This window comes from Synechococcus sp. BSA11S (genome assembly GCF_014224355.1).
In the GTDB taxonomy this organism is placed as follows: Bacteria; Cyanobacteriota; Cyanobacteriia; order PCC-6307; family Cyanobiaceae; genus Regnicoccus_A.
Window position 1 is genome coordinate 1 of the sequence record NZ_VNWP01000008.1, and the last position, 55,881, is coordinate 55,881.

Consider the following 55,881-nt stretch of genomic DNA (forward strand, 5'->3'; position numbering starts at 1 on the left):
ACCGCTGGCTACGTCGCTATCTGGGGATCTATAACGGCAACAGGTGCCACATGGCTCTCGGTGGCCTCACGCCTCAGCAGTCCCTCCAGCGACTGCTGATCGCTGAATGACCTGGTGAGAAAACACACCTAGACGCTGCTGAAAGAGAAGTCAACCAGGATCTGGCCGTTGTAGACACTAGCCAGGGTGGCACGCAACGAGCCTGGGATCATGGTGGGGCTGACCCGGTTCTGAGGACAAGTTGACAAGGGTCACATCCTGACCACCAGACTGTCCATCGATGACCAACCCCCAGCGGCAGCGGCAGGAGGCGCCGGCAAAGCGGGCGGCCGAGAACGCGCTCGGCTCACCGCTGACATCGAGGCAGTGTTCCGGGAGCACCGCGGTTTCCACGGATCCCCGCGGATCCACCAGGAGCTGCGCGCTGCAGGGCATCCGATAGGACGCCACCACCATCGGGACCACAGCCAGCTGGCGGTACCTGGCGGTGTGGATCGACCTGTTCAGCCGCCGGGTTGTCGGCTGGAAGCTGGATCAGCGGATCGATGCAGCCCTTGGTCATCGAGACCCTTCACCGGGCTCTGGGCCATCGTCAGGTGCAACCGGAGCAGCTGCTCCTGCATACGGATCAGGGCAAGCCCAGAACCGGGCTAATGCGTACCGCGACCTGCTGAGGAAACGCGAAATTGTCTGCGGCATGTCCGAAAAGGGCTGCTGCTGGGACAATGCCGTGGCGGAGAGTTTTTTCTCCACCATGTAGCCGAAGGCTTCTGCGAAGCAGTGATTGGAGCGCGATCTGGCCTTCTGGATCGAGGGGTATTACGACCGCGAGCGCCGTCACCCAACAATCGGTTACCTCAGCCCACATTGAAGTACTGGATGGAACTCTTCAGGGTAATCTGCACGTGCAGTCGATACGCTTGTAGCTTCTCAAGGCTGCCTCGGCTATGGCAATAGCAGCAATTAGAGGTGCCCTTAAGAGTCTTGTCGGATGGTCGGCTCCTCTGTTAATCTTTAATGCCTTTCTCGTGGAATCCTAGGCTTTCAAGTATTCATGACAGCCAATCCTTGAGACCTCTCTTCACCCGCTTGGCATTGGCTTTGGTGGGAAGGAAGGCCTTGATTCCCTGGGGCTTGGTCCTGTCCTCACGCTCACCACCGGTGTTGTAGTAGTTGTAAGCCGTGCTGGGATCCAGCGCAGAGGCTCCATCGGTGTAGCTGCCATAGCCATACTTCGAATAGCCATAGATGTTGGTGCGATCGCCAGAGGCGATGCGCGAATTGGTCACTACCCCCAGCAGTGGGGCACCCGCCGCTCGGATGCGCTCCACAGCCTGAGCGGGCAACTGGCGGTCCACCTTGTTCAGGCCCACCACCAGCAGGATTCCATCCAGGTTTTCCGCCAGGAGTGAGGCATCGGCCAGGCCCAGGGCCGGCGGGGTGTCGTACAGGATCAGGTCGTAGGCGCCCGACGCGGCGATGTCCTGCACCAGGTGGCCCATGCGCTCGGAGCTCATCAGCCGCGGCGGGTCCGGCACCCGGCGGCCGGCGGTGAGCACCTGCCAGCTGGCGTGGTCAGGCACCGTCTGCAGCAGTGAGCGCCAGTTGGCACCGTCCTCGGTGAGCAGGTTGGAGAGGCCACTCAGGTTGTTCAGGCCCAGCCGGTGGTGCACCTGCGGCTGGCGCAGGTCCGCATCCACCAGCAGCACCCGCTTGCCCAGTTCGCTCAGGGTTTTGGCCAGCAGCACGATCAGCAGGCTCTTGCCTTCCGACGGCACCGAGCTGCTCACCGCCACCGATTTCACCGGTCGGTCGCTGTTCAGGAAGCGCAGGCTGGTGTAGAGATTGCGGAACGCCTCCTGGTAAGTGAAGCGCTGGTAGCCGGCCATGCCGGTCTGCTGGGCGTCGAGATCATTGAGCAGGAAGCGCTTGTCGCGCCGCACCCCCTCGAAGAAGGAGATGTAGGGGATGTGGCCCAGCAGGGGCACCTTCAGATCCTCACGCACTTCACCCGGCGTGTGGAACACATGATCAAGGCGATCCCGCACCAGGGCCACACCGCCTCCGGCCACCACCCCCAGCAGCAGGCCCTGCAGAAGCCCCCTGCCCAGACGTGGTTCCACCGGGGTGGGATTCACCGCCGCCGGGCTGATCACCTTCCAGGGCACATTGTTCTGGGCGATCTCCAGCTGGAACTGGTCGCGGGTGCTCTGGTAGCTGGCCAGGTTGCCCTGGGCGATCTCCAGTTTCTGCTGCAGGTCTTCGTACTGGCGCAGCAGGGCCGGCTGGCTGCGGAAGCGGTCGTCGGTGCCGCCGATCTGGGAGCGCAGCGCCGCGATCGAGCCATCGAGCTGCTGCAGGGTGGCATCCACCGCCTCCAGTTCCTTGCGCTGCAGCGCCGGCTTCAGCTGGTCGCGGGCGCTGATCAGGTTGCGCAGGTAGGGGGAATCGGCGGTGTAGATCGAGCGGGCCTCGGCGATCTCCCCCTCCAGCCGGTTGAGCTCGGTGAGCAGCGGCTGGTTGGGCACATCCAGGGTCACGCTCGTGCCGGAGCCAGCGGATTCGGTGCTGCCCCTATCGCCAGCGGAGCTGGTGAACGTGCGGGCGGTGAGCCGGCCGGCCGCCACATCGGCCCGCACCTGCTGCAGCCGGCGGCGTTCCGCCAGCTGGTTCTCGAGAGAGCCGCGCAGCTCTTCGGCCTGGCTGCGCACGGCGGCGGCTTCGGTTTCAGGGGCCAGCACGTTGTTGCTGGTGCGGAAGCGCTCCAGTTCACCCTGGAGTTCGGAGCTGCGGGCCTGCAGTTCCGGCGCCTGTTCGTCGAGGAATTTCACCCCTTCGGTGAGCTTCTCGCGCCGCTGCTGCAGGGCCCAGCTCAGGTAGGCCTTCTCGGTGAGCTTCAGGGTTTCGTTCACCAGCTCCGGGCTGCCGCCTCGGGCCTGCACGGCCAGCACCCCAGAGGCCAGGATCGGGTTTTTCTGGGTGGGATCGGCCGACACCAGGCTCACCGTCACCTGGGGAAGCTTCTGATCGGAATACCGCCGCTGCAGGTCGGTGAACACCGGCTCCAGCACCGTGGGGCTCTCCAGCACCCGGATCAGGGTGGGCACATCGTTGCGGCTCACATTGCGGGCCACCGAGGCGATCGCTCCGGAACCGGCATCGCCGCCGGTAGCCCCACCGCTTTCACTGATCGGATCGGAGATCAGCAGGCTGAAGCCCCCCAGGAACACCGGGCTGTTGATGCGTCGGTACACCGTCCACAGTCCGGCCACCAGGGTCACCGCCACCGCGGTGGCCAGGAAGATGCGCCGCCGCCGCTGCAGGATCCGCACCAGCCCCTTGAGGCCCACGCCGCTCTCCTCCAAAGGCGCGGCCGCCGGCATCAGGGCATAGGCCGTGGGCGCTGGGGTGTCCGGGGTGCTGGAGGCCATATCTGCCGAACTTTGAGCTGAGTGTATGGGAATTCCCCGGGCACGCCATCCAGGCTGTGGCGCTTTGCAGGCCTCCCACGGCCATTGGCTGAACACGCGTCGTAACCTCGCGCACAAAGCCCGTGCTTCATGACGATTGAGCTGCAGGACGACTTCAGCCGTCGCAAAGTTCGCAGCCTCGGCCGCCTCTGCGCCTACACCCTGCTGCTGGTGTTTCTGGCCAGCGTGCTCACGGCGCTAGTGCCACCACCCTTCGCCAGCCCCCAGCGCATGCTGGCGGTGATCACCGAAGTGCTGGAGCGCTCCACCCTGCCGGCGGTGGCCGTACTGTTCCTGTTCTTCGGCTTCAGCGGCGATGCCCTGCCGGCCCTGTGGGAATGCTGGCTGGCCCGCTGGCTGCAGCCGCTGCTGCGCCTGGCCGCCCTCTCGTACCTGCTCACGGCCGTGGTGGTGGTTGGTGTGGGGCAACGGCTCACTACCGACGGCGTGGCTTCCCTGGATGGCCAGCTGCGCACCTCCATGGAGAACCTGGGCAAGTTCCGCGAGCAGGTGGACGGGGAGACCAGCGTGGAGCGGCTGCGGGCGCTCGTGGCCCGTCAGCCCCAGATCCTGCAGGCCCTGCAGCAGGAGGGCACTCCCCTCAATCAGAACAGTCCCCTGCCGGAACTGCGCCAGCAGGTGGATCGGCTGCTCACCAGGGCGGAGGCCAACCTGAGCCGGCAGAGTCAGGTGGCTCGTTCCAATGCCGCCGGTCAGCTGGCCCGCCAGATGGTGCGGCTGGCGATCACGGCCCTGATCTATGCCCTCTACTACCTCGCTGCTGCGCTGATCTGGCCGCGCTCGTTGCAGACCACCGTGGAGCGGGTGCTGGAGGCTCGCCGTCTCAGGCAGGCCCTTGAAGACGACGAGCTCGACGCCGAATCCGGACCGAACGAGACGCCTGCATGATCAAGGCCACGGCTGAAGGCTGGGCGCGGCTCACCCTGCTCTCCTGCCTTGCTGCTGCTCAGCTCACCCTGCTGGTTCGGGCCGACTACGCAGCCTTCGCGATCATGGCCAGCCTGTCGTGGCTGGCCGGGGCCCTGCTGCTGATGGAGCGCGAAGAACAGACCTCAGCCCCGGCCCTTGATCAGCTGCCGCGCTCCAGAGTGCTGCCCGGCTTGCTGCTGCTGCTCTGGAGCCTGCTGGTGCTCAGTCGCGTGGCCCGTCTCTACGACCCTCTGCTGCACCTGCTGCCCCTGGCCTCCCTGCTCGGGCTGGCCCTGCTGGGCGGCCTGGCCTGGCGCTCCTCCGGCCTGGCCGCCCTGGCCCTGATCGGTGCCCTGCTGCCGGCCCAGGTGCTGATCAACCGCTTCCTGCCCACCGCCCCCCTGGCCTCGCTCACCGCCTGGGCCTCCTCCCTGCTGCTCTGGCTGCTGGGTCGCCCGGCCTTCGCCGAAGGGCGAAACATCGTGTTGCCAGGGCAGGTTCTGGTGGTGGATGCCAGTTGCACCGGCGTGAACACCATGGCCCTCTGCCTGGCGGCGGCGGTGGTGCTGGTGATCCTGCTGCCGCCGCCCGCTTGCCCGCCGTTTTCGCGTCGATCCCCCTCGATCGCCGCCGGCCTCGTTCTCGGCCCGCTCGCCGTGCTGCTCGCTTTTGCCGTCAATCTCGTGCGGATCGTGCTGCTGGCCCACACCGATTTCACCCCAGACCTGGAGGGGCTGGCCCAGTGGCGCAGCTTCGGCTTCTGGCACGACGGCCTGGGCTCGAATCTCTTCTCCCTGGGGGCCATGACCCTGGTCTGCCTGGTCTGGGTGCTGGTGCTGGAGCTGAATCTGCGCTCCGCCCGCCTGCTGCGGGGCACTCGGCCATGAGCGGCGCGCGCTGGGCCCTGTTCGCCCTGGCGGCCTGGAGCGTGGTGCTCTCGCTCGAAACCTGGTTCCGCCGGCCCGGTGCTGGATCCTGGCCCGCCTTCCCCGATCAGCTCGAGCGCAACGGCCGCCTCTACCGGCGCACTCCGGCCGCGGGCGATCCCGGTGAGCTCCCGCCGGCGCTCACCCTGCTGGCGGCGGCCGATTACCAGCCCACCGCTGGCGGCGGCGGCCCGCCGATCCGTCTGCGGCTGCTCACCCTGGCCAGCAGCGGCACCGGCGTGGCCATGCCGGTGCAGGCGATCGGGCCGGAGCTGGTGGGGCCCACAGCCCGAGGCCAGTGCGTGGTGCTCGATGCCGGCGGAAACCGAGTGGCCCAGCTGCCCACCAACGCCGCCTGGCTGGCCTGGATGGCGCAGCAGCCCCCATCGCGGCCCGCCCTGCTCGCCTGGCTGGCTGGCCTGCGCCCCTACCGCGCCAACCTCTGCCTCTGGGAAGGTCGTCCTTGATCAGCTCCCAGCGGCTTCAGAGGCTGCCGCGCCGCCTGGCCGTGATGGCGGTGGATGCCCTGCTGATCGCCCTCAGCTTCTGGCTGAGCTTCGCGCTGCGGATCGGCCAGTGGAACTCCCCCTGGTTCCAGAGCAACCTCCACCTCCTGCCCTGGGCGGTGGGAATCGCCTGGCTCGTGCTGCTGCTCAGCGGCTGGTACCGGGGGCTCACCCGCTACTCCGGCAGCCACACCCTCTACGGCCTGCTGCCCCGCAGCGGCCTGATCGTGCTGCTGCTGCTGCTGGTCTCCACCCTCAGCGGCCGGGCCGATCCACCCTTCCGCAGCTTCTGGATCCTGTTCTGGCTGCTTTACTCCGGCGCCGCCATCGCCGTGCGCATCGGCCTGCGCGATCTGCTGCGGCTCTGGCTGGCCCGGCCGTCGTTGAGGCCGATGTTGCCAGCGCGTGCAGCCAGGGACCAGGAGAGGGGCGCCCCGGTGCAGGCGGTGGTGTACGGGGCCGGCCAGGCGGCCGCCCAGCTGCTGGCCGACCTGCGCTACACGAGCGCCTACCGGCTGCTGGCCGTTGTCGATGACGACCCCTCGCTCTGGGGCCGCCGCCTGCAGGGAATCCCGATCCATTCCCCCCACGAGCTGCCGCGCCTGATCGAGCGCCATGGCCTCCAGCAGGTGCTGCTGGCCATCCCCTCGGCCCCACGCCGGCGCCGCCTGGAGCTGGCCGGGCAGTTCAGTGCCCTGGGGCTGGCGGTGCTCACCATCCCCTCCTTGGCCCGCATCGCCGCCGGCGATCAGCAGGTGAGCGAGCTGCGGGCCGTGGCGATCGAGGACCTGCTCGGCCGCGAGACGAGCGATCCCGACCCCGCCCTGCTGCGGGCCGCCGTGGGCGGCAAGGTGGTGCTGGTCACCGGGGCCGGCGGCTCGATCGGCTCCGAGCTCTGCCGCCAGATCCTGCGGCTCGGGCCCCGCCGCCTGGTGCTGCTCGATCGCAGTGAGGTGGCCCTCTATGAGCTCGAGCAGAGTCTCGAAGGCTTCAGGTCACAGGCCGATGGGCCCTGGCCCCATCCCCTGGCGGTCCTGGGCGACGCCTGCAACCAGGCTCGCCTGGAGAGCCTCTGCCGTGAGCAGGCCGTGCAGGTGATGTTCCATGCCGCGGCCTACAAGCACGTGCCCCTGCTTGAGCAGAACGCCTGCGCGGGGGTGGCCAACAACGTGCTCAGCACCCGCGTGGCCCTGGAGGTGGCCTTCAGCTGCGGCATGGAGCGCTTCACGCTGATCTCCACCGACAAGGCCGTGCGCCCCACCAACGTGATGGGCGCCAGCAAACGGATCTGTGAGCTGCTGGTGCAGGCCGCCGCCCAGCGCAACGGGCCGATCTGCTCGATGGTGCGCTTCGGCAATGTGCTCGGCTCCTCCGGCTCGGTGGTGCCCCTCTTCCGCCGCCAGATCGCCGCCGGGGGGCCGGTCACGGTGACCCACCCGGAGATCACCCGCTACTTCATGACCATTCCAGAAGCCGTGGAGCTGGTGCTGCAGGCCAGCGGCATGGCCAGTGGCGGAGAGGTGTTCGTGCTCGACATGGGCGAGCCCGTGCGCATCCTCGATCTGGCCCGCCAGATGATCCGCCTCTCGGGCTGCTCCATCTGCGACGACGACCACCCCGAGGGGGAGATCGCCATCCGCTTCAGCGGCCTGCGCCCCGGCGAGAAGCTCTACGAGGAGCTGCTGATCCAGCCAACCGACCAGCCCACGGACCATCCCCTGATCCGCAAGGCCCACGAGCAGTTCCTGCCCTTCGAGCAGCTCGAGCCGCTGCTCGCCCAGCTGCAGCAGGCCCTCGATCACTGGGACGACCGGATGCTGTTCCAGGCCCTCCAGGCGCTGGTGCCGGAATACCAGCCACCCCAGGCCTCCCCTGCGTTGGCTGATCTCAGCGGGCGTCGTACCAGGAGCGACCGTCCTGGCGGCGATGGCGGTGGCGCCGGGCTTCCCGCCGCGTGAACTCACCCACGCTCGGGTTGGCCACCACCGGATCCACATGGGCCACCTGCGCCCAGAGGTCGCGCTCCGCCCAGCGCACCGTGTGGCTGATCCGATCGTGCTTCGACACATGGCACCAGCGGCTGCCCCCGCAGGCCGGGCAGAACAGCTCCTCCAGCCATTCGTTGCTGAGCACCAGCACCGGGTAGGCCTGGATCACCAGCCGCGCTTTCTTGTCGCTCATGCCCCGCTGCTTGAGCTGCTCGGGGGTGAGCAGGTGCAGAAAGTACTTGCGGCCGTTGCCCAGCAGGCGCTGCTCGGGGTGGGCCGGGCAGAACAGCTCCCGCCTGCGCGGCCGGCGGTTGCGCCGTGGTGATTCAGGCTCCGGAAGCGCTGATGGCATCGAGGACGGCATCGGGGACCGGTGGACTCACCTGAATCCGATTATCAACCAGGTCCGCCGTGCCCGGTACCTACCGGCTGCCGCTCCGCTCACTTCGCCTCCATCCAGTTCGGCCCCACCCCCGTGTCCACCAGCAGCGGCACCCGCAGGCGCACGGCGTTCTCCATCACCTGCTTCACCGCCGCCAGCACCGCCTCGAGCGCCTCGGGAGCCGCTTCCAGCACCAGTTCGTCGTGCACCTGCAGCAGCAGGCGCGCCGGCAGGCCCGAGGCCCGCAGCTGCTGGTCGAGCTGCACCATCGCCAGCTTGATGATGTCGGCGCTGGAGCCCTGGATCGGCGCATTGGCCGCCGCCCGCAGCTGCTGGGCCTCCATCCCGGCCCGGCGGGCCACCTCCAGCTCGATCTCCTCCGGCGGCTTGCCCCGCAGCCGCCCCAGCCCGCCTGGGTCGAAGGCGAAGGGCCGCCGGCGCCCCAGGATCGTTTCCACATAGCCGCGGCTGAGGGCCAGCCGTTCCTGCAGCTCCAGAAAGGCGAACACCTTCGGGTAGCGCTGCTTGTACTTGCTCAGGAACTCCTTGGCCTCGGCCTGGCTGACGCCGGTTTCGCGGGCGAAGCGCTGGGCGCCCATGCCGTAGATCACGCCGAAGTTGATCGTCTTGCCCAGGCGCCGCTCGTCCGCTGTCACCTCCTCTTTCTCCAGCAGCAGCCGGGCCGTGAGGGCGTGCACGTCGTCGCCCTTGGCGTAGGCCTCCACCAGCAGCTCCTCGCCGCAGAGGTGGGTGAGGATGCGCAGCTCGATCTGGGAGTAGTCGGCACTGATCAGCTGCCAGCCCTCCTGGGGCAGGAACGCCTTGCGGATGCGCCGGGAAAACTCGGTGCGGATGGGGATGTTCTGCAGGTTCGGGTTGCTGCTCGACAGGCGCCCGGTGGCGGTCACGGCCTGGTTGAAATCGGTGTGTACCCGGCCCGTTTCCGGCTCCACCAGCGCCGGTAGCGCATCCACGTAGGTGCTCTTGAGCTTGCTCAAGGTGCGGTGCTCCAGCACCAGCGGCACCACCGGATGGTCGCCGCTGAGCTTCTCGAGCACGGCGGCATCGGTGCTCCAGCCGGTCTTGGTCTTGCGCGATTTCCTGCGCTCGAGCCCGAGCGTCTCGAACAGCAGCTCCCCCAGCTGCTTGGGTGACGCCAGGTTGAACTCCACCCCGGCGGCCTGGCGGGCGCCGGCCTCGAGGCCGGCGAGGGTGCCGGCCAGTTCCTCGCTCAGGGTCGCCAGGTAGGGCTTGTCGATGCGGATGCCGGTGGCCTCCATCCGCGCCAGCACCGGCTCCAGGGGCAGTTCCACCTGATCGAGCAGCTTCGGCAGGGCCTCCCCCAGCTCCTGCAGCTGGCCGCGCAGCAGCGGCGTCAGCCGCCAGGTGAGATGCACATCCATGGCGCAGTAGCGGGCGGCGGCCTCGATCGGCACCGCCGCGAAGGTCTCCCCCTTGGCCACCAGCGCGCTGAAGCTGGTGGGCGTGAAACCGAAATTGCGCTCCGCCAGCACCTCCAGCCCGTGCTTGGCATTGGCATCGCGCAGGTAATCCGCCAGCAGGGTGTCCATCACCACCCCCTCCAGGCTGAGGCCGTGGCGCAGCAGGATCAGCCGGTCGTACTTGGCGTTCTGCAGCGTTTTCGGGTGCCGGGTGCTCTCCAGCCAGGGGGCCAGGGCCGCCAGCACCTGATCCAGCGGCAGCTGCTGGGCCGCTGGCTGGTGCGCGATCGGGATGTAGGCCAGCTCGCTGACCCCTTCGCCCCAGCAGAGCCCCACCCCCACCAGTTCCGCCTGGAAGGGGTTCAGGCTTGTGGTCTCGGTGTCGAGGGCGATCGGCCGGGCGGGATCGCTGGCGGCCATCAGCCGCTCCAGCAGGGCTTCCAGCTGCGCCGGGGTCTGGATGATCTCCGGCTCCAGGCTTGGCGGGGCGCCGTCTGGAGCGGCCGCTGAGGCAGATGGCTCCTGGGCCCGGTGATCGGCGGAGAAGGCCCGCTCGAAGGCCCCCAGCTGCCGGGCCAGGCTGTGCAGCTCCAGCTCCTCCAGCCGCTGGGCCAGGGCCGCGGCGTCCACGTCGCCGAGCGTCAGCCGCGGTTCGGCCGGCAGGGGGATGTCCACCAGGATCTCGGCGAGCATGCGCGAGCGGTAGGCGTTCTCCCGGTCGGTTTCGAGCTTGGTTTTGAGGGCGCCCTTCTGCTGATCCAGCGCCGCGTAGATGCCATCGAGGTTGAGGTGGGCCTTCAGCAGGGTGATGGCGGTCTTGGGTCCCACGCCCTTCACCCCGGGGATGTTGTCGCTGGCATCGCCGGTGAGGGCCTTGAGGTCCACCACCTCCTCCGGCGGCACCCCGAGCTTGGCGATCACGCCCTCGCGGCGGATCGTCAGCGGGCCTGAGCTTTTCGCATAGGGTCCGCCGCCCATGTACAGCACGGCGATGTCGCGGGCGTCATCCACCAGCTGGAACAGGTCGCGATCACCCGAGAGGATCCGCACCCGCCAGCCCGCGTCGGCGGCCCGGTTGGCCAGGGTGCCGAGCACGTCGTCGGCCTCGTAGCCGGGGGCCATGCACAGGGGCAGATCCATCGCCCCGGAGAGGATCTCCTGCAGGTTGGCCAGATCAGCGAAGAACTGCTCCGGCGCCTCATCCCGGTGGGCCTTGTAGCTGGCGTCGGCCTCGTGGCGGAAGGTGGGCTCGGCCGTGTCGAAGGCGATCACCACCCCCTGGGGGGTCAGCCCCTTCACGTTCTCCAGCAGGGCCTTGAGAAAGCCATAGGTGACGCTGGTGGGCACCCCCTCCCTGGTGCTCAGGCCCCCCTCGCCCCCCTTGGCGAAGGCGTAGAAGCTGCGGAAGGCCAGGGAATGGCCATCCACGAGCAGCAGCATCGGTGCCTCGGCCATCCCCGTCCCCTTCCCCATGCCGGCTGGGGCATTCTGGGGGGCAACGGTCGTGCCGCCATGACGCGCCAACCCCGCCGCTACGCCATCCACCTGCTCCTGGCCGGAGGGCACCGGGAACTGGTGCACTTCCCCACGCTCGAAGCCTTTCAGCAGTGGTACGGCACCGTGCTCAACGCCGGTCCGCCCGAGGCCTTCATCAATGTGCCGATCAACGACCTGGAGGGGGAATACCTGGTGCTGCGTCCGAGCAGCGTGATCGGCATCCGGGTCGAGCCGAGGTACACCGCCCTCGACGACTGAGTCCATGGTGGTTGAATCGTGCCATGACTGATGCCCCCGAGAGGCTCCAGCTGCTCTGGGGGATCACCGTGTTCTCCGGTGCCCTCGCCCAGCTCGCCTCCCTGCTCACTGGCCTGCCGTCGGTGGTGCTGCTGCTGGCCTCCGGTCTGTTGATCGGCCGCGCGGGGCTGGGGCTGGTGGACCCCTTCGCCCTGGGCAGTGGCCTGGAAACCATCGTGGGGCTCCTGGTCAGCCTGGTGCTGTTCGACGGGGGGCTCAAGCTCAGCCTCCCCGGCACCACCACCCGCCAGGCGGTGCTGCGGATCGTGCTGGTGCGTCTGCTGGTGGCCCTTCCCGCCGGCCTGCTGGCGGCCCACTGGCTCGCCGGTCTGAGCTGGCAGCTGGCGGCGGTGTACAGCGCGATCGTGCTGGGCACGGGCCCCACCGTGGTCACCCCCCTGATTCAGCAGATGCGCCTGGCGCCTCCCCTGGGCGATGTGCTGGAGGGCGAGGGCCTGGTGCTGGAGCCGGTCGGGGCCGTGCTGGCGCTGCTGCTGCTGGAGCTGGTGCTCACCGACCACTACGACTGGCAGGACCTGGCCCTGGAATTGCTGCAGCGGCTCGGCTTCGGCGTGGCCGTCGGTGCCCTGAGCGGCCTGTTGCTGGCGGTGCTGCTGCGGCGGCTGCCGGTCGACCCCGAGAGCGGTCTGCGTCTGCAGCTCACCCTGGGGGTGATGTTCCTGATGTTCACCGGCTGTGAGGTGCTGATGCCCGAATCGGGCCTGCCCGCCGCCGTGATGGCCGGGGTGCTGGTGGGCCGCTTCGCCGACACCGACGCCGCCATGCTCGACGACCTGATCCGCCAACTGGCCAAGCTGGCGATCAGCATCCTCTTCCCGCTGCTGGCCTCCGACGTGGCCTGGGCGGATCTCAGCCCCCTCGGCTGGGGTGGTGTGGCCTGCGTGCTCACCCTGATGCTGCTGGTGCGGCCCGTGGCCATGCAGATCGCCACCTACGGCCTTCCCCTCAGCGCCGGCCAGAAGCTGCTGCTGAGCTGGCTGGCCCCCCGCGGAATCGTCACCGCCGCTGTGGCCAGCCTGTTCGCCCTGCGGCTCTATGAAGCGGGGGTGGAAGGGGCCGGAGCGCTGCAGGGGCTGGTGTTCCTCACGATCCTGATGACCGTGGGCCTGCAGGGATTCACCGCGACTCCCCTGGCGGGCCTGCTGGGCCTGCGCCTCACCGTGGAGGAGATGGAGACGGAGGAGCGCCAGCGGGAGGAAGCCAGGGATCAACAGCTGGCTGCTGCCGGGGTCATCCCGGCAGCGGCTGCGGCCAGTCAGGCCTTGCCCCTGGAGAACCCTCAGCCCTGAGCGAGGGCCTGGCGCAGCCGCGCCCGGTCTTCGCCGCTGGTGTGCAGCAGGCGCCAGGTGGTGACCAGATCCGGACCCTGCAGGCTGCCCAGCAGGCCCGCCCGCAGGCTCTTCATCAGCACCCCCTTCTTAACCCCGGCGGCGCTGGCCGCCTCGGCCAGCAGGCTTTTGGCCTGCTCAACGCTCAGATCCGGGCAGTCGGCGGAGTCGCTGGCGTCGCGTCCCTCAAGCCGCTCGAGCACAGCCGTGAGGGCCGCGATCGCTCCATCGGCCCGCAGCTGCTGGCGGGCGCCGGCGTCGGGCTCGGGCCGCTCGAAGAACGGCCTGGCCTGCTCGACCCCATCGCGCAGGGTGGTGAGGGAGGGGCCGAGCAGCTCGGAGAGCTCCTGCTCCCAGGCCTCAGGGCTGGCGCCTGACGCACTCCAGCCTTCGGCCTGCCAGAGCGGAACCAGGGCCTCGCGCAGCTCGCTGGGGGCCAGCTCGTGCAGCACCTGGGCGTTCAGCCAGTTGAGCTTGTCCCAGTCGAAGCGGGCCCCGGCCCGGTTGACCCGATCGAAGTCGAACGCCGCGGCGGCCTGCTCGAGCGTGAACCGCTCCCCCAGGCCCTCCGGCGGCGACCAGCCCAGCAGGGTCATGTAGTTGGCGAGGGCCTCGGCGGTGTAGCCCATGGCGCGGAACTCACCCACCGAGGTGACGCCATCGCGCTTGGAGAGCTTGCGGCCCTCCTGGTTGAGGATCAGGGGCGTGTGGGCGAAGACGGGCAGCGGCAGGCCGAGGGCCTCGTAGAGCAGCAGCTGCTTGGCCGTGTTGGCGATGTGGTCCTCGCCGCGGATCACGTGGCTGATGGCCATGGCGGCATCGTCGACCACCACCACCAGGTTGTAGAGCGGGTCGCCGATGCGATCGGCTGGCGCCCGCCGGGCGATCACCATGTCGCCCCCCAGGTCGCTGCCGCTCCAGCGCATCTCCCCGCGCACCAGATCGCTCCAGCCGATCGTGGCGCCATCGTCGATGCGGAAGCGCACCACCGCGTCGCGGCCTTCGGCGATGAATGCCTGCTGCTGCTCGGGCGTCAGATGCCGGTGCCGGTTGTCGTAGCGGGGTGCCGAGCCGCTGGCCTTCTGCCGCTCACGCATCTGCTCCAGCTCGGCTTCGGAGGCGAAGCAGCGGTAGGCGTGCCCCGAGGCGAGCAGCTGGGCGATGGCGGCGCGGTGGGCCTCGATCCGCTCGCTCTGGATCACCGGCTCGTCGTCCCAGCTGAGGCCGAGCCAGGCCAGACCATCGAGGATGTTGGCGGTGTAGTCCGCCCTGGAGCGCTCCCGGTCGGTGTCTTCGATGCGCAGCAGGAACGCTCCACCGTGGTGGCGGGCGAACAGCCAGTTGAAGACCGCCGTGCGGGCGGTGCCGATGTGCAGGGTTCCCGTGGGGCTGGGAGCCAGACGAACCCGAACCGTCACCGGCAGATGCTCATGAGAGTGAAACGGGACTGACGGGATTCGAACCCGCAACTTCCGCCGTGACAGGGCGGTGCTCTAACCGGTTGAACTACAGTCCCAGATGGCCAGGGGCTGAGGGGCGAAAACCCTGGCCTGATCTGGCTTCTGGCGTCGTGACGACGACCAGAGAAGTATCCACTGCCGCTGGCCCCGCCGTCAACCGGCTGGCCAGCAGGCGAGCTCTAGGGGCGGAAGCCGGCGGGTTCGATCAGGCGAACCTGATTGCCCCTGGCGGTGAATTCCCGGCCCTGATCGCTCTGGACCACCACGCGGCCCCCGGATTTGACCCGGATGACCCTCGCGCGTACCCAGCCGAGAGCCGCAGACTCCAGCACCTTGACCACATCACCGGGTTGTAGATCCAACTCCATGTCCGGAACCAGGAAAGAGCAGGAAGGGGCATCGAGCGCGCCGTGGAGGACTTGAACCCCCGACATCAGGTTTTGGAGACCTGCGTTCTACCAGCTGAACTAACGGCGCATGACGATGCCCCTTCAGCCGGTGCACGAAGTGGCACCGGCATGGGCCAATGAACGATGAAGCTTCAGCGATCGAAGCGTTGCTTCACGCGGGTAGCTTTCCCCACACGGTCGCGCAGGTAGAAAAGTTTGGCACGCCTCACTTTACCGCGACGCTCCACCTTGACGGTGGCGACCTGGGGGCTGTGCAGCAGGAAGACCCGCTCCACACCCACACCCTGGAAGATCCGGCGCACGGTGATGGTTTCGTTCATCCCGCCGTGGCGCTTGGCGATCACCACCCCTTCGTAGGGCTGGATGCGCTGCTTGTTGCCCTCGCTGATGCGCACACCGACGCGCACCGTGTCGCCCACGTAGATCTCGGGCAGATCGCTCTTGAGCTGCTCGGCTTCAAAGGCCTTGATCAGGTCCTGGGCGCTCAGCTTGCCGGTGCGAGCCGGGGTCACGGCGGGCTTCTCCTCCACGGCCGTGGCGGCGACGGCCTCGACCACGTCCGTCTGATCAACGTCCGTCTGATCCACGCTCGTCTCATCCATGTTGGTGTCGTCCTTCAGTGCGGCCTTCGGTTCGGCGCTGTCGTTCAAATCGGCTGCCATCCCAGAATTGCGATCGACCGGCCAAACAACCACTGTAACGGCTCATGTTCCCCCATCCTCCCGGGCCTCCTGTCTCTCCGCCCGGCTGCGCCGGCGGCTCCAGCCCTGCAGGGCCAGGCCGCTGCCGGTGATCAGCATCCAGAGCAACCCCAGGCCATTGAGCGCCACATAGAGCGTTTCGCCCGCAGGAGAGAGCCATTCGCCTTCGTGCAGCACCATCAGCACGTGCACCTGATCGCGGCTGAGCCCACCCCAGTCGCGCAGCAGGCGGTAGCCCATGCCGCTGGTCACGGTGATCAGCAGCGGCAGCACCACCACCGGCCCGATCAGGGCATGCCAGCGGCGCAGCCGGGCCAGGACCTGCATGGTGCTCAGCAGCGATCAGGAAAGTTGATAGCTTGAATCCTGGAATGCCCGGCACCGTCAATGAATCTGTTCGCAGACCTGCTGGCGAGTACCCCGGGCCGTGCCGCCACCGGTGCCGCCTCAGCCGTCACCAGCACCGGTCCGCGCATCCAGAAGGGACGGCGGGGCGTGGAGATCAAATCGGCCCGCGAAATCCAGGTGATGCGCCAGGCCAGCCGCATCGTGGCCACGGTGCTGCGCGAGATCATGGAGATGGCCGCTCCGGGCCTGACCACCGCCGACCTCGACCGCCACGCCGAGCAACGCATCCGCGAGATGGGCGCCACCCCGAGCTTCAAGGGCTACCACGGTTTTCCAGCCAGCATCTGCGCCAGCATCAACAACCAGGTGGTGCATGGCATCCCCAGCGCCAAACAGCTGATCAGGGAGGGTGACCTGGTCAAGATCGACACCGGCGCCTACTTCGAGGGCTACCACGGCGACAGTTGCGTGAGCATCTGCGTGGGTGACTGCTCCGAGGACACCACCCGGCTCAGCCGCGTGGCCCAGGAATCGCTGATGCGTGGCCTCGGCAAGATCAAGGCGGGCAACACCCTGCTCGACATCGCGGGCGCCGTGCAGGATCACGTCGAGGCCCACGGCTACAGCGTGGTGGAGGACTACACCGGCCACGGTGTGGGCCGCAACCTGCACGAGGAGCCCTCGGTGTTCAACTTCCGCACCAGCGACCTGCCCAACCTCAAGCTCCGCGCCGGCATGACCCTGGCTGTCGAGCCGATCCTCAATGCCGGCAGCAAGAAGTGCCGCACCCTGCGTGACCAATGGACGGTGGTCACCGTGGATGGCTCGCTCTCGGCCCAGTGGGAGCACACGATCGTGGTCACCTCCGACGGCTGCGAGATCCTCACCGACCGCGACTTCTGAGCTCGTGACACAGGATCCCTGTCCCTGATCCTCAGCCGGCGGCCCTGCTGAACAGGCTTCCGTACAGGTGGCGCAGGGCCATCTGCAGCGGCACCAGCACCAGCGTGAGCGGATTGGGGGTCACGATGATCAGGCCGAAGCCCCGGCGGGCCTGGGCGATCACCTGGCCGGCCACGAAGCCCGGGCTCATCACCCCGAAGGGATTGAGGGCGGAGCGGAACGGTCCGAGCACCAGGCGCCGGATCCGGCAGGGATTCTCCCCCTGATGGTCGAGCACCCGCAGGCTGATCAGCTGGCCGAGCAGGCGCTTGCTGATCTCATAGAGCGGGCTGAGGGCCGGCAGCAGCTCCGCTTCCGAGGTGTTCACCCACACCTCCCGGCAGGGGCCGCCGGCGGGCGCTTCGTCCAGCCCCAGGAACAGCTCCAGCAGCCGCCAGGCGCTGAGGGCATTCACCTCCAGGCTGCGCCCCATCGCCGCGGCGCTGCGGTCGCCGTAGACGTTCACGCCGTGGTTGATCACCAGGATGTCGACCTCGCGCAGCAGTGGTTCCAGCTGCTGCTCCTCCCCGCAGCACCAGACCACGCAGCGCAGGGGGATCGGCCTGCCCTGCCCGTCCTGCAGAGCCACCGGCTCCGTGGCGGTGGTCAGGGCGATCAGCTCGGCCCCCTGGTCATGCAGGGCCCGCAGCAGGGCCGTGCCCAGGGCGCCGCTGGCTCCGGTCACCGCCACCCTGCGTCCCCGCAGTGGCAGCAGCGCGCCTGTGAAGGGCAATGACAGCAGGGGCGCTGAGGGGGTCTGACCAGGCACGGAGTCGGTCGGGATGGGGCATTCTTTGCAGGGAAATCATCCGTGATCGGCATCGCCCCCCGGCGGGCCGCCTGCGCGACCGCGAAGCTTTCCCGTCCTGGATGATCTCCGTTCCCCCTCTCACCACCCTTGGGTCAGTTCTTCCGCTTCGGTGCCGCCCCTTCCAGTGCCACCGCCGCCAGCCAGGACCCGGGACTGGTGGCTCTCTATGCGCCCTACTGCGACGGCGTGACGCGTGAGGCCTGGTTGATCCAGGCGCTCGATCGCCTCACCCTCGGGGAACTCGATGGGGTGAGGTGCCTGAGGCCGGAAGGGGAGCATCCCTTCCAGCTGCGCTGGCAGGCGGGGCTCGCTCCGCAGGAGATCAGCCACTGTGAGCTCGGCTTCCCGGCCTCGCCTGAGCTCAGCTATCGCTTCGAACTGCCCACCCACCAGCTGGTGCGCTGGCTGATGGACCTGCTGGAGCAGCAGAGTGGCCAGGTGTTCGAGGCGTCGGCCTGCGATCTGCCCGAGAGCTTCTGGCGCTGGCTGCTGCTGGGGGAGTCCCCGCAGGCCACCGCCGCATAGATTGACGGCCCAGCGCCCAGCCCGAGGTCATTCCATGAGCAGCACCCTGCTGATCGGATCCTGTGATCCCTTCAGCGGCAAGTCCGCCCTGGTGCTCGGCCTGACCCGGACCCTGGCCCAGAAGGGCTTCCCGGTCCGCTACGGCAAGCCTCTGGCCACCAGCGTGCGTTCCGCCCGCCCGGGGGAGGCTCTATCCCAGGGCTGCCTCGACGACGACGTCCGCTTCATCGGCAACATCCTCGGCCTGCCCGAGGCGCATCTGCTGCCCTCCCTGCATCTGCTCGAGGCCTCCACGGCCCAGGACCGGCTGCTGCGCGGCGACCTGGATCCCGGTGAGGGCTTCGCCCGTCTGCGTGACCAGCTGGCGGCCTACCCCGATGGCCTCACCCTGCTGGAGGGCACCGGCACCCTCAGCGAAGGCCTGCTCTATGGCCTCAGCCTGCCCCAGCTGGCCCGGGGACTCGACGCTCCCGTGGTGCTGGTTCACCTCTGGGACGACAGCCGCAGCGTCGATCCGCTGCTCGCGGCCCGCCAGCAGCTGCAGGACCAGCTGGCCGGCGTGGTGCTCAACGCCGTCGACCCCGACGCCGCGGAGCGCCTGCGGGCCGACGTGGTGCCGGCCCTCGAGCAGCTGGGTCTGCCGGTGTTCGGCGTGATGCCCCGCAGTCCGCTGCTGCGCAGCGTCACCGTGGAGGAGCTGGTGGAGCGCCTCGAGGCCCGGGTGCTCTGCTGCCACGAGCGGCTCGATCTGCTGGTGGAAACCCTTTCGATCGGTGCGATGAACGTCAACTCCGCCATGGAGTTCTTCCGCCGCCGCCGCAACATGGCGGTGGTCACCGGTGCCGACCGCACCGACATCCAGCTGGCGGCCCTGGAGGCCTCCACCCAGTGCCTGATCCTCACCGGGGCCGGTGAACCCCTGCCCCAGCTGATCAGCCGCGCCGAGGAGCTCGAGGTGCCGATCCTCAAGGTGGAACAGGACACCCTGACCACGGTGGAAGTGATCGAGCGCGCCTTCGGTCATGTGCGCCTGCACGAAACCGTGAAGGCCAGTTACGCCATTCGCCTGGTGGAGGAGCACTGCCGTTTCGATCGCCTCTACGCGCGACTCGGACTGGCGGTGCAGGGCTGAACCATGGGCCCCGCAAGGGCGCTGCTAGTTTCCCCCCATCGGATGCATTCACGAGGTGACCCGGTCCCTTGATCTGCCGGCCCTCGACCGGATCGACACGCTGGCGCAGGAGCTGGCCCTGCTCCAGGATCGCGGCAAGCGCCGCATCGCCATCCTCGGCAGCCGCCATGTCCCGGCCGTCTCGATCCACCTGGTGGAGCTGGTGGCCCGCTCCCTGGCCCAGGAGGGTCACAACCTGATCACCTCCGGCTCCCAGGGGGTGAATGCGGCGGTGATCCGTGGGGTGATCAGTGTCGATCCGGCCCGGCTCACGGTGCTCCTGCCCCAGAGCCTGGAGCGCCAGCCCAGAGAGTCACGGGAGCAGATCGAGCGGGTGCTGCATCTGGTCGAGAAGCCCGAGCACGACGAACTTCCCCTGCCGATGGCCAGCAGCCTCTGCAACCAGGAGATCATCGGTCGCTGCGACCAACTCATCTGCTACGCCTTCCACGACAGTGAGACCCTGCTCTCCAGCTGCCGCACCGCTGAAGACATGAACAAGGTGGTCAGCCTGATGTTCTTCGACTGAGGGTCGCGAGCACCTGCAGGCGGGTCCCCTCCCGCCTCAGCACGGTCACCTCCTCCCCTGCCTGGGGGGCCGGCCCCCGGCCGTTCTCCAGCAGCTCGGCCGCCCAGCTCTGGCCCTGCCAGCGCACACGACCCCGCCCGCGCCCGTCGAAGGGCTGGATCACCTCCGCCCGCTCGCTGCCGGGCTCACTGAGGGCATCGGGTGCCGAGCGGCCCCGCAGCGACCAGCGCCTCAGCCCCACGTAGCCCGCCAGGAAGAGCAGGCTGAACAGCGCCAGCTGGATCCCGGCGGCCAGGGGCAGCAGCGCCGAGATGGCCGAGAGCAGCAGCGCCGCCACCCCACCGATCACGAACCCATCCACGCTGGGGAAGATCAGCTCCAGCAGCAGCAACACCCCGCCACCGGCCAGCCAGATCAGGGGATGCATCACAACAGCGCGGGGGTCTCCAGTCTGCGGCGAAGGGTCTTCCTAGGCTGAAGCCGGCTCTGCTCGGGCCGCTGTTCCGTTCTGCGCTGCGGCGCCTGCTGCCATGGAAGGTCTGTTCTCCATCCCCGCCCTGGTGCTTCTGGCCGTGCTCGGCGCCAGTGGGGTGAAGGTCACCAGCGGGGGGCGCTCCCGGCTGGTGGAGCGGCTCGGCCGCTACGACCGGGAGCTGCAGCCGGGCCTCTCCTTCGTGCTGCCGGGTCTGGAGCGGGTGGTCAGCAACCAGTCGCTGAAGGAGCGGGTGCTCGACATCCCCCCCCAGCAGTGCATCACCCGCGACAACGTCTCGATCACCGTCGATGCGGTGGTCTACTGGCAGCTGCTGCAGCACGCCAAGGCCCACTACGGCGTGGATGATCTGCAGGCGGCGATGGTGAACCTGGTGCTCACCCAGATCCGCGCCGAGATGGGCAAGCTCGACCTCGATCAGACCTTCACCACCCGCCAGGACGTCAATGAGATGCTGCTGCGGGAGCTCGACCAGGCCACCGATCCCTGGGGGGTGAAGGTGACCCGGGTGGAGCTGCGCGACATCATGCCCTCGCCGGGCGTGCAGCAGGCCATGGAGATGCAGATGAGCGCCGAGCGGGAGAAGCGGGCGGCGGTGCTGCGCTCGGAAGGGCAGCGGGAAGCGGAGGTGAATGCCGCCAAGGGCCGCGCCGAGGCCCTGGTGCTCGATGCCAAGGCCCAGCAGGAGGCGCTGCTGCTCGATGCCGAGGCCCAGGCCAAGCAGCAGGAGATGCTGGCCATGGCCCGCGGCCACGCCGCGGCCGAGCTGGCCCGGCTGATCGAGGCCAGCCCGTCGGGTTCCGAAGCGCTGCGGCTGCTGCTCGCCCAGGACTGGATGGAGATGGGCGAGCAGCTGGGCAAGGCGCCCGGCGGCAGTGTGCTGATGGTGGATCCCCAGAGTCCTGCCGCCCTGCTGGCGGCCCTGCGGGGGCTGCAGAAGGGCTGAGGCGTTCCGGGTTCAGGCTGCCAACACGGCCCTGAGGCCTTCCAGGTAGAGCAGGGCCGTGCTGAGCAGGGCACCCGCCCAGCAGAGGGAGCGCAGCAGCGGCACGTCGCCCACGTAGGCGCCGATGTAGGCCAGCCGCAGCAGCGGTTGCAGCAGGGCCGCCACGGTCACCGGCAGGCCGCCCGCCCCCGCCTGCAGGCAGAGCAGGCAGGCCGGCGCGTGCAGGGTGAAGGCCTCGAAGCTGTTCTGGTGCGCCCAGCTGGCCCGCTGACCCCAGGCCGGCAGCCGCTCGAACATCGCCCGCGGCGCCGCCAGATCGGCCGGGGTGAAGTCGGCGCTGGCCCGCCCGGCCCCCAGGGGCACCAGGCTGAGGACCACCACCGCCCCCGAGAGCAACAGCGACCAGGCCAGGGCGGGGGCGGAGGCGATGAGGGCGGCGGGCATCGGCAACGGAGAACAGCAGGGCCTCTTTTCTAGGATTGAGCCCGATCCGAGCGCAGCCGCTGCCCATGGCCGACACCTACTCCTTCGACGTGGTTTCCGATTTCGACCGGCAGGAACTCGTGAATGCCGTGGACCAGGTGCGACGCGAGGTGGGCCAGCGCTACGACCTCAAGGACTCCAGGACCGAGATCGAGCTGGAGGAGGGCAGCCTCACCATCACCACCGCCAGTGACATGACCCTCGAGGCGGTGGCCGACGTGCTGCGCCAGAAGGCCACCAAACGCCAGCTCTCGCTGAAGATCTTCGATTTCCAGACCCCCGAGCCCGTGGGCGGCAACCGCCTCCAGCAGGTGGTGAAGTTGCGCAAGGGACTCAGCCAGGAGCTGGCCAAGTCGCTCAGCAAGACCGTCCGCGACCGGATCAAGAAGGTGACGGTGGCGATCCAGGGCGAGAGCCTGCGGGTCACCGGCAAGAACAAGGACGACCTGCAGCAGGTGATCCAGATCCTGCGCGCCGAAGACCCGGAGGTGCCGCTCCAGTTCGAGAACTACCGCTGAGGCTCCTGGGTGAGCGCAGTTGAGAGCCCTCAGCAGCCGGGCACCCAGCTGGGCTGGAGCTTCTGGATCGACCGCGGCGGCACCTTCACCGATCTGGTCGGCCGGGGACCCAGCGGCGAGCTGGTGGTGCGCAAGGTGCTCTCCCAGCAGCCTGCGCTGGCTGGTGAGCCGGCGGTGGTCGCCATCCGTGAACTGCTGGGGGTGGCCCCCGGCCAACGGCTGCCGGCGGGGGCGGTGAGCGAGGTGCGGCTGGGAACCACCGTGGCCACCAATGCGCTGCTGGAAGACCGGGGGGCTCCCACCCTGTTGCTGATCAGCAGCGGTTTCGCCGACGCCCCCTGGATCGGGGACCAGCATCGGCCGGATCTGTTCGCCCTCCATGTCCAGCGCCCGGCTCCCCGCTACGGGCGGGTGCTGGAGGTGAAGGGGCGCCTGGCGGCGGATGGCAGCGAACTCCAGCCCCTGGGCCTTGACGCCGCCCTGGAGAAGGCCCTGCTGGAGGCGCGCGCCGAGGGCTTCAGCAGTTGCGCGGTGGCGCTGCTCCACGGCGCCCGTCACCCCCACCATGAGCGCCGGCTGGGCACCTGGTTGCAGCCCTTCGGCTTTGAGCCCGTGGTGCTCTCCCATCAGGTGGGGTTGCGTCCCCGTCTCGTGCCCCGCGCCCAGACGGCCGTGGTGGAGGCCACCGTGGCGCCGGCCCTGGCCGATTACCTCGAGCGGTTGCGGCGGGAGCTGGGCCCCGACTGCCGTCTGCGGGGGATGCAGTCGAGCGGCGGCCTGGTGGCCCCCGAGCTGCTCAAGGCCAAGGACACGATCCTCTCCGGTCCGGCCGGTGGCATGGTCGCCGCCGTCAAGCTGGCGGGGGGGAGCACTCCCATCGTGGGGTTCGACATGGGGGGCACCTCCACCGATGTCTTCCATGTGCAGGCCGGCGGACCCGGCCCGGGCTGGGATCGGCGGGACGAAACGGAGATTGCCGGCCTCACCCTGCAGGCGGGGATGTTGCCGATCCACACCGTGGCCGCCGGCGGGGGGTCGGCGCTGCACTTCGATGGCCAGCGCCAGCAGGTCGGCCCCGCCTCGGCCGGGGCCGATCCCGGGCCGGCCTGCTATCGGCGCGGCGGGCCGCTCACGATCACCGACGCGAACCTGCTGCTGGGTCGGCTGCAGGCGCAGGCCTTCCCCGCGGTCTTCGGGCCGGCCGCCGATCAGGGGCCCGATCCGCAGGTGGTGCGGCGGGGCTTTCAGGAGCTGGCCGAGCGGGTGGCGATGGCCGGCGGCGGGCACCCCACAGCCGAGGAGCTGGCGGAAGGAGCCCTGGCAATCGCGATCGATCGCATGGCCGAGGCGATCCGGCGGATCTCGATTCAGCGGGGCCATGACGTCCGCGGCGCCACCCTGGTCTGCTTCGGCGGAGCGGGCGGCCAGCACGCCTGCGGCCTGGCCGAGCGGCTGGGCATCACCCGGGTGCTGCTTCATCCCCTGGCCGGGGTGTTCTCGGCCTACGGCATCGGCCTGGCCGATCAGCGCCTGCTGCTGGAGGAGGTGGTGCGATGTCCCCTGGATCAACCCCTGGTGGAGCGGCTCCACCGCCAGGCCAGCAGCCTGATCGAACAGGGCCGGCAGGCCCTGATGGGGCCGGCGGGTGCTGCCTGCGCTGCTGATCACGCCGCTGTTCACACCACTGTTCAGGCCGAGGTGAGTGTCGGCGTTCGGCTCCGGGCCAGCGAAGTGACGCTCCCCCTGCCTCTGCAGGAGGCCAGCGCCTTGCGGCGGGAGTTCGAGCGTGCCCATCAGCGCCGCTTCGGTCATCGGCCTGAAAGCCCCGACCTCACGCTGGAGTGGCTGCTGGTGGAGGTGGTGGCCCCGGGCCCTGATCCGGCCCCATGGCGGCCCGAGCCGGGGGCGGGCTGTGCTTCAGCCGCCCCGAACCAGCCGATCCAGCTCTACTGGGACGGCGCCTGGCGGGCCGTTCCGCTGCTGCAGCGCGATCGCCTGGCGGCCGGTGCCCGGCTCGAGGGCCCGGCGCTGGTGGTGGAGGCCACCGGCACCACCTGGCTGGCTCCAGGCTGGCGGGCCGAGTGCCGTCCCGACGGCGCTCTCCTGCTCAGCCACCGGCCTTCGGGAGCCGCGGCCGGACCGTCGCAGGCGGCCACGGCTGCGCTGGATCCGGTGAGCCTGGAGTTGTTCAATCACCGCTTCAGCGCCATCGCCGAGCAGATGGGCGTGCGCCTGCAGCAGAGCGCCCGCTCGGTGAACATCCGCGAGCGCCTCGATTTTTCCTGTGCCCTGTTCGATGCCGATGGCGGGCTGGTGGCCAATGCGCCCCACATCCCGGTCCATCTCGGTTCGATGGGGGCCAGTGTGGAGAGCCTGCTGGAGGCGGTGCGCCGGGGTGATCGCCCTCCCCTTCGGCCCGGCGACGCGATCGTCTCCAATGACCCCTGCAACGGCGGCACCCATCTTCCCGATCTGACGGTGATCTCGCCGGTGTTCGTGCCCCGGCGGGGTTCAGGGCCGGTCCGCGGCTCAGCCGGTGAGGCAGCTCCGGATTTCTTCGTGGCCTCCCGCGGGCACCACGCTGATGTGGGCGGCATCACCCCCGGCTCGATGCCCCCCTTCAGCCGCTGCCTCGCTGAGGAGGGGGTGCTGCTCGACAACGTCCCCCTGCTGCGCGAGGGCGAGCTGCTGGCCGCCGACTGGCGGCAGCGGCTCGCGGCAGGTCCCCATCCCGTGCGCAACCCCGAGCAGCTGCTGGCCGATCTGCAGGCCCAGGTGGCGGCGAACCAGCTCGGTGCCCAGTTGCTGCTGGACCTGGCAGGGCGGGAGGGGCTCCCGCGGGTGACGGCCTACATGGCCCATGTGCAGGACAACGGAGCCGAGGTGGTGCGGCGGGTGATCGATCGGCTCGAGCCCGGGTGCTTCAGCCTCCCCCTCGATGGGGGCCTTCATCTTCAGGGGGCCGTGCGTCTCGACCGTGCCTCCCGCCGGGCTGTGATCGATTTCACGGGCACCTCCCCCCAGGACCCAGGCAACCGCAATGCCCCCCTGGCGATCACCCGGGCGGTGGTGCTCTACGTGTTCCGCTGCCTGGTGGGCGAGGCGGTACCGCTCAACGCCGGCTGCTTCCGGCCCCTGGAGCTGGTGGTGCCGCCGGGTTGCCTGCTCCGTCCCAGCCCTTCGGCCGCGGTGGTGGCCGGCAACGTGGAAACGTCCCAGGCGATCGCCAATGCCCTGTTCGCGGCCCTGGGGGTGCTGGCCGCCGCCCAGGGCACCATGAACAACCTCAGCTTCGGCAATGCGCGCTACCAGTACTACGAAACGATCTGCGGCGGCTGCGGCGCCGGTCGCTCGCTCGACGGCCAGGAATTCGAAGGGGCCTCGGCGGTGCAGAGCCACATGACCAACTCCCGCCTCACCGATCCTGAAATCCTCGAGGAGCGCTTTCCGGTGCGGCTGGAGGCCTTCGCGCTGCGCCGCGGCAGCGGTGGCTCCGGCCGTTGGCGGGGCGGGGATGGGGTGGTGCGGCGGATCCGCTTCCTCGAGCCGATGACCGCCGCGATCCTCTCCGGCTCCCGCCAGGTTGCCCCCTTCGGACTGGCGGGCGGCGGCCCCGGTCTCCCTGGCCGGAACCGCCTGATCCGCGCGAATGGCACGGAACTGGAGCTGGGGGGAGGCGTTGAGCTTCAGCTGGAGGCCGGTGAGGCCCTCGTGATCGAAACCCCAGGAGGGGGCGGTTATGGCGCTGGCTGAAGGTCGGCGCCTGCTGGGCCTCGCTGTCGTGCTGCTGCCGCTGGCGGCAGGGGCGAATGTGCTCCAGGAGGCCGGCCAACGGTTCCAGCCGCTCTGGTCGGCGGGGGGCATGGTGGCCAGTCAGGAGGCGGAGGCGTCCCGGGTCGGCCGCGATGTGCTGCGGGCGGGGGGCAATGCCGTGGATGCGGCGGTGGCGGCTTCCTTTGCTTTGGCGGTCACCCACCCCCAGGCGGGGAACCTCGGCGGCGGTGGGTTCCTGGTGCTCTGGCAGCCGGAGCGGCTCAGCCGCGGGCGGCCGCTGGCGCCCCGGGAGCTGCGGGTGGGCCAGGGCCGGGCGGTGACGATCAACTTCCGGGAGCGCGCCCCCCTGGCGGCCGGCCCCGATCTGCTGCTCGATGCCAGTGGCAGGGTGGACCGCCGCAAGGCCACCCGCAGCCTGCTCAGCACCGGGGTGCCCGGCACGGTGGCGGGCCTGCTGCTGGCCCACCGCCACTACGGCCGGCTCCCCCTGGCTCGCCTGATCGCCCCCTCGATCCGCCTGGCCGATCAGGGCGTGGTGGTGAGCAAGTCCCTGGCGGATTCCCTTAAGGCCGCGGCACCGCGGCTGCGTGCCGATCCCGAATCGGCGCGGTTGTTCTTCCGCCCCGGGGGGAAGCCCTACCGACCCGGTGATCGCCTGCGCCAGCCGGAGCTGGCCGGCACCCTGCGCCGCATCGCGGCAGAGGGGGAGCAGGGGTTCTATGCAGGGCCGGTGGCCCAGCGGCTGGTGGCGTTGATGCGCCGCCGCGGAGGCCTGATCAGCGCCGACGACCTTCGCCTCTACCGGGCCCGCCTCCAGGCTCCGCTGCTGGGCGACTGGCGGGGCCATCCCGTGATCGCCATGCCCCCGCCCAGCTCCGGCGGGGTCACCCTGATCCAGCTGCTCAACATCCTCGAAGGCTTCGACCTGGCGGCCCTGGGGCTGAACAGTGCCGCGACCCTGCATCCGATGGTGGAGGCGATGAACCTGGCCTACCGCGACCGCAACCGCTGGCTGGGGGATCCACGCTTCGTGGCGATGCCCCTGAAGCGCCTGCTGAGCCAGGGCTATGCCGATCAGCTGCGCCGCACGATCCGACCCGATGGCCACCGCCCGGCCGGCGAGCTGGATCCACCCCCCGCTGGCCGCACCGTTGAAAGCACCGACACCACCCACCTCTCGGTGATCGATCGCGACGGCACGATGGTGGCCACCACCACCACCTTGAATTTCCCCTACGGCAATGGCGTGAGCGTGCCCGGCGCCGGGTTCCTGCTCAACAACGAGATGGACGATTTCACCGCCCTGCCGGGGGAGCCCAATGCCTTCGGCCTGGTGCAGGGGAAAGCCAATGCCATCGCACCCGGCAAGCAGCCGCTGAGCTCGATGGCGCCCACCCTGGTGCTCAGCCCCGAGGGGCTGCCGTTGCTGGCCACCGGCAGCCCTGGTGGCAGCCGCATCATCACCACCGTGCTGCAGGTGCTGCTCAACCGGCTCGAGCATGGCCTGAACCTGGCTTCCGCCGTGGCGGCCAGCCGGATCCACAGCCAGCACTGGCCCGATCAGCTGGCGGTGGAGGAGGGCCTCAGCCCCGACACCCTCAGGATCCTGGAGGCGATGGGACACCGCTGGCGGCTGGTGCCTGCCATGGGGGCGGCCCACTCGCTCGAGGCCCTTCCCGGGGGCGGCACCCTGGGGGCGGTCGATCCCCGGCGAGCCGAAGCGGCCGTCTCGGGTGAGTGAAACCGGGCTACTCCCGGAGCCCGGCCCGTGCCCACCGCCTCTCTGTCAGCCTGCTCCGCATCAGCCTGGTGACGAGCTGGGCCGGGCCACCAGCAGGTTCACGGCCGAGAAGACCAGGGCGATGCCCAGCAGGGTGCCGATGGCCCAGACGCTGTCGCTGGGCCACTCGGCGATCAGCAGAACGCCCAGGCCAGCGGTCACCAGTCCATCGGCGAGCACCAGACCCCTGGCGGGGATCTCGGAGGCGGCGGCGGCGGCCAGCTCCATCAGTCCCTCGATCACCAGCAGCAGGCCGGCGAACAGGGTGAGGCTCACTTCGCTGATCACCGGATTGATCAGGATCCAGAGGCCACCCGCCACGTAGAGCAGGCCACTGAGGCCGCGGAAAATCTGGCTGCGCAGATCAGCCGCTCCTGTGATCCTGATCAGCTGGGAGAGGCCGCTGGCGATGGCCACCCCTCCGATCGCGATCGTGAGCAGGGTCGCCGAGACGAACGGCAGGGCCAGCGCCAGCATCGCCGCCGCCAGGACCAGCCCTGCCGCCAGCCAGCGCAGGGGACGGGAGGCGGGAATCGACATGCCAGGGTCTCGACTTCGGCAACGTTAAGGACCCGATCCAAATCACAGAGAACCTGATTCGCTGACCAGGCCAGCGGCTGCCGGCCCCGGCGGCGCAAGCTGAACCCAGCCGTGGCCAACCCGACAGGCCGGGCCTCTGTCCATGCTCGAGCTTCTTCCTCCTCTCAACGATCGCAACCTGCCCTGGATGGACACGATCCATCCGATCGTGGTGCACTTCGTGATCGCGATGGCCCTGATCGCCTTTGTCTTCGATCTGATCGGCCGCCTGGCTGGCAAGCCGTCGCTCTACGAGGTGAGCTTCTGGAACCTGCTCTTCGCCACCGTCGCGATCTTCATCGCGATCATCTTCGGCCAGGTGGAGGCCGGTCTGGCCAACCCCTACGGCGCCTCCCGCGAGATCCTCAACCTGCACAGCACCCTGGGCTGGGTGCTGGCCGGGGTGCTCTCGGTGCTCACCGCCTGGCGCTATGTGATCCGCAGCCGTGATCCCCGGCAGTTGCCGCTGGCCTTCCTCGGGGCGGGCAGCCTGCTCAGTGCGCTGGTGGTGGTGCAGGTCATCCTCGGCAACCAGCTGATCTGGGTCTACGGCCTGCACACCGTCAAGGTGGTGGAGGCCATGCGCCAGGGGCTGGTCTGATGGAACTCGGAGCCAATGGGCTGCCCTACCGGCTGCCGATTCACCCCAACCTGGTGCATCTCACGATCGGCCTGTTCGTGATTGCGATCGCCTTCGACATCGCCGGGGCCCTCTTTCCCTTCGAGAAGCGCCTGTTCCGCTTCCTGGCCCTGCCCGTCACCCGCGCCGGCCTTCACGATGTGGGTTGGTACAACCTGCTGGCCTGTTGCCTGATCAGTTTCTTCACCGTGGCGGCCGGCTTTGTGGAGATGCAGCTCGCTGACCCGTTGCCCGGTGTCACCAGCAGCTTCGCCATGGGCAGCACCGCCACCATGCTCTGGCATGGGGCCGTGGGCGTGGCCCTGCTGTTCGCCATCGTGCTGATGACCCTATGGCGCGGCTTCCAGCGCTTCCGCTGGCGCTGGGAGATGGGCCGCCAGGTGCAGTGGAGCTACCTGCTGGTGGGCCTGCTGGTGTTCGCTCTGATGGCCTGGCACGGCACCCTCGGCGCCCAGCTGGGGGTGGAGTTCGGGGTGCATGTCACCGCCAGCCAGCTGCTGGCCGACGGCGCCAGCCTGCGGGAGGCCCTGCCATGACCAGCACCCCCAGGCGTTTTCCCCTGCCCCGGCTGATCGGCCTGGCCCTCTGGCTGGTGCTCCTGACCCTGCTCAGTGTCTGGATGGGGGCTCAGGTGCCCCGCTGGTTGCCGGTGTCGGCTTCCTCGGCGGCCCCACTGGTGGATGGCCTCTTCGGCTTCGAGACCGCCGTCGCCACCTTCGTGTTCGTGGGTGTGGTCTCGGTGATGGTCTGGGTGGTGCTGTTCAACCGGGCCGAGAAGTACGACATCAGCGATGCGGAGCCGATCGAAGGCAACACCACCCTCGAGATCACCTGGACCGTGATTCCCCTGGTGCTGGTGATGGCGATCGCCGCCTACACCATCCAGGTCAACCGCCAGATCGGTCTGATCGGCCCCATGGACCATGCCCATGGCCCGGCGCTGGGAGGCGGCGAGGTGCAGGTGATCGCCCGCCAGTGGTCGTGGGAGTTCCGCTATCCGGTGGCGGGGGTGTCCTCCACTGAGCTGCACCTTCCCCTCGACCGGCGCCTCGGCCTGCAGCTGGAGAGCGACGACGTGATCCATGGCTTCTACGTGCCGGCCTTCCGGCTCAAGCAGCAGGTGATCCCCGGCCGCTCGATCACCCTGTTCATCACCCCCACCCGGGCGGGGCGCTACCGCCTGCGCGACTCCGAGTACAGCGGCACCTGGTTCGCGGCCAACCAGGCCGATGTGGTGGTGGAGAGCGAAGAGGCCTACCAGAGCTGGCTGAGCCGCGCGGCTCGCCTGCCGCTCCAGCCCGGTCTGAGCGACGCCGCCCGCGAATTCGCCCAGCAGCGCAGTGGCGAACGCCCCAGCGGCTACGCCACCATCCAGCCGGCCCCACCACCGCTGGTCAATGTGCCCGGCTCCAACACCCTTCCCCACGACGGCTGATCCCATGACCTCCTCCGCCGGCGTTGATGCGCGCATCCTCAGGGCCCCCCATCCGGTGCCCGGTGCTCCGGACAACTGGAAGCGCTTCTTCACCTTCAACACCGATGCCAAGGTGATCGGCATCCAGTACATCGCCACCGCTCTCTTCTTTCTGCTGGTGGGCGGCCTGCTGGCCATGATCATGCGCGGAGAGCTGATCACACCGGCGGCGGATCTGGTTGATCGCACCGTGTACAACGGCCTCTACACGATGCACGGGACGATCATGTTGTTCCTGTTCATCTTTCCGGTGCTCAACGGGCTCAACAACCTGCTGATCCCCTGCATGATCGGCGCCCCCGACATGGCTTTCCCCAAGCTCAATGCCGCCGCCTTCTGGCTGGTGCCGGTGTTCGGGGTGATTCTGATGGCCAGCTTTCTGGTGCCTGGAGGGCCGGCCTCCTCCGGCTGGTGGTCGTACCCGCCGGTGAGCCTGCAGAACCCCCTCGGCCATCTGATCAACGGCGAAGCTCTCTGGATCCTGGCGGTGGCCCTCTCCGGCATCTCCTCGATCATGGGGGCCGTCAACTTCGTGACCACAATTCTGCGCATGCGGGCCCCGGGCATGACCCTCAGCCGGATGCCGATCTTCTGCTGGACGGCCTTCTCGGCCCAGACGATCCAATTGATCGGCCTGCCGGCGCTCACGGGTGGGGCGGTGATGCTGCTGTTCGATCTGGTGGTGGGCACCTCCTTCTACCGGCCGGAAGGGGGCGGTGATCCGGTGCTCTATCAGCACTTCTTCTGGTTCTATTCCCACCCGGCCGTGTATGTGATCATCCTGCCGGTGTTCGGGGTGTTCTCCGAGCTGTTTCCGGTCTATGCCCGCAAGCCCCTGTTCGGCTATCCCTTCGTGGCCGGGGCCTCCCTGGTGATCGTGGGGCTCAGCCTGATCGTCTGGGTGCACCACATGTTCCCGAGCGGCGTGCCCCAGTGGATGCGCGATGCCTTCATGGTCACCACCATGCTGATCGCGGTGCCCACCGGCATCAAGGTGTTCGCCTGGCTGGCCACCCTCTGGGGCGGCAAGTTGCGGTTGAACACGGCGATGCTGTTCGCCCTCGGAGGGCTGTTCAACTTCGTGTTCGCCGGGGTGACCGGCATCATGCTGGCCACCGTACCGGTGGACATTCACGTCAACAACACCTATTTCGTGGTGGGTCATTTCCATTATGTGATCTATGGCGCCGCCACCATGGGCGTCTATGCGGCGATCTACCACTGGTTTCCGAAGTTCACCGGCCACATGTATTACGAGGGCCTGGGCAAGCTCCACTTCCTGCTCACCTTCATCGGTACCAACCTCAACTTCTTCCCGATGCATCCGCTCGGCCTGATGGGCATGCCGCGCCGCGTTTCCTCCTACGACCCCGAATTCGCCTTCTGGAACGTGATCGCCAGCCTCGGTGCCTTCCTGCTCGGGGTGTCAATCATTCCCTTCCTGCTCAACCTGGTGAGCTCCTGGGTGCGGGGCGCCAAGGCGCCGGCCAACCCCTGGAATGCCATCGGTCTGGAGTGGCTGCTGCCCTCACCGCCGCCGGCGGAGAACTTCGAGGAGCATGTGCCCACCGTGATCAGCGGCCCCTACGGCTACGGCACCGGCCGGCCGCTGGTGGAGCACCAGGCCGAGATCGAACGTGCCCTCCAGCAGGCCTGAGCGATGACCATCAGCACCTCTCACGATGCCGCCGCCGCCCCCCAGGGGCATGGGGCGGCCCATGCCAACCACAGCCTCACCGGCTTCATCATCTTTCTCTGCTCCGAGAGCGTCATCTTCCTGGCCTTCTTCAGTGGCTATGCCGTGCTGAAGCTCTCGGCCCTGCAGTGGCTGCCGCCGGGAGTGGAGGGGTTGGAGTGGCGCACGCCCCTGCTCTACACGGTGGTGCTGGTCTCCAGCAGCGGCACCGTGGCTCTGGCGGAGCGCTGCCTCTCCAGGGGCAAGCTCTGGGGATTCCGCGCCTTCTGGCTGCTGAGCATGGCGATGGGGGCGGTGTTCCTCTACGGCCAGGCGATCGAGTGGCGCTCGCTGGGCTTCGGCATCACCAGCGGCAGTTTCGGTGGTTGCTTCTACCTGCTCACCGGCTTCCACGGCCTGCATGTGCTCAGCGGGATCCTGCTGATGGCCCTGATGCTCCAGCGCTCCTTCCGCCCCGCCAACTACGCCGCCGGTGAGCAGGGGGTGATCGCCACCTCCCTGTTCTGGCATTTCGTGGATGTGATCTGGGTGCTGCTCTTTCTTCTGCTCTACGCCTGGTCATGATCGTCGACGACCGGCACCACGATGTGATCGTGATCGGCTCAGGCGCCGCCGGTGGCACCCTGGCCGGGGCCCTCGCGGCCAGGGGCCGCTCGGTGCTGCTGCTGGAGCGCGGCGGGGCGATGGATCTGGCCGATCAGAACGTGGCCAGCGTGGATCTGTTCCGCAAGGACCGCTATCACCCCAGTGAGGCCTGGTTCGGCCCCGACGGCGATCCCTTTGCTCCCCAGACCATCTATGCCCTGGGCGGCAACACCAAGATCTGGGGCGGGGTGCTGGAGCGCATGTGGCCCCGGGAGTTCGAGGGTCTGCCGCTGCAGGAGGGGGTGGCTCCCGCCTGGCCCCTCAGCTACGACGAGCTCGCCCCCTGGTACGAGCGGGCCGAAGGGCTCTACCGGGTCCATGGCCGTGCCGGCCTCGACCCCCAGGAGCCCCCCCGCAGCGGCGCCTATCCCCATGCCCCCCTGCCGCTCGATCCGCTCTTCGAGCCCCTGCGCCAGGGGCTGCTGCGCCAGGGCTGCCACCCCTACGACCTGCCCCTGAGCTGGTCCGAGGCCCCAGAGGATCCCAGCGGCGACGCCGAGCTGTTCGGGGTGCAGCCGGCCCTGACCCACTCCGGAACCCGGCTGATCGGCAATGCCCGGGTCACCCAGCTGCACGTCGATCCCAGCGGCCGCGAGGTCAAGGGGGTGGAAGCCGAGATCGACGGCCAGTGCTGGATGTTCCACGGCGATCAGGTGGTGCTGGCCGCCGGAGCGGTGAACACTCCGGCGCTGCTGCTGCGTTCCCGCAGCGCGCTCCATCCCGATGGCCTGGCCAACGGTTCAGATCAGGTGGGCCGCCACCTGATGAAGCCCCAGCTCACGGCGATCCTGCAGCTGGCCCGCGAGCCCCACAGCGGCCGCTTCCCCCGCAGCCTCGGCGTCAACGACTACGCCTGGGGGGATCAGAACGTCAGCTTTCCCCTCGGCCACATCGAAACCGGTGGCGGGGTGCTGCAGGACGCCCAGTTCGCCGAGTCGCCGCCCGTGCTGTCGCTGGTCACCCGGCTGCTGCCCAACGCGGCCCTGGAGCAGCTGGCGGTGCGCTCGATCTGCTGGTGGGCGATGAGCCCGGTGCTGCCCGATCCCGAGAACCGCATCGAGCTTCGTGGGCAGAGGCTGAGCATCCAGTACCTGGCCAACAACCTCGAGGCCCACGACCGGCTCGTGTACCGCTGGCTCTCCATGCTCAGGGTGGTGGATGCCGATCCGCTCACCCCCCAGGTGCGCCCGGCCCCCTTCTATCCCCGCGGCGAGGCTCCCCTGGCCGTGATCGGCCACGCCTGCGGCACCTGCCGCATGGGCGACGATCCGGCCACCTCGGTGGTCGACCGTGACGGCCGCGTCCACGGCCTGGCCAACCTGACCATCGCCGATGCCAGCGTCTTCCCCAGCTGCCCGATGGTGTCGCCCGGTCTCACCGTGATCGCCAACGCCCTGCGGGTGGCGGAGCGGCTCTAGGCTGCCCCCATCCGGGGTTTGGAGGATCGAACACCCATGGCCCAACGCGGATCCGCTGGCAGCCCCATCCTCGCCAGTGCCATCGCCGGGGCGGTGATCGGCGCGGCGGGCCTGGCCTGGTGGTTGCTGGCGCAGGCCGAACACCGCCGCCTGGCCCTGCGTCAGCGGCGCACCCTCACCCTCTCGCGCTTGCAGGGGGGGTCCCGCGAGGGTGACGACAGCGAGCGCCGGCCCCTGCTGGAGCGGGAGCTGCAACACAAGGTGAACGAGCTGAACCGGGCGATCGAAGATGTTCGCCGTCAGCTGGAGACCCTCACCCCCGAAGCCTGAGCGGGCGGGGCACGCCTCGGTAGGTTGCTTGCGCTGCCACTGCAGGGATCATGCTCCGTTCCGCCGCCATCACCGCAGGCGTTCAGCGTTCTCCCAACCGGGCCATGTTGCGGGCCGTCGGCTTCGGCGACGGTGATTTCAGCAAGCCGATCATCGGCATCGCCAACGGCTACAGCACGATCACGCCCTGCAACATCGGTCTGAACGATCTGGCCCGCTGCGCCGAGGAGGCCGCCCGCCTGGCGGGGGCCATGCCCCAGATGTTCGGCACGATCACCGTCAGCGACGGTATCTCGATGGGCACCGAGGGGATGAAGTATTCCCTGGTGTCGCGGGAGGTGATCGCCGATTCGATCGAGACCGCCTGCAACGCCCAGAGCATGGATGGCCTGCTGGCCATAGGCGGCTGCGACAAGAACATGCCTGGCGCCATGCTCGCCATGGCGCGCATGAACATTCCGGCGATCTTCGTCTACGGCGGCACGATCAAACCCGGCCGGCTCGGCCCCTGCGACCTCACCGTGGTGAGTGCCTTCGAGGCGGTGGGCCAGTTCTCGGGTGGGCGCATCGACGAGGAGGAGCTGCTGGCGATCGAGAAGAACGCCTGCCCCGGCGCCGGCAGCTGCGGTGGCATGTTCACCGCCAACACGATGAGTTCGGCGTTCGAAGCGATGGGCCTGAGCCTGCCAGGCAGCTCCACCATGGCGGCCGAGGACCCGGAGAAGGCCGAGAGCGCTGCCCGCTCTGCGGAGGTGCTGGTGCGGGCCATCGAAGCGAACATCCGCCCCCGTGATCTGATCACCCGCGAGGCGATCGAGAACGCCATCAGCGTGATCATGGCGGTGGGAGGCTCCACCAACTCGGTGCTGCACCTGCTGGCGATCGCCCGCACCGCCGAAGTTCCCCTCACGATCGATGATTTCGAAACCATCCGTCAGCGGGTGCCGGTGATCTGCGATCTCAAGCCCAGCGGCCGCTTCGTGACGGTGGATCTGCACCGGGCCGGTGGCATCCCCCAGGTGATGAAGCTGCTGCTGGATGCCGGCCTGCTGCACGGCGATTGCCGCACCATCGAAGGCCTCACCATCAAGGAGGTGCTGGCGGAGGTGCCCAGCGAGCCCCCCGCCGATCAGGAGGTGATCCGGCCCCTCTCCAATCCCCTCTATGCCAAGGGGCACCTGGCGATTCTCAAGGGCAACCTGGCCGAAGAAGGGGCCGTCGCCAAGATCAGCGGCGTCAAGACCCCGGTGATCACCGGCCCGGCCCGGGTGTTCGAGAGCGAGGAAAGCGCCCTTGAGGCGATCCTCTCCGGCGGGGTCCATGCCGGTGATGTGGTGGTGGTCCGCTACGAGGGCCCGGTGGGTGGGCCCGGCATGCGCGAGATGCTCTCCCCCACGGCCGCGATCGTGGGCCAGGGGCTTGGGGAATCGGTGGCCCTGATCACCGACGGTCGTTTCAGCGGTGGCTCCTACGGCCTGGTGGTGGGCCATGTGGCGCCTGAGGCCGCCGTGGGCGGCACCATCGCCCTGGTGCGGGAAGGCGACAGCATCACCGTCGATGCCCACCAGCTGCTGATCCAGCTGAATGTGGAGCCAGCCGAGCTCGCGCGCCGCCGCGCGGCCTGGGTGGCACCGGAACCCCGCTACCGCACGGGGGTGCTCGGCAAGTACGCCCGCCTGGTGAGCAGCAGCAGCCTGGGGGCGGTCACCGATCAGGGCTGAGCAGGGCCCGCAGCCGCCGGGCCAGGGCCTCCAGCCCTGCACCGTCGGCCGGTCGCTCGCAGCGCTGGCCACTGTCGCCGTCCATCCAGACCGGGTGGTGGCCCTGCCAGAGCATGGGCTGATCCGTTTGCTCGGGCCAGCTCAGCATCAGGTGCAGATCCCCTCCACTGCGGTAGATCTCCAGCTCGATGTCGTTGAGCTCTGTTCGCTCGCCATCGGCCCGGCGGCAGAGCAGCCGCAGGGTGCACTCCTCACCGGCCTCGCCGGCCTCCGCTCCCGGGGAGATCAGATCAGTTGAACCTGAGCGGAGCACCGCCGCATGCCGGTGGGGTTTCAGGCAGAGGTCGGCGGCAGCGGCCACCCGCCTCAGCAGCTCGCTCATCTCAGGGAACGGCCCGGATCGCCTCCACGCCCAGGCGCAGGGCACCGGCGCGGAAGCCGGGATTGGGGCGGCCATCGTCGCCGAATTTCGAGTGCAGGATCTGCAGCCGCGTGATCCGGGAGGGATCGAAGCGCAGCAGGGGCAGGGTCATCGGCTGGGCCCGCACCGAGGCCTTGAGTTGCTCGAAGGGGATCTCCACCGTGGTCAGGCCCTCGGAACTGGTGGCGAATTCGCTCACCCAGCGCAGCCCCCCCGGAATCAGTTCGGTGAGGCCGGCCACCCCATCGGCGCAGGCCACCGCCAGCTTGTAGCGCCGCCCGTCGCCGCGCAGGTCGAGCTGGAGCGCCCGGTAGGCACTCAGATCCAGGGGCGGTGAGAACAGCGGGGAGCGGCAGCTCACGAAGCCGCCCCCGGCTTCGATCACCTCCGCCTCCAGCACCAGCCCCGATGGTCCGCTGCGGCAGACGCCGCTGCTGCGGCCCCCCATGATCGTGTCGTTCAGGGCCAGCCAGCCGCTGAAGCCATCACCGCTCACCACCAGCAGGGGTGCCACCATCAGGGCCAGCTCGATCACTCCTCCAAGCCTGCCGCAGCGGCGGCATCGGCGAGGATCAGCACCGGCTGGCGGGGGCTCACCAGCCGTGCCGGCGTGCGCTCGGGGGATTCATCGGGATCGAGCAGGCGCCGCAGGGCCTCCTGCTTGCCAGCGCCGCTCACCAGAAACAGCACCTGGCGCGCGGCGCTCAGCACCGGAGCGGTGAGGGTGACCCTGGGCAGCCCCTTGCCTTCGCTGACCGTGGCCTCCCGATCGACCACCCTGGTGGCCGGGGTGCCGGGAAACAGGGAGGCCGTGTGGCCGTCTTCCCCCAGCCCCAGCAACACCAGATCGAGGATCGGGGGATCGCCCGGGCAGATCCTGGCCACCAAGGCGGCGTAGGCCTCGGCGCTGGCCTCCGGGCTCTCCAGCTCGGTGGGCACCGGCCGGAAACAGGCCTCCGAGCCCGGGGCCTCCGCCAGCAGGCTCTGGTGCAGCATCAGGGCATTGCTGGAGGGGTCGTCGGCCGCCACCCAGCGCTCATCGCCCAGCAGCACATCCACCCGTGGCCAGGGCAGCCGCTCCCGGCCCAGCAGGCGGTAGGCCGCCGCCGGGGTGCCGCCACCGGCCAGGGCGATCTGGGCCCGATCCCTCTGGGCCAGGGCCAGATCGATGCAGGCGGCGATGGTCTCGGCGGTGCGCCGGGCCAGCTCCTCACCGTCGGCGGCCACTTCGATCCGGTAGCTGGCCGGGGGCTGGCTGCGCATCACAGCCACTCGGTGTGGAAGCTGCCCTCACGGTCCACCCGTTGGTAGGTGTGGGCGCCGAAGCAATCGCGCATGGCCTGGAGCAGGTTCTGGGGCAGCCGCGCCGTGCGGTAGCTGTCGATGTAGTCGAGGGTGCTGCTCAGGCAGGGCACGGGAATGCCGGCCAGGGCCGCACCGGCCACCACCTGGCGCAGGCCGGGCAACCGGGCGTTCACCTGCTCGGCGAACCAGGGGTCCACCATCAGGTTGGGCAGGCCCGGGTTGGCGTCGTAGGCGTTCTGGATGCGCTGCAGCAGCTTGGCGCGAATGATGCAGCCCCCCTTCCAGATCTGGGCGATGGCGGAGAGGTTGAGGTTGTAGTCGTGCAGGGAGGAGGCTTCCACCATCAGGGCCATGCCCTGGGCGTAGCTGGCGACGCAGGCCAGGGTGATGGCATCGCGCAGGGCGGGCATCCCCTCGCCGGGATCGCCCAGGTCCACCGCCACCGCCTCGGGGCCGGGAATGATGCCTTCCGCCGCCTGGCGCTCGCCGTGCAGGGAGCTCATCACCCGGCCATTGAGTGCCGCATAGATCGTGGGCACCGGCACCCCCATCTCCAGGGCGCTGACCACGGTCCAGAGGCCGGTTCCCTTCTGTCCGGCCACATCGAGGATCTTCTCCACCAGGTCGCCGCCATCCTCAGGATCGCGGGTGCGCAGACACACCTCGGTGATCTCCACCAGGTAGGAGGAGAGCTCCTCCAGCTGGTTCCAGCCGTCGAACACCTGGGCCATGGCCAGGCCATCCATGCCGGCCGAGCGCTTCATCAGGTCGTAGGCCTCCACAAGGATCTGCTCGATCCCGTACTCGATGCCGTTGTGGACCGTCTTGACGAAATGGCCGGCACCGCCGGGGCCGATGTAGGTGACGCAGGGGCCGTCGTCCACCTGGGCGGCCATCTTGCGCACCAGCCCCTCGATGGCGTCGTAGGCGGCCTTGGTGCCACCGGGCATCATGCTCGGCCCCTCCAGGGCCCCCTTGGCACCGCCGGAGACCCCCATGCCGATGTAGCCGAAGCTCTGGCTTTCCAGCTCCTTCACCCGCCGCTCGGTGTCGGTGTAAAGGGAGTTCCCGCCATCGATCAGCAGATCGCCGTCTTCCAGCAGGGGGGAGATCGAGGCGATCATGGCGTCGATCGGAGCGCCCGCCTTGATCATCATCAGGATCCGGCGGGGGCGTTCCAGGGCCCCGACGAACTCCTCGAGCGTGTGGGCACCGATGATGTTCAGCCCGGCGGCGCGGCCGTTCAGAAAGTCTTCGGTCTTGGCGTAGGTGCGGTTGTAGACGACGCTGGAGTAGCCGTTGCGTTCGGCGTTGAGGACCAGGTTCTCGCCCATCACTCCGAGGCCGATCAGGCCGAAGTGCGCTTTGCTCATGAGGGTTTGGCGTGCAGGCCGTGCGGCCTCAGTGTGGCCGCGAGCCTGCCGGAACGCCGCCGGGCCAGGCCCTGTGTCAGCAAGCGCTCAGATCACGGTGCCGTCGGCAATGGTGGCGTTCTTCTCCACCACCACGATGCCGTTGCGGATGTAGAAGCCCAGTTCCGGCCGGTCGGCCTCCTCGATCCGTTCCTTGTTCACGATCGTGACGTTGCGCCCGATGCGCACGTTCTTGTCGAGGATCGCCCGGCGCACGGTGGTGCCCCGGCCCACGCCAACGGGAATGCCGCCCCGTTCGCGCAGCACCGCCCGCTCCTCGGCGGACTCGAAGAAGTCGGCCCCCATCACGAGGGTGTCCTGCAGCACCACTTCCCCTTCGATGCGCGAGCGCACGCCGAGCACGCAGTGGTGAATGCTGCACTCCTGCAACAGGGAGCCCTCTCCGACGATCGATTGGGTGACCTGCGCATCCAGAAGCTTGCTGGGGGGTAGGTAGCGGGGCCGGGTGTAGATCGGGAACTGTTCGTCGTAGAAGGAAAAGGCCGGCCGGGGTTGGTCGGTGAGGGCCAGGTTGGCCTCGTAGAAGGCCCCGATCGTGCCGATGTCCTCCCAGTAGTCGTCAAACAGGTAGGCCCGCAGGTTGTCACCCCGCCCGAGCGCCGTGGGGATGATCTCCTTGCCGAAATCGGTCGAGCCGGGGTTCTGCGCCAGCAGATCGAACAGGGTGTCGCGGCTGAAGACGTAGATCCCCATCGAGGCCAGATAAGGCCGCCGGGCCGCCTCGGCTTCCGCCAGTCCCAGGCGGGCCGTGTCCACCTTCATGGCCTCAAGCGCGGCGCCCTTGGGTTTTTCCGAGAACTCCCGGATGCGTCCGTCGAGGTCAGTGCGCATCAGTCCGAAGGCTTCGGCCTGCTGCGCGTCCACCGGCAGGGCTCCCACCGTGAGGTCAGCGCCGGTCTGGATGTGGTGATCCACGAAACGGCTGTAATCCATCCGGTAGAGCTGATCACCGGAGAGGATCAGATATTGATCCACATCCCATTCCTGGAACAGCCACTGGTACTTGCGCACGGCATCGGCAGTGCCTTCGAACCAGCTGGGGCTGTCGGGGGTCTGCTGGGCAGCCAGCACTTCCACGAAGCCCTGCCCGAAGCCGGCCGAAAGGTTGTAACTCTGGGTGAGGTGGCGGTTCAGCGACGCGCTGTTGAACTGCGTGAGCACGTAGATCTTGTTGATCCCCGAGTTGATGCAGTTGCTGACGGGGATATCAATCAGGCGATATTTACCGGCGAGCGGTACAGCGGGCTTGGCCCGCATCTTCGTGAGGGGATAGAGCCTGGTACCGGCGCCACCGCCGAGAATGATCGCCAGAACCCGCTTCATCCATTCCCTCCGAAACTGCTGCCATCAGCGTGCGAGCACCGTACCGGATCGGGTGCCTCCAGAACCTCGCCTGGAGCGGCAGAGAACAAAAACGTGGCAAGCCGCTGTAGCCCCGGTGACATCAGGACTCCTCGCTCGCTCCATCGAGGGCAAACAGCTGGTGCAGCGCCTGCATGGCCTGATGGCGCTGCTGACGCGGCTGGGGTGCCCGAAGATTGGTGACCGGGCTGTGCAGGATCTTGTTGATGATGCCCTTGCTGAGGGCTTCCACCACCTTGCGCTCCCGCACCGAAAGGTCGGGACCCATGCGGCTGAGCGCTTTCTGCAGCTCCTGCTCGCGGATCTGCTCGAGCTGCTGACGCAGGCGGTTGAGGGTGGGCACCGCCTCCAGGCCGTCCCACCATTCCAGAAACTGGCGGGCCTCCTCCTGCAGCAGCCCTTCGGCTTCGGCGGCGATCTCCCGGCGGGCCTCCTGGTTGCGGGTCACCACCTCCTGAAGATCGTCGACGTCGAAGGCGTCGACGCCGCTCAGCTGGTCCACGTCGGCGCTGATGTTGCGCGGCACACCGATGTCGATGAGCATCAGTGAGGAACGACGGTTCAGGCCTTTGAGCCGCTCGGCCGCGATGATCGGTTCCTCGGCGCCGGTGCTGGTGAACACCAGCGAGCAGGTGCTCAGGCAGTGATCCAGGTCGCTCAGGGGGCGGCACTGGACGGGAAAATCAGGAAAATCAGCCGCCAGGGCCTCGGCGCGTTCGGTTGTTCGGTTGAGCAGCACCAGGCCACGGCAGCCCTTGGCCTGCAGGTGCTGCAGCAGCAGCCGAGCCATCCGACCGGCTCCCACCACGGCCACCTGCTCCTGATCCAGGGGGACCAGCTCGTCGAGGCCCCTGGCCTGGCCCACCTTGAGCTGGGCCAGCTCCACGGCGGCCGAGCTGATCGAGACCGCCCCGGTGCCCAGGTTGGTCTCGCTGCGCACCCGTTTGCCCGTGCTCACCGCCTGGTTGAGCAGGCGGTTGAGGATCGGTCCGATCGAGCCGTGTTCCTGGCCCAGCCGCACCATCTTCTTCACCTGGGAGAGGATCTGGCCCTCGCCCAGCACCAGGCTGTCGAGGCCGGCGGCCACCCGCAGCAGGTGCGCCACCGCCTCCTCGTGGTGGAAGGTGAACAGGTGGGGGGTGAGATCTCCGAAGGCCAGGCCGGAGTGCTGGCTCAGGAACGAGCCCACCGCATGGATTCCCTGCTCCGGGCTGCGCAGCAGGGTGTAGATCTCGAGCCGGTTGCAGGTGCTGAGGATCGACGCCTCGAGCACCTGGGCGTCCCCGCGCAGGTTCTGGAGTGATTCCTCCATCGTCTGCTCGGGGATGCTCAGTCGCTCCCGGATCTCGACCGGAGCCGTGCGATGGCTGAGGCCGACGACGGCGATGTGCATGGGGAGGGACTCAGCGCAGGGCGACGCTCTGGGCGCCGGGCTTGATGTGCACCGTATCGGTGAAGCGCGCCGAGGAATCGAGGGAGCTGATGATCAGGCTGCTGGTGCGGGTGCAGTCGCGCTCGAAGACCACCCCCTTGAACAGCAGACCGGGCGTGATGCCGCTGCCGGCGAAAACCACATTCTCACCGGAGGCCAGCTCTTCGGCCTCGTAGACCTTGTCGATGTCGGTGATGCCCATCGAGTTGAGGCGCTCGATGTTGCCCTCCTTGGTGTAGTCGGCCCACTCGCTGGTCTGGGCGATGGCCGGGTCGTACACCAGCTGACCCTGGAAATGGGCCCCGAGGCAGCGCAGTGCCGCTGCCGAGATCACGCCCTCGGGGGCGGCGCCGATGCCCATCAGGGCATGGGTGCCGGTGCCGGCGAAGCCGCAGGCGATCGCGGCCTGCACGTCACCGTCGCTGATCGGCTTCACCCGGGCGCCGGTGGCGCGGATCTCGGCGATCAGGTCCTTGTGGCGGGCGCGGTCCATCACCACGATCACCAGATCGCTGGCGGGCATGCCCAGGCACTCGCTCAGGATGGCGATGTTCTCGGTGGCACTCTTGCGGATGTCCACCTTGCCCTTGGCGGCCGGAGGTGCGGCCAGCTTCTTCATGTAGAAGTCGGGGGCGTTGAACAGGCCACCGCGGTCGGAGGCGGCCAGCACGGCCATCGATCCATCCTGGGCGTTGGCGCAGAGGTTGGTGCCCTCGCAGGGATCGACGGCGAAATCAACGCCGGGGCCGGTGCCGCTGCCCACTTCCTCGCCGATGTAGAGCATCGGGGCCTCATCGCGCTCGCCTTCGCCGATCACGATCCGGCCCTGCATGGCGATGGATCCCATCCGGGTGCGCATCGCTTCGACGGCGGCGGCGTCGGCCTCATCTTTTTTGCCGAGCCCGGTGAGATGGGCGGAGGCGATGGCGGCCTGCTCGACGACTTCGAGCAGTTCCTGAATGAGGGTGCGATCCACGACGGTCCGGCAGGGGGGAGAGAAGGCGTCAGCGAAAAGACAGGCAGACCAGCTGCGGCAAGGTCTTTCCGACACGAAGCGGGCGTCACTGTATCAGCGCCACGTGAGCCCCCCCACCGCCACTTCCTACAATCAACCGGCTCCTTTGCCCCGGTGGCCCCAACCATGAGCACGAAGCCTCTGGTGATCGCCCCGTCGATCCTTTCCGCAGATTTCGCCCGCCTCGGTGACGAGGTGAGAGCCGTCGACGAGGCAGGAGCCGACTGGATCCATGTCGACGTCATGGACGGCCGTTTCGTCCCCAACATCACGATCGGTCCTCTGATCGTCGAGGCCCTGCGTCCCGTCACCCGCAAGCCCCTCGATGTCCACCTGATGATCGTGGAGCCCGAGCGTTATGTGGGTGACTTCGCCAAGGCCGGTGCCGATCACATCTACGTGCAGGTGGAAGCCTGCCCGCACCTGCACCGCAACCTGGGGCAGATCAAGGACCTGGGCAAGAAGGCCGGTGCTGTGCTCAATCCCGGCACTCCCCTGGAAACCCTGGAGTACTGCCTCGAGCTCTGCGATCTGGTCCTGATCATGAGCGTCAACCCCGGCTTCGGGGGGCAGAGCTTCATCCCCTCGGCCGTGGAGAAGGTCCGCCGCCTGCGCCGCATGTGCGACGAGCGCGGACTCGACCCCTGGATCGAAGTGGATGGGGGCCTCAAGGCCAACAACACCTGGCAGGTGGTGGAAGCCGGGGCCAACGCCATCGTGGCCGGTTCAGCCGTGTTCAACGCTCCCGACTACCGGGCCGCGATCGAGGGCATCCGCCACAGTCGCCGTCCCGAGGCGGTGCTCGTCTGAACGGCTGAACGGCTCAGCGGCTGAACTGCAGCCGCCGTCAACGGGAACCGGGTGTCGGCCGCGGTTCCCGTTCTGTCGCTGGGTTCAGGCCTCACGCCCCCAGGAACCAGCCGTAGCTGTGCAGACCGATGCCCAGCAGGTTCACGCCGATGTAGCAGACGACAATCACCAGCAGGCCGGCCACCGCCACCAGGGCGGGCCGTCGTCCCTGCCAGCCCCGGCTCAGACGGCTGTGCAGGTAGGCGGCGTAGACCAGCCAGCAGATCAACGCCCAGGTTTCCTTGGGATCCCAGCTCCACCAGCTGCCCCAGGCTTCATTCGCCCAGACGGCCCCGCTCACCAGGCCCACCGAGAGCAGCAGGAACCCCACGGAGATCGTGCGGTAGCTGAGGCTGTCGAGCTGCTCGCTCACCCCGATCGACACACTGCTCAGCTGCAGGTTTCCGGCATCCCCGGCCCCGGCCAGCTTGGCCTGGCGATAGCCGCCGCTGCCGATCGAGCTGCTGCGCAGTTGCAGGTCCTGGCCGCGATCGGTGAACAGCACCGCCACCGAGAGCAGTGAACCCACGAGCAGGGCGGCATAGCTCACCATGATCACGCTCACGTGCATCACCAGCCAGCTGGAGCGCAGGGCAGGCACCAGTGGTGAGGCCTCCTGCAGGCGATCCGGCAGCGCGAAACTGGCGAAGGCCAGGCAGCCCAGGCCCATGGGTGTGGCCGCCGCGGGCACCAGCGGACTGGGCCAGGAGCGCTCCACCAGCAGCTGGGTGAGGGTGCAGGCCCAGGCCAGGAAGCAGAGGGATTCGTAGAGGTTGCTGATCGGGAAATGGCCCGACTCCCACCAGCGCAGGGTGAGCTGGGCCGTGAGACTCAGGTTGGCGGCCGCCACCATCAGACGGACGAGACTGTTGGAGCGCCCGCCGCTGAGGCTCCAGAAGGCCAGGGGCAGGGCCACCAGCAGGAGCGCGAAGGCCAGCAGGCCCAGGGAGAGAACCGGATCGTTCACAGAAGCTCGCTCGGGGCGGGGCGAATCAGTGGACCAGTCTGCCTGCAGGCCCGGCTCAGCGGCTGGCCTGACGTAACAGCACCAGGCCCAGGGCCAGGCCGATCAGCACGGGCGACCAGGCCGCCAGCACAGGGGCGAGGGTGCCCTTGACCCCCAGGGAGCTGAAGATGAAGGACATCAGGTAATAGGAGAAGATCAGCAGAACGCTGATGCCGAAACCCTGGCTGCGGCTGGTGCGGGCATTGGGTCTGACCCCGAGGCTGCTGCCGATCAGGCCGAAGACCAGGCAGATGGCCGGGAAGGCGAATTTCTCCTGGATCCGCACCCGCAGGCGCCGGGCTTCCTTCTGATCACCGGCCTCCCGCAACAGCACCTCAGCCCGCAGGGCCTGGGAGACCGACATGCTGGCCGCATCCTTGGGCAGGGCCGCCAGCTTGAGAGGACCCTGGTCAAGCGGGTAGAGATAACGATCAAACTTGGCCGAGGTGGTGGTCTCGTTCTCACCCACCAAAACGATCTGACCATCGCGGAATTCCCACATCCCCGCTGAATCGTTCCACGTCCCCTGTCTGGCCTTGAGGATCTGGGTGCCGCTGGCACGGCTGAAATCCAGCACCGTCACATCCTTCATCTCTCCATCCCTGAACTGACGGGAATAGAACAGCTGGGAGAGATAGCGCTCGCTGCCGGTGTCATCGCGGTCGCTGGGTCGTCGGCTGAAGCGGGAATAGATGATGTTGCTGCCCTTCTCCGCTGCGATCGCCTTGCCCAGGGCCTGGTTGAGGGTGTTGGTGGCCTCCAGGTTGGCGCTGGGAACGATCAGGTCGTTGAACACGAAGGTGAGCAGGCTCATCAGCACCGCCACGATCAGGGCCGGCAGCACCATCCGCCAGGTGCTCACCCCCACGCTGCGCAGGGCGATCAGTTCGCTGTTGCTCGAGAGGGTGCTGTAGGCCAGCAGGGTGGCCATCAGGGTGGCCATGGGGAACGAGAGCACCAGGAAGCCGGGCATCCTCAGACCGAGCACCTGCAGGGCGGTCAGCATCGGCAGGCCCGATTCGGCCACCCGCCGCACCAGCTCGAAGACCACACCCACCGAAAGCGACACCGCGGTGAAGGCTGCGATGCCGAACAACAGGGGCCCCAGCAGCTCGTTGGTGAGCCAGCGATCCATCAGCGGCAGGCGCTGCCAGGAGAGCGTGAGGGGCCGCAGCAGGCGCTTGACCCTTGGATTGGCTGGGTGGTTCGTCAACACGCTCACAGCTGAAATCCCTCCCCCAGGTAGTGACGTCGGACCAGGGAGTCGCTGGCCACCTCGGAAGAGGGGCCCGACGCGAGAATGCTGCCCTCGGTGAGGATGTAGGCCCGATCGGTGATCGCCAGGGTTTCGCGCACGTTGTGGTCGGTGATCAGCAGCCCCATGCCCCGCTGGCGCAGGGTGCCGATCAGAGCCTGAAGGTCGGCCACCGCCAGGGGATCGACGCCCGCGAAGGGTTCATCCAGCAGGAGATAGCGCGGTCCCTCATGGCCCACCGCCAACGCCCTGGCCACCTCGCAGCGACGACGCTCTCCGCCCGAAAGTTGGTAGCCGCGGCGGTGCTGGAACTTGCTCAGGTGGAATTCCTCGATCAGTTGCTCCAGCCTCTGGCGCCGCACCCGCAGCGGTGTCCCGCTCTGCTGCAGGGCCACCTGCAGGTTCTCGCGGGTGGTGAGCTGCCTGAACACACTGGCTTCCTGGGGCAGGTAGCCGATGCCGAGCCGTGCCCGTTTGGGCATCGGCAGACCTTCGACCCGGCGCCCATCCAGCAGCACCTGACCCCTGTCGGGCCTGAGCAGACCCGTCACCAGATTGAAGGTGGTGGTCTTGCCGGCACCGTTGGGGCCGAGCAGGCCCACGACTTCTCCAGGCTCGAGCTCCAGGCTCACCTCCTTCACCAGGGGACGGCCGCCCAGGCTCAGGGCCACGCTCTCCAGGGAGAGGCTCATCGAAACGGCTGGCTGGGGGTCTGCAGGGGCACGCCGGCTGGCTGGATCTGGGGGGTGGTCTGGATCAGGAGGGTGCTGAACACCTGCTGGCCTTCCAGGGGCTGGGCGAGGGCCCGCTCCCGATCCACCAGGTAGGTGACCCGGTCGGCCTGAAGGGTGTTGCCGTCGTCCTGGATCACGTCCACATCGCCGCTGAGGATGATCATCCCCTCACGGGTGAAGTACTGGGCCTGGCGGGAGGTGGCCACCACCCTTCGATCGGGATAGACGATCCTGACGTTGCCGCTGGCCGTGATGATGCCGGTGACGTTGTCCGCCTGCTGGCGGTCGGATTCGATCGTGACCTGGCCGGTCGGCGCCGGGGCGGTCTCGGCGGTGACCTCGGCCGTCCCCGACTGGGGGGCGGGGCCGACCTGCTCCCCGGGCTGGATCGGCCTGGCGCAGGCGGGCCCCACCGATCCCAGCATCAGCAGCACGGCTGCCAGGGCCTGAGGGGGGGATGGGCGAAGGGCCGCAAACCTGGGGCACCCCATCCGCACACTCACAAACTGACAGGGCAATCTACGGGCCAGCGCCGCAGGCTGGGCAGGGGCAGGGCGGCTGGATCGTCTCCGGCCTGAAGACACGCGAGTCGCGCCACGCTGGCCTGGCGCAGGTGGTCGAGGTCGAGGCCGAGCGCCTCAGGACCGCTGCGGGCCAGCCTGCCCAGTCCTTCACCCAGCAGCACCGTGGCGCCGCGCTGGTTGCCGCGCTCCAGGTGGAGATGGGCCACGGCGATCTGCAGCAGACCCTGGAGAACGGGCCGATCGGGCCCCTGGGTTTCATGCCAGAGCTCCTCGAAGCTGTCGTGGCAGGAATACCACTCCCCGGCATTGAAGAGGTCGACGGCCCGCTGGAAGCGGGGGTCGGCGTCGAGCAGCTCGTTCACCGTTTGGCGGGCTTCTTCGCCGGCAGCTTGCGCAGCCGGATCGACTCCGGGGTGACTTCCAGCATTTCGTCGGGGCCGATGTATTCGAGTGCCCGCTCCAGGGTCATCTGGATCGGCGACTGCAGGGTGTCAAGCACCTCAGCGCCGGCCGAGCGGATGTTGGTGACCTGCTTGGCCTTGCAGACATTGAGCTCGAGGTCGGGCGGACGGTTGTGCTCGCCGACGATCATGCCCTTGTACACCTTGGTGCCAGGGGTGATGAAGAACTGGCCACGGTCTTCGGCGCCCTTGAGGGCATAGAACGTGGCGGTCCCCTCTTCGTAGGCGATCAGCACCCCGTTGCGACGGGCATCGAAATCACCCTGCATCGGGCGGTATTCGAAGAAGGAGTGGCTCATGATCCCCTCGCCTCTGGTGGCGCGCACGAACTCTCCGCGGAATCCGATCAGCCCCCGTGCCGGAACCACGAACTCCAGCTGGGTACGGCCATCGCTGCCTGTTTCCATGTTCTGCATCTCGCCCTTGCGCATGCCCAGCTTCTCGATGCAGCTGCCGACGGCCTCCTCGGGGACATCCATCACCAGGGTCTCCACCGGTTCGCAGGGGGTGCCATCGATGGTGCGGAAGATCACCTGGGGCTGGGACACCTGAAATTCAAAGCCTTCCCGGCGCATGGTCTCGATCAGGATGCCCAGGTGAAGCTCACCACGGCCGCTGACGGCGAAGCGATCCGGGGAATCGGTGTCCTCGACCCGCAGGGCCACATTGGTCAGCAGCTCCTTCTGCAGCCGGTCGCGCAGCTGGCGGCTGGTGACGAACTTGCCTTCCTTGCCGGCGAAGGGGGAATCGTTGACCACGAAGGTCATCTGCAGGGTGGGTTCATCCACCCGGATCAGCGGCAGGGCCTCGGGATGCTCGGGACAGGCGATGGTCTCGCCGATGTTCACCTCGTCGAACCCGGCCACGGCCACCAGATCACCGGCACGGGCCTCGGCGATCTCCACCCGGGCCAGCCCTTCGAAACCCAGCAGCTTGCTGATCCGGCCGCGCTTGATGCTGCCGTCGTCGCGGATGAGGGCCGCCGGCTGGCCCGACTTGATCGTGCCGTTGTGCACCCTCCCGATCATGATCCGCCCGAGGAAGTCGGAGTAGTCGAGGGTGGTGACCTGCAACTGCAGGGGCTTGGTGGCATCACCGACCGGCGGTGGCACGTGGCGCAGGATGGCCTCGAAGAGCGGCTTCATGGTTTCGCTCTCCGTGGCCATGTCCGGCTTGGCGTAGCCGCCCATGCCGCTGCCGAAGAGGTAGGGGAAGTCGCACTGGTCGTCGTCGGCGCCCAGTTCGAGGAAGAGATCCAGCACCTTGTCGACAGCCTGTTCGGGATCCACCCGGGCCCGGTCGATCTTGTTGACGAACACGATCGGTCGCAGACCCTGCTCCAGGGCCTTCTTCAGCACGAAACGGGTCTGGGGCATCGGGCCCTCGTTGGCATCCACGATCAGCAGCGCCCCGTCGACCATGCCCAGAACCCGCTCCACCTCACCGCCGAAATCGGCGTGGCCAGGGGTGTCGACGATGTTGATGCGGGTGTCGCCGTAGGTGACGGCGGTGTTCTTGGAGAGAATCGTGATGCCGCGCTCGCGCTCCAGGTCGTTGGAGTCCATCACACAGGTGGGCACGGCCTCCCCTTCGCGGAAGATGCCCGACTGCTGAAGCAGGGCATCCACCAGGGTGGTCTTGCCATGGTCCACATGGGCAATGATCGCGATGTTGCGAATCGGTGCGCTCTGATTGGCGCTCATACGGGATCTCTCGCTTAATCTTGTCGGCAGCAACCGAAACGGTTGCAACAATCCATCACCTTATCCCAGCACCACCGAAGAGCCTCCGGTCTGATCAGTTAAAGGAGCAGATGCGCCAGATCCGGATGCGCCAGGTGCGCTTCACGGCTCAGCCGCTGGTCTGCCAGGCCGCTCAACCTCCCAGCTGGCGGGCCGGTTCGAACAGGCGCAGGGCCTCGAGCGACCCCTCATAGCGCCAGTGCCAGGGCTCGTAGCTCACCCCCTGGCTGTTGCCCCTGGGGAAGGAGAGCTGGAAATGGAAACGATTGGCATTGGCATCGAGCCAGCGGAAGGCGGCCGTGCGATCGAAGCTTTCACTCAGGTCGCTCTGGGGGTTGGCGCCGTCCCCGAGGTCGACCGCGTAGCCGGTGCTGTGCTCGGAGAACCCTGGTGGTGCACTGACCTCGGCCCGCTCCTGGGCGCTCTGGTTCCGCTCCGCCTTCACATCGAAGAAGATCCCCTGCTGCAGTTCGATCGAGCGAAAGGCGCTCAGCAGGCGCAGGTCCACACCATCGTCGGCGGCAGCCCGCTGCATCGCCAGCAGCGCTTCAGCGGCCTCGGGCCGCAGCTTCAGCCCCGGGGCCACCGCCACCAGCAGGCTGCTGCCCGCTTCGGGGTAGGGAAAGTGGCCCAGCAGGCGGCCGTCGAGGCTCTGGCGCGCCTCCAGGCCAGGCACCGGGGGCGGCGCCAGCCAGCGCCGCAGCGGCTGAAGGAACAGCACCACCCCGGCGCCCGCCACCGCCAGCAGGACGCCGATCGTGGTGGCCACGGGCTTGAGCAGACCTCTGCGGCCACGGCCCTCGGGCAGGGAGCGGCGTGCCACCGGCAGATCCTCGCGCTGCTGATCGCGCTTCAGGCGCTGCGGCCTTTGCGGGGGCACGCAACCTCGTAACAAACTTCGACACAATCGTAGGTGTCAGCCCTGGCCTGACCAGCATCGAACTGGGCGTGGGTGTTAGCTTCGCGCCCAAGGATCATTCCCGCGGAGCAGGTTTCAAGATGTTGCGAGTCGCAGTGGTGGGTGGCGGCCCGAGCGGTTCCTGCGCAGCCGAAGTGCTAGCGAAGGCTGGAATTGAGACCTGGCTGTTCGAGCGCAAGCTTGACAACGCCAAGCCGTGTGGTGGAGCCATTCCGCTCTGCATGGTCGAGGAATTCGACCTGCCCGAGTCGATCATCGACCGGAAGGTTCGCAACATGCGCATGATCTCCCCCTCCAATCGTGAGGTGGATATTCATCTCGACAACAAGGACGAATACATCGGCATGTGCCGGAGGGAAATCCTCGACGGTTTCCTGCGCAACCGGGCGGCTGATCTTGGAGCCCACCTGATCAATGGTCTCGTTCAGTCCATCGACACCGGCTCATCGCGCCAGGGTCCCTACACCCTGCACTATGCCGACTACTCCGGCGGTGGCCCAACCGGCGAGATCAAGAGCCTCGAGGTGGACCTGATCGTGGGAGCGGATGGAGCCAACAGCCGGGTGGCCAAGGCCATGGATGCGGGCGACTACAACGTGGCCATCGCCTTTCAGGAGCGGATCCGCCTGCCCAGGGAGGAGATGAGCTACTACGAGGATCTGGCCGAGATGTACGTCGGCACCGACGTCTCCCCTGATTTTTATGCCTGGGTCTTCCCCAAGTACGACCACGTGGCCGTGGGAACGGGAACGATGCAGAAAAATCAGGCCCTCATCAAGAGCCTCCAGAAGGGCATCCGCAAGCGGGCCAGTGCACGGCTGCTGCGTGGTGAGGTGATCAAGGTGGAGGCCCACCCGATTCCTGAGCATCCCAGGCCCCGTCGGGTGGTGGGTCGGATGGCTCTGGTGGGCGATGCCGCCGGCTACGTCACCAAGAGCTCCGGGGAAGGGATCTACTTCGCCGCCAAGAGCGGGCGCATGTGCGCCGAGCAGATCGTTGCCGCCAGTGCCTCCGGCAGCAGGATTCCCACCGAATCCGACCTCAAGGTCTACATCCGCAAGTGGGACAAGCAGTACGGGGCCACCTACAAGGTGCTGGAAATTCTCCAGAACATCTTCTACCGCAATGATGCGGCCAGGGAGGCTTTCGTCGAGATGTGCGACGACAAGGACGTGCAGCGGCTCACCTTCGACAGCTACCTCTACAAGCGGGTGGTGATGATGAACCCATGGCAGCAGATCAAGCTCACCCTGCTCACCCTCGGTGCGGTGCTGCGCGGCAATGCCCTGGCCCCACAGTCCTACAAACCCGTGCCCAGCGTGGTCCGCAGTCCTGAGGAAATGGAAGCCTGGTTGGCCACCCTCGCTCAGGAATCGGAGCAGCAGCAGGGAGTGGGCCGAGCCAAGGGTGAGCCCCCAGCCAGTGCTGTGGCGGCCACCCCTGAGGTGAGCAAGGAGCAGCGGGAACCCGCGCTGGCGGCCAAGGGCTGAGGGGAGAGCTGAGGCTGGTCCCCTCCAGCCTCAGCTGCTGAGCCTGCTGAAGTCGGCCAGCTCCCCTGCCTGGTTGCGCAACAGCCCGAGCAGGTTCAGGCGGTTGCTGCGGACGGCTGGGTCGTCGCACATCACCATCACGCTGGTGGCCCCGTCGAAGAAGGCCGAGAGGGCCACGGCCCCTTCGGCCAGCTTGCTGGCCAGCTCGCGGTAGCGCACCTCGGGGTTCCGCACCGCCAGGATCGGCTCCAGCTCCTCCAGCACCTGCAGCATGCCTGCCTCGCTGGCGGAGCTGAACAACGCCGGATCCACCACCGCCGCCGGGCTCAGCACATCGGCTGGCAGGTTTCCCTTCACCGCCAGCCGTGCCGCCCGTTGCACCACGGCCTGCACCGGCGCCAGCTGGCCGTCACGGCGCAAGTGCGCCAGCAGGGTCAGGCGCTGACGCCCATCGATCGGGTCGCCCAGCAGGCGCTGGGCTGGGACCCCATCCCCCGCCACGGCCTGGACGAGGTCGGGATCGAAGCCTTCCTCGTCGAACAGGGAGACCATGCGCTGGCGCAGGGCTTCCACCAGTTCGGCGGCGAGAGCGGGGGCCTCGATCTCCAGCTCGGGCAGTCGCTGGGCCCAGTGGGCTGTCGCCTGCTCCAGCAGGCTGACCAGATCCAGGGACCAGCCCCGCTCCCAGAGGATCTGCAACACGCCATTGCCTGCCCGGCGCAGGGCGTAGGGATCCGAGGAGCCGCTCGGTCGTTCTCCTTTGGCATAGATGCTGAGCAGCAGTTCCAGGCGCTCGGCCAGGGCCACCACCGCCCCGGCACTCGACGCGGGCGGCTGATCCGAAGCGCCCCGCGGCAAGTAATGCTCCAGCACCGCCAGGGCCACGTCCCTGGATTCCCCCTCCGCCAGGGCGTACTTGGCCCCCATCACCCCCTGCAGTTCCGGGAATTCACCCACCATCTGACTGACCAGATCGTGCTTGCAGAGGTGCGCCGCCCGCAGGGCCGCGACCTGGCTCTCCGGCGGCAGGGAGAGGTGCTTCAGCAGCAGTCCGCACAGCCAGTGGAGGCGATCACTGCGATCGAGCAGGCTGCCGAGGCCATCCGCGAAGGTGACGCTGGCCAAGCGCTGGCGCCGCTGCTCGCAGGTGATGGCGCGGTCGGCTTCCAGAAAGAACTCCGCATCGGCCAGGCGGGCTTTGAGCACCCGTTCATTGCCTCGCCGCACTGTGTCGGCCGCTTCCGGCAGACCATTGCCGATACAGAGAAAGCGGGGCAGCAGGCTGGCCTCGGCTGAGAGGGCGAGGGGATCCTCCGGCGCATCCAGACGGCGCAGGGGAACGTAGCGCTGGTGGCTGCGCATCACCGTGCTCAGCACCTCCGGCGGCAGGGCCAGGAAGCGCGGCTCCACCGATCCCTCGATCAGGCTTGGGCTCTCCACCAGATCCACCAGTTCCTCGAACAGCTCCTCGGGCAGGTCAGGCCGCGCCTGGGCCGCTGTGGCGGCCTCAAGCACCTGCTGGCGGATCCAGTCGGCCCGTTGCTGGCGTTCCACGAGCACGCCGCCGGCAGCCAGGCTTGCGCTGTGACTGTCGGCGTCGGCAATGGCCGGCGTCTGCTCCGACAGCCGATGGCCGCGGCTGATCCGGCCGCTGCGGATCGCTGGATCACTGCCCTCCAGCACCAGGGGAATCACCTGCTGATCGAGCAGGGCCACCAGCCAGCGGATCGGCCGGCTGAAGCGCAGCTCCCCTTCGCCCCAACGCATGAAGCGTCTCCCCTGCAGGCCGGTGATCCAGGCCGGGATGCGCTCCGCCAGCACCTCCGCGCTGGGGCGACCCGGCTGCAGGATCCGGGCGAACACGAACGGGCCCTTGGCGGTCTGGCGCACCTCCAGGCTGGCTGGATCGACCCTGCAGCGGTTGGCGAAGCCGATGGCGGCCGGGCCCGGTCGTCCATCCACGAAGGCCTGGGCGGCGGGTGGACCCTTGCGTTCCTCCGCCAGGTCATCCTGAGCCAGGTGCAGATCGGCGACGCGCACCACCAGGCGCCGCGGTGTGCCGGTGGCCTGGACAAGGCCATGGGGCAGGCGCTGGGCGGCCAGGTCGTGACGCACCTGCTGCTCCAGCTGGGGCAGAGCCAGGCGCGCGAAATCGGCCGGCAGTTCTTCGGTTCCGATTTCCAGCAGGAACGTGGCCACTCGCACAGCTCAGCAGCCTGTGACTGTATTGAAAGCCCGTCAGCCCCACCCTGCTTCGCTACCTTCAAAGGACGCTGGTGCCCCTGTTGTGACCCTGACCCCCGAACGTCATCGCAGGTCGTCAGGGATCGGCCGTACGCAGACTGAAACCGAGTCAGGGGTTGCTGAGGAACGAGCCTCTCCCGCCAGGCCAGGGGCCGCCGGCAACGGCCATGGCGACCCCGAAGCGGCAACCAAGCCCCCCAGCAAGTTCGAGCGGCTGAAGGCGGCCAGCGACTACCTGCGGGAGCCTCTGGCCACCGAACTGGAGAACGAGAAGCCCTTCTTCACCGATGGCGCTGTTCAGATTCTCAAGTTCCACGGCAGCTACCAGCAGGACGACCGCGACAACCGTCAGAAGGGCCAGGAGAAGGACTGGCAGATGATGCTGCGCCTGCGCAGCCCCGCCGGTCGCATTCCAGTGCCGCTCTACCTGGCGATGGATGACCTCGCCGATCGCCTCGGCAACGGCACCCTGAGGCTCACCACCCGTCAGGCCTTTCAGATGCATGGCGTCGCCAAGGCCGACATCCGTGAGGTGATCGGCACGATCGTGCGCTCGATGGGCTCCACCCTCGCCGCCTGCGGCGACATCAACCGCAACGTGATGGCTCCGGCCGCTCCCTTCGAGAAGGGCGGGTACCCCGTCGCCAGGCGCCTGGCCGATGAGATCGCCGACCTGATCGCTCCGGTGGCGGCCGAGGGGTCGTACCTGGATCTCTGGGTCGATGGTGACCACAGCTACCGCTTCAAACCGACCGCGGCGGTGAAACGCGCCCGCCGGCGGCAGCAGGAGGGGGCCGGATACAGCGGCGACCCCAGCGAGCCGCTCTACGGAGGCACCTACCTCCCACGCAAATTCAAGGTGGCCGTGACGGTGCCAGGGGACAACTCCGTGGATCTGCTCACCCAGGACATCGGCCTGGTGGCGTTCACCGATCCCTCGGGCCGCCTGCGCGGTTGCAACGTCTACGTGGGAGGTGGCATGGGCCGCACCCACAACAAGGAGGAAACCTTCGCCCGCACCGCCGACCCACTCGGCTACGTGGCGGCCGACGATGTGCTCGATCTGGTGCAGGCCATCGTGGCCCTCCAGCGTGACCATGGCGACCGGAACCAGCGGCGTCACGCCCGCATGAAGTACCTGATCCACGACCGCGGGGTCGACTGGTTCCGCCAGGAGCTCAGCCGCTACCTGAAGGCGCCGATCAAGCCCCTGCGGGCGGAACCGAAGCCTCGCCTGGACGACTACCTCGGTTGGCACCGCCAGAGCCGTGGTCTCTGGTTCGTGGGGCTGCCCCTGCTCTGCGGACGGCTGGAGGGTGAGCGCAAGCGCGGCTTGCGGCGGCTGATCGAGACCTACCAGCTGGAGGTGCGGCTCACGCCCAACCAGGATCTTCTGCTCTGCTCGATCGGCACCTCCCAGCGCAGCAGCGTGAAGGAGGCCCTGGCCGCCCTTGGCTTCGAGGCCCCGGAATCGCCCTCCCTGCTGGCACGCCATGCCATCGCCTGCC

52 protein-coding genes and 2 tRNA genes (1 of these 54 only partly in view) are annotated in these 55,881 nt (G+C 68.3%); 26 read left to right on the forward strand and 28 right to left on the reverse strand.

Annotation, left to right across the window (positions count from 1 at the left end):
• Nucleotides 1–366: 366 nt before the first annotated feature.
• On the forward strand, nt 367–654 hold the full coding sequence (locus FPZ61_RS15880; RefSeq protein ID WP_370593414.1) for a hypothetical protein: 288 nt from the start codon (nt 367–369) through the stop codon (nt 652–654).
• Nucleotides 655–1,052: 398 nt separating this feature from the next.
• On the opposite strand, the gene FPZ61_RS08650 is transcribed toward FPZ61_RS15880, so the two are convergent.
• Nucleotides 1,053–3,431, reverse strand: a complete 2,379-nt coding sequence (locus FPZ61_RS08650; RefSeq protein ID WP_185466117.1) for a polysaccharide biosynthesis tyrosine autokinase — start codon at nt 3,429–3,431, stop codon at nt 1,053–1,055.
• Between the two features lie 129 nt (nt 3,432–3,560).
• Between FPZ61_RS08650 and FPZ61_RS08655 the strand changes: the two genes are divergently transcribed.
• The 4 genes from FPZ61_RS08655 to FPZ61_RS08670 are packed head-to-tail and all read left to right on the forward strand — an operon-like array spanning nt 3,561 to nt 7,790.
• Entirely contained in the window at nt 3,561–4,379 is an 819-nt protein-coding gene (locus FPZ61_RS08655) for an HpsJ family protein (protein WP_185466118.1), read from the forward strand.
• Complete coding sequence (locus FPZ61_RS08660; protein ID WP_185466120.1) at nt 4,376–5,287, forward strand: archaeosortase/exosortase family protein; 912 nt, start codon at nt 4,376–4,378, stop codon at nt 5,285–5,287. Before FPZ61_RS08655 ends, FPZ61_RS08660 begins: the two co-directional genes overlap by 4 nt.
• Nucleotides 5,284–5,793, forward strand: coding sequence for a hypothetical protein (locus FPZ61_RS08665; protein ID WP_185466122.1), 510 nt, complete (start codon nt 5,284–5,286; stop codon nt 5,791–5,793). The genes FPZ61_RS08660 and FPZ61_RS08665 overlap by 4 nt, the downstream gene beginning before the upstream one ends.
• Nucleotides 5,790–7,790, forward strand: coding sequence for a nucleoside-diphosphate sugar epimerase/dehydratase (locus FPZ61_RS08670; RefSeq protein ID WP_255441494.1), 2,001 nt, complete (start codon nt 5,790–5,792; stop codon nt 7,788–7,790). Before FPZ61_RS08665 ends, FPZ61_RS08670 begins: the two co-directional genes overlap by 4 nt.
• On the opposite strand, the gene FPZ61_RS08675 is transcribed toward FPZ61_RS08670, so the two are convergent.
• On the reverse strand, nt 7,720–8,172 hold the full coding sequence (locus tag FPZ61_RS08675; RefSeq protein WP_185466124.1) for a hypothetical protein: 453 nt from the start codon (nt 8,170–8,172) through the stop codon (nt 7,720–7,722). The two genes, FPZ61_RS08670 and FPZ61_RS08675, sit on opposite strands and share 71 nt — an antisense overlap.
• A gap of 89 nt (nt 8,173–8,261) precedes the next feature.
• Nucleotides 8,262–11,099, reverse strand: coding sequence for a DNA polymerase I (gene polA / locus FPZ61_RS08680; protein WP_185466296.1), 2,838 nt, complete (start codon nt 11,097–11,099; stop codon nt 8,262–8,264).
• Between the two features lie 57 nt (nt 11,100–11,156).
• On the opposite strand from polA, the gene FPZ61_RS08685 reads away from it, so the two are divergent.
• Both FPZ61_RS08685 and FPZ61_RS08690 read left to right on the forward strand, forming a co-directional pair.
• Nucleotides 11,157–11,399 (forward strand): hypothetical protein, encoded by a 243-nt coding sequence (locus tag FPZ61_RS08685; protein WP_185466126.1) that lies wholly within the window; start codon nt 11,157–11,159, stop codon nt 11,397–11,399.
• A 23-nt stretch (nt 11,400–11,422) separates the two neighbouring features.
• On the forward strand, nt 11,423–12,748 hold the full coding sequence (locus FPZ61_RS08690) for a sodium:proton antiporter (protein ID WP_185466128.1): 1,326 nt from the start codon (nt 11,423–11,425) through the stop codon (nt 12,746–12,748).
• Here the strand turns inward: FPZ61_RS08690 and gltX are convergent.
• The 6 genes from gltX to FPZ61_RS08720 all read right to left on the reverse strand — a co-directional run bounded on the left by gltX (nt 12,739) and on the right by FPZ61_RS08720 (nt 15,685).
• Nucleotides 12,739–14,205, reverse strand: a complete 1,467-nt coding sequence (gltX, locus tag FPZ61_RS08695; RefSeq protein WP_185466130.1) for a glutamate--tRNA ligase — start codon at nt 14,203–14,205, stop codon at nt 12,739–12,741. The genes FPZ61_RS08690 and gltX overlap by 10 nt on opposite strands.
• A gap of 24 nt (nt 14,206–14,229) precedes the next feature.
• Nucleotides 14,230–14,303, reverse strand: a tRNA-Asp gene (locus FPZ61_RS08700).
• A gap of 123 nt (nt 14,304–14,426) precedes the next feature.
• The gene (locus tag FPZ61_RS08705; protein WP_006043540.1) at nt 14,427–14,615 is read right to left on the reverse strand and encodes a hyperconserved protein Hcp; all 189 of its coding nucleotides are present in this window, start codon (nt 14,613–14,615) and stop codon (nt 14,427–14,429) included.
• A gap of 36 nt (nt 14,616–14,651) precedes the next feature.
• Nucleotides 14,652–14,724 (reverse strand) — tRNA-Trp (locus FPZ61_RS08710).
• Nucleotides 14,725–14,788: 64 nt separating this feature from the next.
• A complete protein-coding gene (gene rplS, locus FPZ61_RS08715) occupies nt 14,789–15,319 on the reverse strand; it encodes a 50S ribosomal protein L19 (RefSeq protein ID WP_255441495.1) in 531 nt (176 codons plus the stop codon).
• 42 nt (nt 15,320–15,361) lie between these two features.
• Nucleotides 15,362–15,685, reverse strand: coding sequence for a peptidase (locus FPZ61_RS08720; protein ID WP_185466132.1), 324 nt, complete (start codon nt 15,683–15,685; stop codon nt 15,362–15,364).
• A 60-nt stretch (nt 15,686–15,745) separates the two neighbouring features.
• Between FPZ61_RS08720 and map the strand changes: the two genes are divergently transcribed.
• Nucleotides 15,746–16,609, forward strand: coding sequence for a type I methionyl aminopeptidase (gene map, locus FPZ61_RS08725; RefSeq protein WP_185466134.1), 864 nt, complete (start codon nt 15,746–15,748; stop codon nt 16,607–16,609).
• 31 nt (nt 16,610–16,640) lie between these two features.
• Here the strand turns inward: map and FPZ61_RS08730 are convergent, their stop codons facing one another.
• A complete protein-coding gene (locus FPZ61_RS08730) occupies nt 16,641–17,417 on the reverse strand; it encodes an NAD-dependent epimerase/dehydratase family protein (protein ID WP_370593415.1) in 777 nt (258 codons plus the stop codon).
• Nucleotides 17,418–17,546: 129 nt separating this feature from the next.
• Between FPZ61_RS08730 and ebsA the strand changes: the two genes are divergently transcribed.
• The 3 genes from ebsA to FPZ61_RS08745 are packed head-to-tail and all read left to right on the forward strand — an operon-like array spanning nt 17,547 to nt 19,684.
• On the forward strand, nt 17,547–17,984 hold the full coding sequence (ebsA, locus tag FPZ61_RS08735; protein ID WP_185466136.1) for a type IV pilus biogenesis protein EbsA: 438 nt from the start codon (nt 17,547–17,549) through the stop codon (nt 17,982–17,984).
• 34 nt (nt 17,985–18,018) lie between these two features.
• A complete protein-coding gene (locus FPZ61_RS08740) occupies nt 18,019–19,116 on the forward strand; it encodes a phosphotransacetylase family protein (protein ID WP_185466138.1) in 1,098 nt (365 codons plus the stop codon).
• 55 nt (nt 19,117–19,171) lie between these two features.
• Complete coding sequence (locus tag FPZ61_RS08745) at nt 19,172–19,684, forward strand: DNA recombination-mediator protein A (protein WP_185474803.1); 513 nt, start codon at nt 19,172–19,174, stop codon at nt 19,682–19,684.
• On the opposite strand, the gene FPZ61_RS08750 is transcribed toward FPZ61_RS08745, so the two are convergent.
• Nucleotides 19,662–20,111: an NfeD family protein gene (locus FPZ61_RS08750; protein ID WP_185466142.1), complete on the reverse strand. Its 450-nt coding sequence runs from the start codon at nt 20,109–20,111 to the stop codon at nt 19,662–19,664. The genes FPZ61_RS08745 and FPZ61_RS08750 overlap by 23 nt on opposite strands.
• 103 nt (nt 20,112–20,214) lie before the next feature.
• Here FPZ61_RS08750 and FPZ61_RS08755 point away from each other — a divergent pair, with 103 nt between their 5' ends.
• Nucleotides 20,215–21,123, forward strand: coding sequence for an SPFH domain-containing protein (locus FPZ61_RS08755; RefSeq protein WP_185466144.1), 909 nt, complete (start codon nt 20,215–20,217; stop codon nt 21,121–21,123).
• Between the two features lie 12 nt (nt 21,124–21,135).
• Here FPZ61_RS08755 and FPZ61_RS08760 read toward each other — a convergent pair whose 3' ends face one another.
• A complete protein-coding gene (locus tag FPZ61_RS08760; RefSeq protein ID WP_185466146.1) occupies nt 21,136–21,567 on the reverse strand; it encodes an MAPEG family protein in 432 nt (143 codons plus the stop codon).
• 65 nt (nt 21,568–21,632) lie between these two features.
• On the opposite strand from FPZ61_RS08760, the gene FPZ61_RS08765 reads away from it, so the two are divergent.
• Genes FPZ61_RS08765 through ggt form a run of 3 tightly spaced genes read left to right on the forward strand, consistent with a single transcriptional unit; the run spans nt 21,633 to nt 27,639 of the window.
• A complete protein-coding gene (locus FPZ61_RS08765; protein ID WP_185466148.1) occupies nt 21,633–22,124 on the forward strand; it encodes a YajQ family cyclic di-GMP-binding protein in 492 nt (163 codons plus the stop codon).
• 9 nt (nt 22,125–22,133) lie between these two features.
• Nucleotides 22,134–25,877: a hydantoinase B/oxoprolinase family protein gene (locus tag FPZ61_RS08770; RefSeq protein ID WP_185474804.1), complete on the forward strand. Its 3,744-nt coding sequence runs from the start codon at nt 22,134–22,136 to the stop codon at nt 25,875–25,877.
• Nucleotides 25,864–27,639, forward strand: a complete 1,776-nt coding sequence (ggt, locus tag FPZ61_RS08775; protein WP_185466152.1) for a gamma-glutamyltransferase — start codon at nt 25,864–25,866, stop codon at nt 27,637–27,639. Before FPZ61_RS08770 ends, ggt begins: the two co-directional genes overlap by 14 nt.
• A 60-nt stretch (nt 27,640–27,699) precedes the next feature.
• Here the strand turns inward: ggt and FPZ61_RS08780 are convergent, their stop codons facing one another.
• Nucleotides 27,700–28,218 (reverse strand): HdeD family acid-resistance protein, encoded by a 519-nt coding sequence (locus tag FPZ61_RS08780; protein WP_185466154.1) that lies wholly within the window; start codon nt 28,216–28,218, stop codon nt 27,700–27,702.
• Between the two features lie 142 nt (nt 28,219–28,360).
• Between FPZ61_RS08780 and FPZ61_RS08785 the strand changes: the two genes are divergently transcribed.
• Genes FPZ61_RS08785 through ilvD form a run of 8 tightly spaced genes read left to right on the forward strand, consistent with a single transcriptional unit; the run spans nt 28,361 to nt 36,181 of the window.
• The gene (locus FPZ61_RS08785) at nt 28,361–28,858 is read left to right on the forward strand and encodes a DUF2231 domain-containing protein (RefSeq protein ID WP_185466156.1); all 498 of its coding nucleotides are present in this window, start codon (nt 28,361–28,363) and stop codon (nt 28,856–28,858) included.
• Nucleotides 28,858–29,433 (forward strand): DUF2231 domain-containing protein, encoded by a 576-nt coding sequence (locus FPZ61_RS08790; RefSeq protein ID WP_185466158.1) that lies wholly within the window; start codon nt 28,858–28,860, stop codon nt 29,431–29,433. The genes FPZ61_RS08785 and FPZ61_RS08790 overlap by 1 nt, the downstream gene beginning before the upstream one ends.
• Nucleotides 29,430–30,332 carry a cytochrome c oxidase subunit II gene (locus tag FPZ61_RS08795; protein ID WP_185466160.1) on the forward strand — a complete coding sequence of 301 codons (903 nt, stop codon included), beginning with the start codon at nt 29,430–29,432 and terminating at the stop codon, nt 30,330–30,332. Before FPZ61_RS08790 ends, FPZ61_RS08795 begins: the two co-directional genes overlap by 4 nt.
• 4 nt (nt 30,333–30,336) lie before the next feature.
• A complete protein-coding gene (locus tag FPZ61_RS08800) occupies nt 30,337–32,028 on the forward strand; it encodes a cbb3-type cytochrome c oxidase subunit I (protein WP_185466162.1) in 1,692 nt (563 codons plus the stop codon).
• Between the two features lie 3 nt (nt 32,029–32,031).
• Nucleotides 32,032–32,631 (forward strand): heme-copper oxidase subunit III, encoded by a 600-nt coding sequence (locus FPZ61_RS08805; protein ID WP_185466164.1) that lies wholly within the window; start codon nt 32,032–32,034, stop codon nt 32,629–32,631.
• Nucleotides 32,628–34,130, forward strand: a complete 1,503-nt coding sequence (locus FPZ61_RS08810) for a GMC oxidoreductase (protein WP_185466166.1) — start codon at nt 32,628–32,630, stop codon at nt 34,128–34,130. Before FPZ61_RS08805 ends, FPZ61_RS08810 begins: the two co-directional genes overlap by 4 nt.
• Before the next feature lie 36 nt (nt 34,131–34,166).
• The gene (locus FPZ61_RS08815) at nt 34,167–34,460 is read left to right on the forward strand and encodes a hypothetical protein (protein WP_185466168.1); all 294 of its coding nucleotides are present in this window, start codon (nt 34,167–34,169) and stop codon (nt 34,458–34,460) included.
• A 50-nt stretch (nt 34,461–34,510) separates the two neighbouring features.
• Nucleotides 34,511–36,181, forward strand: coding sequence for a dihydroxy-acid dehydratase (gene ilvD / locus FPZ61_RS08820; RefSeq protein ID WP_185466171.1), 1,671 nt, complete (start codon nt 34,511–34,513; stop codon nt 36,179–36,181).
• Here the strand turns inward: ilvD and FPZ61_RS08825 are convergent.
• The 7 genes from FPZ61_RS08825 to glpX all read right to left on the reverse strand — a co-directional run bounded on the left by FPZ61_RS08825 (nt 36,165) and on the right by glpX (nt 43,110).
• Nucleotides 36,165–36,563: a hypothetical protein gene (locus FPZ61_RS08825; RefSeq protein WP_185466173.1), complete on the reverse strand. Its 399-nt coding sequence runs from the start codon at nt 36,561–36,563 to the stop codon at nt 36,165–36,167. The two genes, ilvD and FPZ61_RS08825, sit on opposite strands and share 17 nt — an antisense overlap.
• A gap of 1 nt (nt 36,564) precedes the next feature.
• On the reverse strand, nt 36,565–37,119 hold the full coding sequence (locus tag FPZ61_RS08830; protein WP_185466175.1) for a CIA30 family protein: 555 nt from the start codon (nt 37,117–37,119) through the stop codon (nt 36,565–36,567).
• A gap of 14 nt (nt 37,120–37,133) precedes the next feature.
• Nucleotides 37,134–37,865: a 6-phosphogluconolactonase gene (gene pgl / locus FPZ61_RS08835; RefSeq protein ID WP_185466177.1), complete on the reverse strand. Its 732-nt coding sequence runs from the start codon at nt 37,863–37,865 to the stop codon at nt 37,134–37,136.
• Nucleotides 37,865–39,280, reverse strand: a complete 1,416-nt coding sequence (gene gndA / locus FPZ61_RS08840) for an NADP-dependent phosphogluconate dehydrogenase (protein WP_185466179.1) — start codon at nt 39,278–39,280, stop codon at nt 37,865–37,867. The genes pgl and gndA overlap by 1 nt, the downstream gene beginning before the upstream one ends.
• A gap of 87 nt (nt 39,281–39,367) precedes the next feature.
• Nucleotides 39,368–40,663 (reverse strand): glucose-1-phosphate adenylyltransferase, encoded by a 1,296-nt coding sequence (locus tag FPZ61_RS08845; protein ID WP_185466181.1) that lies wholly within the window; start codon nt 40,661–40,663, stop codon nt 39,368–39,370.
• Nucleotides 40,664–40,784: 121 nt separating this feature from the next.
• Nucleotides 40,785–42,095 (reverse strand): glutamyl-tRNA reductase, encoded by a 1,311-nt coding sequence (locus tag FPZ61_RS08850; protein WP_185466183.1) that lies wholly within the window; start codon nt 42,093–42,095, stop codon nt 40,785–40,787.
• Nucleotides 42,096–42,105: 10 nt separating this feature from the next.
• Complete coding sequence (glpX, locus tag FPZ61_RS08855) at nt 42,106–43,110, reverse strand: class II fructose-bisphosphatase (RefSeq protein ID WP_185466184.1); 1,005 nt, start codon at nt 43,108–43,110, stop codon at nt 42,106–42,108.
• 165 nt (nt 43,111–43,275) lie between these two features.
• On the opposite strand from glpX, the gene rpe reads away from it, so the two are divergent.
• A complete protein-coding gene (gene rpe / locus FPZ61_RS08860) occupies nt 43,276–43,959 on the forward strand; it encodes a ribulose-phosphate 3-epimerase (RefSeq protein ID WP_185466186.1) in 684 nt (227 codons plus the stop codon).
• Between the two features lie 91 nt (nt 43,960–44,050).
• Here rpe and ccsB read toward each other — a convergent pair whose 3' ends face one another.
• From ccsB to FPZ61_RS08895, 7 genes are all read right to left on the reverse strand, one after another.
• Nucleotides 44,051–44,965, reverse strand: coding sequence for a c-type cytochrome biogenesis protein CcsB (gene ccsB / locus FPZ61_RS08865; protein WP_185466188.1), 915 nt, complete (start codon nt 44,963–44,965; stop codon nt 44,051–44,053).
• A 55-nt stretch (nt 44,966–45,020) separates the two neighbouring features.
• On the reverse strand, nt 45,021–46,139 hold the full coding sequence (locus FPZ61_RS08870; RefSeq protein WP_185466302.1) for an LptF/LptG family permease: 1,119 nt from the start codon (nt 46,137–46,139) through the stop codon (nt 45,021–45,023).
• Between the two features lie 83 nt (nt 46,140–46,222).
• A complete protein-coding gene (gene lptB, locus FPZ61_RS08875) occupies nt 46,223–46,951 on the reverse strand; it encodes an LPS export ABC transporter ATP-binding protein (protein WP_185466190.1) in 729 nt (242 codons plus the stop codon).
• Nucleotides 46,948–47,484 carry an LPS-assembly protein LptD gene (locus FPZ61_RS08880; protein WP_185466192.1) on the reverse strand — a complete coding sequence of 179 codons (537 nt, stop codon included), beginning with the start codon at nt 47,482–47,484 and terminating at the stop codon, nt 46,948–46,950. The genes lptB and FPZ61_RS08880 overlap by 4 nt, the downstream gene beginning before the upstream one ends.
• A gap of 8 nt (nt 47,485–47,492) precedes the next feature.
• A complete protein-coding gene (locus FPZ61_RS08885) occupies nt 47,493–47,870 on the reverse strand; it encodes a DUF309 domain-containing protein (protein ID WP_221629895.1) in 378 nt (125 codons plus the stop codon).
• Nucleotides 47,871–47,875: 5 nt separating this feature from the next.
• Nucleotides 47,876–49,681 (reverse strand): translational GTPase TypA, encoded by a 1,806-nt coding sequence (gene typA, locus FPZ61_RS08890; RefSeq protein WP_185466196.1) that lies wholly within the window; start codon nt 49,679–49,681, stop codon nt 47,876–47,878.
• A 172-nt stretch (nt 49,682–49,853) separates the two neighbouring features.
• Nucleotides 49,854–50,600 (reverse strand): M15 family metallopeptidase, encoded by a 747-nt coding sequence (locus FPZ61_RS08895; protein WP_185466198.1) that lies wholly within the window; start codon nt 50,598–50,600, stop codon nt 49,854–49,856.
• A 119-nt stretch (nt 50,601–50,719) separates the two neighbouring features.
• On the opposite strand from FPZ61_RS08895, the gene chlP reads away from it, so the two are divergent.
• On the forward strand, nt 50,720–52,129 hold the full coding sequence (gene chlP / locus FPZ61_RS08900; RefSeq protein WP_221629885.1) for a geranylgeranyl reductase: 1,410 nt from the start codon (nt 50,720–50,722) through the stop codon (nt 52,127–52,129).
• Nucleotides 52,130–52,159: 30 nt separating this feature from the next.
• On the opposite strand, the gene glyS is transcribed toward chlP, so the two are convergent.
• Complete coding sequence (gene glyS, locus FPZ61_RS08905; RefSeq protein ID WP_185466200.1) at nt 52,160–54,328, reverse strand: glycine--tRNA ligase subunit beta; 2,169 nt, start codon at nt 54,326–54,328, stop codon at nt 52,160–52,162.
• Between the two features lie 88 nt (nt 54,329–54,416).
• Here glyS and sir point away from each other — a divergent pair, with 88 nt between their 5' ends.
• On the forward strand, nt 54,417–55,881 hold the 5' portion of the coding sequence (gene sir / locus FPZ61_RS08910) for a sulfite reductase, ferredoxin dependent (protein ID WP_185466202.1). It continues 398 nt past the right edge of the window; only the first 1,465 of its 1,863 coding nucleotides appear in the window; it begins with the start codon at nt 54,417–54,419; its stop codon lies beyond the right edge, outside the window.

Coding starts and splice junctions, on each gene's coding strand:
- lptB (WP_185466190.1), bottom strand. CDS start 46,951: ATGAGCCTCTCCCTGGAGAGCGTGGCCCTGAGCCTGGGCGGCCGTCCC.
- pgl (WP_185466177.1), bottom strand. CDS start 37,865: ATGCGCAGCCAGCCCCCGGCCAGCTACCGGATCGAAGTGGCCGCCGAC.
- rplS (WP_255441495.1), bottom strand. CDS start 15,319: ATGGCAGCCGATTTGAACGACAGCGCCGAACCGAAGGCCGCACTGAAG.
- FPZ61_RS08795 (WP_185466160.1), top strand. CDS start 29,430: ATGACCAGCACCCCCAGGCGTTTTCCCCTGCCCCGGCTGATCGGCCTG.
- FPZ61_RS08880 (WP_185466192.1), bottom strand. CDS start 47,484: ATGGGGTGCCCCAGGTTTGCGGCCCTTCGCCCATCCCCCCCTCAGGCC.
- FPZ61_RS08650 (WP_185466117.1), bottom strand. CDS start 3,431: ATGGCCTCCAGCACCCCGGACACCCCAGCGCCCACGGCCTATGCCCTG.
- FPZ61_RS08805 (WP_185466164.1), top strand. CDS start 32,032: ATGACCATCAGCACCTCTCACGATGCCGCCGCCGCCCCCCAGGGGCAT.
- FPZ61_RS08810 (WP_185466166.1), top strand. CDS start 32,628: ATGATCGTCGACGACCGGCACCACGATGTGATCGTGATCGGCTCAGGC.
- FPZ61_RS08845 (WP_185466181.1), bottom strand. CDS start 40,663: ATGAAGCGGGTTCTGGCGATCATTCTCGGCGGTGGCGCCGGTACCAGG.
- FPZ61_RS08870 (WP_185466302.1), bottom strand. CDS start 46,139: ATGGATCGCTGGCTCACCAACGAGCTGCTGGGGCCCCTGTTGTTCGGC.
- FPZ61_RS08750 (WP_185466142.1), bottom strand. CDS start 20,111: ATGCATCCCCTGATCTGGCTGGCCGGTGGCGGGGTGTTGCTGCTGCTG.
- FPZ61_RS08825 (WP_185466173.1), bottom strand. CDS start 36,563: ATGAGCGAGCTGCTGAGGCGGGTGGCCGCTGCCGCCGACCTCTGCCTG.
- ggt (WP_185466152.1), top strand. CDS start 25,864: ATGGCGCTGGCTGAAGGTCGGCGCCTGCTGGGCCTCGCTGTCGTGCTG.
- FPZ61_RS08830 (WP_185466175.1), bottom strand. CDS start 37,119: ATGGTGGCACCCCTGCTGGTGGTGAGCGGTGATGGCTTCAGCGGCTGG.
- FPZ61_RS08815 (WP_185466168.1), top strand. CDS start 34,167: ATGGCCCAACGCGGATCCGCTGGCAGCCCCATCCTCGCCAGTGCCATC.
- FPZ61_RS08675 (WP_185466124.1), bottom strand. CDS start 8,172: ATGCCATCAGCGCTTCCGGAGCCTGAATCACCACGGCGCAACCGCCGG.
- typA (WP_185466196.1), bottom strand. CDS start 49,681: ATGAGCGCCAATCAGAGCGCACCGATTCGCAACATCGCGATCATTGCC.
- FPZ61_RS08760 (WP_185466146.1), bottom strand. CDS start 21,567: ATGCCCGCCGCCCTCATCGCCTCCGCCCCCGCCCTGGCCTGGTCGCTG.
- map (WP_185466134.1), top strand. CDS start 15,746: ATGAATCTGTTCGCAGACCTGCTGGCGAGTACCCCGGGCCGTGCCGCC.
- polA (WP_185466296.1), bottom strand. CDS start 11,099: ATGGCCGAGGCACCGATGCTGCTGCTCGTGGATGGCCATTCCCTGGCC.
- gndA (WP_185466179.1), bottom strand. CDS start 39,280: ATGAGCAAAGCGCACTTCGGCCTGATCGGCCTCGGAGTGATGGGCGAG.
- FPZ61_RS08790 (WP_185466158.1), top strand. CDS start 28,858: ATGGAACTCGGAGCCAATGGGCTGCCCTACCGGCTGCCGATTCACCCC.
- rpe (WP_185466186.1), top strand. CDS start 43,276: ATGAGCACGAAGCCTCTGGTGATCGCCCCGTCGATCCTTTCCGCAGAT.
- FPZ61_RS08755 (WP_185466144.1), top strand. CDS start 20,215: ATGGAAGGTCTGTTCTCCATCCCCGCCCTGGTGCTTCTGGCCGTGCTC.
- FPZ61_RS08685 (WP_185466126.1), top strand. CDS start 11,157: ATGACGCGCCAACCCCGCCGCTACGCCATCCACCTGCTCCTGGCCGGA.
- FPZ61_RS08740 (WP_185466138.1), top strand. CDS start 18,019: ATGAGCAGCACCCTGCTGATCGGATCCTGTGATCCCTTCAGCGGCAAG.
- chlP (WP_221629885.1), top strand. CDS start 50,720: ATGTTGCGAGTCGCAGTGGTGGGTGGCGGCCCGAGCGGTTCCTGCGCA.
- FPZ61_RS08665 (WP_185466122.1), top strand. CDS start 5,284: ATGAGCGGCGCGCGCTGGGCCCTGTTCGCCCTGGCGGCCTGGAGCGTG.
- FPZ61_RS08660 (WP_185466120.1), top strand. CDS start 4,376: ATGATCAAGGCCACGGCTGAAGGCTGGGCGCGGCTCACCCTGCTCTCC.
- FPZ61_RS08720 (WP_185466132.1), bottom strand. CDS start 15,685: ATGCAGGTCCTGGCCCGGCTGCGCCGCTGGCATGCCCTGATCGGGCCG.
- ilvD (WP_185466171.1), top strand. CDS start 34,511: ATGCTCCGTTCCGCCGCCATCACCGCAGGCGTTCAGCGTTCTCCCAAC.
- FPZ61_RS08655 (WP_185466118.1), top strand. CDS start 3,561: ATGACGATTGAGCTGCAGGACGACTTCAGCCGTCGCAAAGTTCGCAGC.
- FPZ61_RS08690 (WP_185466128.1), top strand. CDS start 11,423: ATGACTGATGCCCCCGAGAGGCTCCAGCTGCTCTGGGGGATCACCGTG.
- FPZ61_RS08785 (WP_185466156.1), top strand. CDS start 28,361: ATGCTCGAGCTTCTTCCTCCTCTCAACGATCGCAACCTGCCCTGGATG.
- FPZ61_RS08765 (WP_185466148.1), top strand. CDS start 21,633: ATGGCCGACACCTACTCCTTCGACGTGGTTTCCGATTTCGACCGGCAG.
- FPZ61_RS08850 (WP_185466183.1), bottom strand. CDS start 42,095: ATGCACATCGCCGTCGTCGGCCTCAGCCATCGCACGGCTCCGGTCGAG.
- FPZ61_RS08800 (WP_185466162.1), top strand. CDS start 30,337: ATGACCTCCTCCGCCGGCGTTGATGCGCGCATCCTCAGGGCCCCCCAT.
- FPZ61_RS08705 (WP_006043540.1), bottom strand. CDS start 14,615: ATGGAGTTGGATCTACAACCCGGTGATGTGGTCAAGGTGCTGGAGTCT.
- FPZ61_RS08780 (WP_185466154.1), bottom strand. CDS start 28,218: ATGTCGATTCCCGCCTCCCGTCCCCTGCGCTGGCTGGCGGCAGGGCTG.